Source organism: Arthrobacter sp. UNC362MFTsu5.1, assembly GCF_000685965.1.
Taxonomy (GTDB): domain Bacteria; phylum Actinomycetota; class Actinomycetes; order Actinomycetales; family Micrococcaceae; genus Arthrobacter.
Genome location: NZ_JMLE01000006.1, coordinates 109385 through 167055, shown reverse-complemented (window position 1 = coordinate 167055; position 57671 = coordinate 109385). Strand labels below are relative to the sequence as shown.

At 67.3% G+C, this 57671-nt stretch carries 52 protein-coding genes (2 of these 52 running past the window's edge); 21 read left to right on the top strand and 31 right to left on the bottom strand.

The window, feature by feature from the left end; translation table 11 throughout:
• The 3 genes from pstA to pstS all read right to left on the bottom strand — a co-directional run.
• Positions 1-1099 carry the 5' portion of a phosphate ABC transporter permease PstA gene (gene pstA, locus BS38_RS0108265; RefSeq protein WP_028270369.1) on the bottom strand. It extends 11 nt beyond the left edge of the window, so the window shows 1099 of its 1110 coding nt (coding positions 1-1099); the start codon lies at positions 1097-1099; its stop codon lies beyond the left edge, outside the window.
• A complete protein-coding gene (gene pstC, locus BS38_RS0108260; RefSeq protein WP_028270368.1) occupies positions 1100-2032 on the bottom strand; it encodes a phosphate ABC transporter permease subunit PstC in 933 nt (310 codons plus the stop codon).
• A gap of 193 nt (positions 2033-2225) precedes the next feature.
• Complete coding sequence (gene pstS, locus BS38_RS0108255; protein WP_028270367.1) at positions 2226-3347, bottom strand: phosphate ABC transporter substrate-binding protein PstS; 1122 nt, start codon at positions 3345-3347, stop codon at positions 2226-2228.
• A 236-nt stretch (positions 3348-3583) separates the two neighbouring features.
• Here pstS and BS38_RS0108250 point away from each other — a divergent pair, with 236 nt between their 5' ends.
• The 6 genes from BS38_RS0108250 to BS38_RS0108225 all read left to right on the top strand — a co-directional run bounded on the left by BS38_RS0108250 (position 3584) and on the right by BS38_RS0108225 (position 11237).
• On the top strand, positions 3584-4711 hold the full coding sequence (locus BS38_RS0108250; protein ID WP_028270366.1) for an FUSC family protein: 1128 nt from the start codon (positions 3584-3586) through the stop codon (positions 4709-4711).
• 74 nt (positions 4712-4785) lie between these two features.
• Positions 4786-6159, top strand: coding sequence for a DNA repair protein RadA (radA, locus tag BS38_RS0108245; RefSeq protein ID WP_028270365.1), 1374 nt, complete (start codon positions 4786-4788; stop codon positions 6157-6159).
• 151 nt (positions 6160-6310) lie between these two features.
• Complete coding sequence (locus BS38_RS27065; protein ID WP_028270364.1) at positions 6311-6640, top strand: SHOCT domain-containing protein; 330 nt, start codon at positions 6311-6313, stop codon at positions 6638-6640.
• A 110-nt stretch (positions 6641-6750) separates the two neighbouring features.
• Positions 6751-8295: a multicopper oxidase family protein gene (locus tag BS38_RS0108235; RefSeq protein WP_231511134.1), complete on the top strand. Its 1545-nt coding sequence runs from the start codon at positions 6751-6753 to the stop codon at positions 8293-8295.
• Between the two features lie 86 nt (positions 8296-8381).
• A complete protein-coding gene (locus BS38_RS0108230) occupies positions 8382-10580 on the top strand; it encodes a heavy metal translocating P-type ATPase (RefSeq protein WP_028270362.1) in 2199 nt (732 codons plus the stop codon).
• Positions 10581-10595: 15 nt separating this feature from the next.
• Positions 10596-11237 carry a class I SAM-dependent methyltransferase gene (locus BS38_RS0108225; protein ID WP_028270361.1) on the top strand — a complete coding sequence of 214 codons (642 nt, stop codon included), beginning with the start codon at positions 10596-10598 and terminating at the stop codon, positions 11235-11237.
• A 100-nt stretch (positions 11238-11337) separates the two neighbouring features.
• Here BS38_RS0108225 and BS38_RS0108220 read toward each other — a convergent pair whose 3' ends face one another.
• Together BS38_RS0108220 and BS38_RS0108215 are read right to left on the bottom strand one after the other, a co-directional pair.
• Positions 11338-12582: a fatty acid desaturase family protein gene (locus BS38_RS0108220; protein ID WP_231511132.1), complete on the bottom strand. Its 1245-nt coding sequence runs from the start codon at positions 12580-12582 to the stop codon at positions 11338-11340.
• A gap of 13 nt (positions 12583-12595) precedes the next feature.
• Complete coding sequence (locus BS38_RS0108215) at positions 12596-13726, bottom strand: ferredoxin reductase (RefSeq protein ID WP_028270359.1); 1131 nt, start codon at positions 13724-13726, stop codon at positions 12596-12598.
• 99 nt (positions 13727-13825) lie between these two features.
• Between BS38_RS0108215 and BS38_RS0108210 the strand changes: the two genes are divergently transcribed.
• Positions 13826-15028, top strand: a complete 1203-nt coding sequence (locus tag BS38_RS0108210) for a PucR family transcriptional regulator (protein WP_028270358.1) — start codon at positions 13826-13828, stop codon at positions 15026-15028.
• An 8-nt stretch (positions 15029-15036) separates the two neighbouring features.
• On the opposite strand, the gene BS38_RS24725 is transcribed toward BS38_RS0108210, so the two are convergent.
• Positions 15037-16473, bottom strand: coding sequence for a GAF domain-containing serine/threonine-protein kinase (locus BS38_RS24725; RefSeq protein ID WP_231511130.1), 1437 nt, complete (start codon positions 16471-16473; stop codon positions 15037-15039).
• An 89-nt stretch (positions 16474-16562) separates the two neighbouring features.
• Positions 16563-18176 carry a peptide chain release factor 3 gene (locus tag BS38_RS0108200; RefSeq protein ID WP_028270357.1) on the bottom strand — a complete coding sequence of 538 codons (1614 nt, stop codon included), beginning with the start codon at positions 18174-18176 and terminating at the stop codon, positions 16563-16565.
• A gap of 360 nt (positions 18177-18536) precedes the next feature.
• Here BS38_RS0108200 and disA point away from each other — a divergent pair, with 360 nt between their 5' ends.
• A complete protein-coding gene (gene disA / locus BS38_RS0108195) occupies positions 18537-19613 on the top strand; it encodes a DNA integrity scanning diadenylate cyclase DisA (protein ID WP_028270356.1) in 1077 nt (358 codons plus the stop codon).
• Here disA and BS38_RS0108190 read toward each other — a convergent pair.
• Positions 19610-21289: a sialidase family protein gene (locus BS38_RS0108190; RefSeq protein WP_028270355.1), complete on the bottom strand. Its 1680-nt coding sequence runs from the start codon at positions 21287-21289 to the stop codon at positions 19610-19612. The two genes, disA and BS38_RS0108190, sit on opposite strands and share 4 nt — an antisense overlap.
• A 140-nt stretch (positions 21290-21429) precedes the next feature.
• On the opposite strand from BS38_RS0108190, the gene BS38_RS0108185 reads away from it, so the two are divergent.
• The 8 genes from BS38_RS0108185 to nagA all read left to right on the top strand — a co-directional run bounded on the left by BS38_RS0108185 (position 21430) and on the right by nagA (position 31024).
• A complete protein-coding gene (locus BS38_RS0108185; protein ID WP_028270354.1) occupies positions 21430-23052 on the top strand; it encodes an ABC transporter substrate-binding protein in 1623 nt (540 codons plus the stop codon).
• Positions 23053-23162: 110 nt separating this feature from the next.
• Positions 23163-24119, top strand: a complete 957-nt coding sequence (locus BS38_RS0108180) for an ABC transporter permease (RefSeq protein ID WP_043438059.1) — start codon at positions 23163-23165, stop codon at positions 24117-24119.
• Between the two features lie 3 nt (positions 24120-24122).
• Positions 24123-26267, top strand: coding sequence for a dipeptide/oligopeptide/nickel ABC transporter permease/ATP-binding protein (locus BS38_RS0108175; protein ID WP_028270352.1), 2145 nt, complete (start codon positions 24123-24125; stop codon positions 26265-26267).
• A complete protein-coding gene (locus tag BS38_RS0108170) occupies positions 26264-27079 on the top strand; it encodes an ATP-binding cassette domain-containing protein (protein WP_028270351.1) in 816 nt (271 codons plus the stop codon). The genes BS38_RS0108175 and BS38_RS0108170 overlap by 4 nt, the downstream gene beginning before the upstream one ends.
• Before the next feature lie 45 nt (positions 27080-27124).
• A complete protein-coding gene (locus BS38_RS0108165; protein ID WP_028270350.1) occupies positions 27125-28054 on the top strand; it encodes a dihydrodipicolinate synthase family protein in 930 nt (309 codons plus the stop codon).
• A 48-nt stretch (positions 28055-28102) separates the two neighbouring features.
• Positions 28103-29065 carry an ROK family protein gene (locus tag BS38_RS0108160; protein ID WP_028270349.1) on the top strand — a complete coding sequence of 321 codons (963 nt, stop codon included), beginning with the start codon at positions 28103-28105 and terminating at the stop codon, positions 29063-29065.
• 10 nt (positions 29066-29075) lie between these two features.
• Positions 29076-29759 carry an N-acetylmannosamine-6-phosphate 2-epimerase gene (locus BS38_RS0108155; protein ID WP_028270348.1) on the top strand — a complete coding sequence of 228 codons (684 nt, stop codon included), beginning with the start codon at positions 29076-29078 and terminating at the stop codon, positions 29757-29759.
• On the top strand, positions 29756-31024 hold the full coding sequence (gene nagA, locus BS38_RS24720) for an N-acetylglucosamine-6-phosphate deacetylase (RefSeq protein ID WP_442853338.1): 1269 nt from the start codon (positions 29756-29758) through the stop codon (positions 31022-31024). The genes BS38_RS0108155 and nagA overlap by 4 nt, the downstream gene beginning before the upstream one ends.
• 59 nt (positions 31025-31083) lie before the next feature.
• On the opposite strand, the gene BS38_RS0108145 is transcribed toward nagA, so the two are convergent.
• From BS38_RS0108145 to BS38_RS0108135, 3 genes are all read right to left on the bottom strand, one after another.
• Positions 31084-31833 carry a glucosamine-6-phosphate deaminase gene (locus tag BS38_RS0108145; RefSeq protein WP_028270347.1) on the bottom strand — a complete coding sequence of 250 codons (750 nt, stop codon included), beginning with the start codon at positions 31831-31833 and terminating at the stop codon, positions 31084-31086.
• Positions 31834-31942: 109 nt separating this feature from the next.
• A complete protein-coding gene (locus BS38_RS0108140) occupies positions 31943-32668 on the bottom strand; it encodes a FadR/GntR family transcriptional regulator (protein ID WP_043438106.1) in 726 nt (241 codons plus the stop codon).
• 151 nt (positions 32669-32819) lie between these two features.
• Entirely contained in the window at positions 32820-33509 is a 690-nt protein-coding gene (locus BS38_RS0108135; RefSeq protein ID WP_028270345.1) for a membrane protein, read from the bottom strand.
• Between the two features lie 254 nt (positions 33510-33763).
• On the opposite strand from BS38_RS0108135, the gene BS38_RS0108130 reads away from it, so the two are divergent.
• Both BS38_RS0108130 and BS38_RS0108125 read left to right on the top strand, forming a co-directional pair.
• Entirely contained in the window at positions 33764-34582 is an 819-nt protein-coding gene (locus BS38_RS0108130; protein ID WP_231511129.1) for an A/G-specific adenine glycosylase, read from the top strand.
• A gap of 77 nt (positions 34583-34659) precedes the next feature.
• Positions 34660-35157, top strand: a complete 498-nt coding sequence (locus BS38_RS0108125) for a hypothetical protein (protein ID WP_028270343.1) — start codon at positions 34660-34662, stop codon at positions 35155-35157.
• A 14-nt stretch (positions 35158-35171) separates the two neighbouring features.
• Here the strand turns inward: BS38_RS0108125 and dhaM are convergent, their stop codons facing one another.
• The 9 genes from dhaM to lysS form a co-directional block, all read right to left on the bottom strand.
• Positions 35172-35846 carry a dihydroxyacetone kinase phosphoryl donor subunit DhaM gene (gene dhaM, locus BS38_RS24715; RefSeq protein WP_043438055.1) on the bottom strand — a complete coding sequence of 225 codons (675 nt, stop codon included), beginning with the start codon at positions 35844-35846 and terminating at the stop codon, positions 35172-35174.
• Positions 35843-36475: a dihydroxyacetone kinase subunit DhaL gene (dhaL, locus tag BS38_RS0108110; RefSeq protein WP_028270342.1), complete on the bottom strand. Its 633-nt coding sequence runs from the start codon at positions 36473-36475 to the stop codon at positions 35843-35845. The genes dhaM and dhaL overlap by 4 nt, the downstream gene beginning before the upstream one ends.
• Positions 36476-36477: 2 nt before the next feature.
• Entirely contained in the window at positions 36478-37479 is a 1002-nt protein-coding gene (gene dhaK, locus BS38_RS0108105) for a dihydroxyacetone kinase subunit DhaK (RefSeq protein WP_028270341.1), read from the bottom strand.
• Positions 37480-37969: 490 nt separating this feature from the next.
• On the bottom strand, positions 37970-38488 hold the full coding sequence (locus tag BS38_RS0108095) for an amino-acid N-acetyltransferase (protein WP_043438053.1): 519 nt from the start codon (positions 38486-38488) through the stop codon (positions 37970-37972).
• A 22-nt stretch (positions 38489-38510) separates the two neighbouring features.
• The gene (locus BS38_RS0108090; protein ID WP_028270339.1) at positions 38511-40631 is read right to left on the bottom strand and encodes a S9 family peptidase; all 2121 of its coding nucleotides are present in this window, start codon (positions 40629-40631) and stop codon (positions 38511-38513) included.
• Between the two features lie 207 nt (positions 40632-40838).
• Entirely contained in the window at positions 40839-43331 is a 2493-nt protein-coding gene (locus tag BS38_RS0108080) for an ATP-dependent Clp protease ATP-binding subunit (protein WP_028270337.1), read from the bottom strand.
• A gap of 393 nt (positions 43332-43724) precedes the next feature.
• Complete coding sequence (locus tag BS38_RS0108075) at positions 43725-44051, bottom strand: histone-like nucleoid-structuring protein Lsr2 (protein ID WP_028270336.1); 327 nt, start codon at positions 44049-44051, stop codon at positions 43725-43727.
• A 136-nt stretch (positions 44052-44187) separates the two neighbouring features.
• Entirely contained in the window at positions 44188-44400 is a 213-nt protein-coding gene (locus BS38_RS0108070) for a hypothetical protein (protein WP_028270335.1), read from the bottom strand.
• Positions 44401-44402: 2 nt separating this feature from the next.
• The gene (lysS, locus tag BS38_RS0108065; RefSeq protein ID WP_028270334.1) at positions 44403-45935 is read right to left on the bottom strand and encodes a lysine--tRNA ligase; all 1533 of its coding nucleotides are present in this window, start codon (positions 45933-45935) and stop codon (positions 44403-44405) included.
• Between the two features lie 102 nt (positions 45936-46037).
• On the opposite strand from lysS, the gene BS38_RS0108060 reads away from it, so the two are divergent.
• From BS38_RS0108060 to BS38_RS0108050, 3 genes are all read left to right on the top strand, one after another.
• Positions 46038-46985, top strand: a complete 948-nt coding sequence (locus BS38_RS0108060; RefSeq protein WP_028270333.1) for an alpha/beta fold hydrolase — start codon at positions 46038-46040, stop codon at positions 46983-46985.
• Complete coding sequence (locus tag BS38_RS0108055; RefSeq protein WP_043438048.1) at positions 46982-47866, top strand: alpha/beta fold hydrolase; 885 nt, start codon at positions 46982-46984, stop codon at positions 47864-47866. Before BS38_RS0108060 ends, BS38_RS0108055 begins: the two co-directional genes overlap by 4 nt.
• 61 nt (positions 47867-47927) lie before the next feature.
• Positions 47928-48764, top strand: a complete 837-nt coding sequence (locus BS38_RS0108050) for an alpha/beta fold hydrolase (RefSeq protein ID WP_028270331.1) — start codon at positions 47928-47930, stop codon at positions 48762-48764.
• Positions 48765-48848: 84 nt separating this feature from the next.
• Here BS38_RS0108050 and BS38_RS0108045 read toward each other — a convergent pair whose 3' ends face one another.
• From BS38_RS0108045 to ftsH, 11 genes are all read right to left on the bottom strand, one after another.
• Positions 48849-50342, bottom strand: a complete 1494-nt coding sequence (locus tag BS38_RS0108045; RefSeq protein ID WP_028270330.1) for a DHA2 family efflux MFS transporter permease subunit — start codon at positions 50340-50342, stop codon at positions 48849-48851.
• Between the two features lie 102 nt (positions 50343-50444).
• Complete coding sequence (locus tag BS38_RS0108040) at positions 50445-51374, bottom strand: 4-phosphopantoate--beta-alanine ligase (protein ID WP_028270329.1); 930 nt, start codon at positions 51372-51374, stop codon at positions 50445-50447.
• A 1-nt stretch (position 51375) separates the two neighbouring features.
• Positions 51376-52335: a Rossmann-like and DUF2520 domain-containing protein gene (locus tag BS38_RS0108035; protein WP_028270328.1), complete on the bottom strand. Its 960-nt coding sequence runs from the start codon at positions 52333-52335 to the stop codon at positions 51376-51378.
• Complete coding sequence (locus tag BS38_RS24710) at positions 52328-53896, bottom strand: PH domain-containing protein (protein ID WP_051628788.1); 1569 nt, start codon at positions 53894-53896, stop codon at positions 52328-52330. The genes BS38_RS0108035 and BS38_RS24710 overlap by 8 nt, the downstream gene beginning before the upstream one ends.
• Before the next feature lie 32 nt (positions 53897-53928).
• A complete protein-coding gene (locus BS38_RS0108025; RefSeq protein WP_028270327.1) occupies positions 53929-54441 on the bottom strand; it encodes a PH domain-containing protein in 513 nt (170 codons plus the stop codon).
• Positions 54422-54949 (bottom strand): DUF3180 domain-containing protein, encoded by a 528-nt coding sequence (locus BS38_RS0108020; RefSeq protein WP_028270326.1) that lies wholly within the window; start codon positions 54947-54949, stop codon positions 54422-54424. The genes BS38_RS0108025 and BS38_RS0108020 overlap by 20 nt, the downstream gene beginning before the upstream one ends.
• Positions 54950-54952: 3 nt before the next feature.
• Positions 54953-55507, bottom strand: coding sequence for a 2-amino-4-hydroxy-6-hydroxymethyldihydropteridine diphosphokinase (folK, locus tag BS38_RS0108015; protein WP_028270325.1), 555 nt, complete (start codon positions 55505-55507; stop codon positions 54953-54955).
• Positions 55504-55863: a dihydroneopterin aldolase gene (folB, locus tag BS38_RS0108010; RefSeq protein WP_028270324.1), complete on the bottom strand. Its 360-nt coding sequence runs from the start codon at positions 55861-55863 to the stop codon at positions 55504-55506. Before folB ends, folK begins: the two co-directional genes overlap by 4 nt.
• A gap of 9 nt (positions 55864-55872) precedes the next feature.
• Positions 55873-56808: a dihydropteroate synthase gene (folP, locus tag BS38_RS0108005; RefSeq protein WP_028270323.1), complete on the bottom strand. Its 936-nt coding sequence runs from the start codon at positions 56806-56808 to the stop codon at positions 55873-55875.
• Between the two features lie 11 nt (positions 56809-56819).
• Positions 56820-57464 carry a GTP cyclohydrolase I FolE gene (folE, locus tag BS38_RS0108000; RefSeq protein ID WP_028270322.1) on the bottom strand — a complete coding sequence of 215 codons (645 nt, stop codon included), beginning with the start codon at positions 57462-57464 and terminating at the stop codon, positions 56820-56822.
• Between the two features lie 9 nt (positions 57465-57473).
• A protein-coding gene (gene ftsH, locus BS38_RS0107995) for an ATP-dependent zinc metalloprotease FtsH (protein WP_028270321.1) crosses the window boundary here: on the bottom strand, positions 57474-57671 show its 3' end. The gene runs 1872 nt beyond the window's last position; 198 of the gene's 2070 nt are visible here — the last part of the coding sequence; the start codon falls outside the window, past its right edge; it ends in the stop codon at positions 57474-57476.

The following is a 57671-nucleotide window of genomic DNA, read 5'->3' as shown; positions in this document are numbered from 1 at the left end:
TCTTGGGTGCGAAGATCCTGGCGATGAGCCGTGCGCCGAGGTTCAGCAGCATGACCAGGATGATGAGCACCAGCGCGGCACCCCAGGCCCGCTGCGAGGACGGATCCGGATTGGACGGCGAGGTGGGGTTCAGGATCTGGGTGTAGATGAACGTGGGCAGCGAAGCCATCCAGCCGCTGAACACGTTGGTGTTGATGCTCGTGGCGAAGCCTGCGGTCACCAGGATCGGAGCCGTTTCGCCGATCACGCGGGCGATCGCCAGGGTGACGCCGGACGCGATGCCGGAGATCGCCGTCGGAATGACCACCTTGAGGATGGTCCGCCATTTGCGGACGCCCAGGGCGTACGCCGCCTCGCGGAGCTCGTTGGGCACGATCTTGAGCATTTCCTCGCTGGAACGCACCACCACCGGGATCATCAGGACGGAAAGCGCGACGGCGGCAACGGCCCCCGTTTTGGTGCCCGGCCCCACCACTGCAAAGAAGAACGCGGCGGCGAAGAGGCCGGCGACGATCGACGGGATGCCCGTCATGACATCCACGAAGAACGTGATGGCACGGGCCAGCGGGCGGTCCTCGCCGTACTCGACCAGGTAGACGGCGGTCAGCAGGCCCACGGGCACGGAGATGACGGTGGCCAGCAGGGTGATCTGGATGGTGCCGATCAGGGCGTGGTAGATGCCGCCCATGACGGGTGCGCCCTGCTCCACGCTCTTGTTGTCGAAGGCGCCGGTGACGCCGTTCATGGACGTGTTGAGGAAGCCCGGGTCCAGGAGCCCGGGGAGCCCGTTGATCAGGACGGTCAGGATCACGGAGATCAGCGGCAGCAGGGCCACCAGGAAGGAACCGACCACCAGGCAGGTGGCCAGTTTGTCCTTGGCCTTGCGGCCCCCTTCGACGGCGGCGCTCCAGCCCACCAGGCCGGCGGTGAACAGGATGGCGGCGACAATTCCCCAGCCGAAGGCGTTGAAGCCGATGACGGCCATGATGGCGGCGCCGACCACCAGGGCGAGGGCCAGGACGACGTAGGGCGCGAACTTGGGCAGCTGTCCCTTGGTGAGGGCGGAACGCTTGCGGACCGGAGTAAGGGTGGAGGTCATTTAGTTGGCTCCCGAGAATTCTTTGTGCCGGCTGATGATCCAGCGGGCAATCATGTTGACGCCCAGCGTGATGACGAACAGGACCAGGCCCGCCGCGATCAGCGTGCTCACCTTCAGGCCGCTGGCCTCCGGGAAGTTCAGGGCGATTTCAGCGGCGATGGTCTGGTTGCCGGACTGGATCAGGCTGGCAGTGAGGGCGCCGGAGGAGAGCACCAGCGCTACGGCCATGGTCTCGCCGAGGGCGCGGCCCAGGCCAAGCATCACGGCGCTCACGATGCCCGGGCGGCCGAACGGAAGAACGGCCATCTTGATCATTTCCCAGCGGGTGGCACCCAATGCCAGTGCGGCTTCCTCGTGCAGCTTGGGGGTCTGCAGGAAAATTTCGCGGCTCAGGGACGTGATGATGGGCAGGACCATCACGGCCAGCACGATGCCGGCGGTGAGGATGGTCTTGCCGGTGGCGGACGCTGGGCCCTGGAAGATGGGCAGCCAGCCCATGTTGTTGGCCAGCCAGTCGTAGGCCGGGGAGATTTCCTTGGCCAGGAACGCGGCACCCCAGGCGCCGTAGACCACCGACGGGATGGCGGCCAGGAGGTCGATCACGTAGCCCAGGCCGGAGGCGAGTCCGCGCGGTGCGAAGTGCGAGATGAACAGCGCAACTCCGATGGCCACGGGCGTGGCGATGACCAGCGCGATGATTGCTGCGATCACGGTGCCGATGACGATCGGCCAGATGTAGGCGAAGAAGCCTTCGCCGCCTTGGATCTTGTCCGGCGAGGCCACGAGGGCCGGGATGGCCTGGACTACCAGGAACAGGGCAACGCCGAAGAGCACGGCAAGGATCAGGCATCCTGCGGCCAGGGCGGCTCCGGAAAAGACCTTGTCTCCGGCGCGCCCTGCGCCCCGGGACTTTGTCAGGGAGGTGGTGGTCACAAACGATCCTCTGGGTTCGAATAGAACCGACTGCCTCGTCCGGATAATCCGGCAAGCAGCGGTGAAACTGGCTTTACTTCGGACAAACACCTAGGTTCCCCGCCCCGGACCGGCGGTCTGTGACCGCCCCTCCGGGACAGGGAACCTGGTTCAGGCTCGTGTTTCCACTATGCCTCGCTGTGCAGCGAATTCCCTAGGACTTGACCTTGATGGATTCGATGGCAGCAACGGCCTTGTCCTGCAGGGTCTTGGACAGCGGCGCGGACTTCGCGGCGTCGGCGGCGGCCTTCTGGCCGGCGTCGGACACTACGTAGCTTTCGAAGGCCTTGACCAGGTCAACGGTTTCCTTCTTGTCGTACGTGGTGCAGACAACGTGGTAGGAAACCAGGACAACCGGGTAGGCGCCGGCGGCGGTGGTCTTGCGGTCCAGCTTGATGGCAACATCGGTGGCGGCGCGGCCGTCAACCGGCTTGCCGGCTTCTACAGCCTTGGCAGCGGCGTCGGGGGAGATCTTGACGAACTCCTCGCCCACCTTGATGGCGGCGGTGCCCAGCTTGCCGCCCACGGCGGAGTCATCAGCGTAGGTCACGGCGCCCGGGGTGTCGGTGACGGTCTTGACGACGCCGGAGGTGCCCTTGGCGTTCTCGCCCTTCAGGGAAGCGGGCCAGATGCCTGCAGCCTTGTCGGTCCAGACCTCGGGTGCGGCGGCAGCCAGGTAGTCGGTGAAGTTGGTGGTGGTGCCGGAGTCATCGGAGCGGTTGACCGGCGTGACCTTCAGGTCCGGCAGCTTGGCGTCCGGGTTGAGGGCGGCGATCGCGGGGTCGTTCCAGTTGGCGATTTCGCCGCGGAAGATCTTGGCAGCCGTGGTGGCGTCGAGGTTCAGTTCCTTGACATCCGGGATGTTGAACGCGATGGCGATCGGGGAAATGTAGACCGGGATGTTGATGGCGCCTTCGGGGCCGCACTTTTCCTTGGAGCTGGCGAGCTCCTCATCCTTGAGGTAGGCGTCGGAACCGGCGAACTGTGCCGAACCGTCGATGATGGCCTTGCGTCCCGCGCCGGAACCGTCCGGGGAGTACTGCACGGAGGCGGACTGGTTGGCGGAAGCGAAGCCGGCCTTCCAGGCATCCATTGCTGCGCCGGTGGAGGAAGCGCCGATGCCGGTCAGGGTGCCGGTGACGTTGGCGCCCGAGGCAGACGGAGTACCGGACTGTGCCGTGTTCGTCGCGTTGTCGGAACCACAGGCGGTGAGCGCGAGTGCGCCGGCTGCGATGACAGCGATAGCCGCGTGGCGGCCGAAGCGGAGTGCCTTCACTAGATGTACCCCTTCCAGGGATTTTCTGATGCGTGCCGGACCGGAGACGTCCGAACAGAAGAAGTTGCGTACTTTTTGTACCTTTATTGAAGTTATGGGCCTTAGGTAACGGGATGTGGGGACCAAGGTGAACGGAGGGTTAACGACGGCGGGACATCGGCTTACATGTGCAGCGTCACCATTGCGCACATCACATCTCCGGCCGTAGTGCAACGCCAGTGAATAGACTGGAACGCATGGCCCCACCGACTGGAATTTCCGCAAGCAGAAAATTCCTCCGAACCAGGATCCGCACCGGGATGGTCCGTAGCCGGAATTCCCTGGTGCCGGCCATCCAGATGACAGTCTGCGCCGTGGGCGCGTATGCGTTCGCCGAATACGTCCTTGGCCATTCAGGCCCGCTGTTCGCGGCGACGTCATCGCTGATTGCGCTGGGATTCTCCCGCGAGCCACGGCTGCGCAGGGTGATGGAGGTGGGGCTGGGCTGCACCATCGGCATCGCGGTGGGTGACCTGCTCCGCCACTGGCTGGGCGGCGATATCTGGGTTGCCGCCGTCGTACTTCTTATCTCCATCCTGCTGGCACGTTTCCTGGACAGCGGCAACATTTTCACCACGCAGTTGGGGCTGCAGTCGCTGTTGGTGGTGCTGCTCCCGGCCCCGGCCGGGGGGCCGTTCACCCGGAGTATCGACGCCATCGTGGGCGGCCTGTTCGCGCTGCTCTTCACCGTCCTGGTGCCGAAGGATCCCCGGCGGGAACCCCGGAAGGATGTGCAGAAGCTACTGCACGAACTTGCGGAAGTGCTGCGTGATTGTGCGTCCGCGCTGACGAACAGCGACTCCACCGAGGCGTGGCACGCCCTGGTCCGCGGCCGGAACTGCCAGCCGCTGGTGGACGCGATGCGCCAGTCGCTGCGCGCCTCCGGTGAGGTGGCCACGCTGGCCCCGGCATACCGGCGGCATCGCGACGAGCTCGGCAGGCTGGAGCAATCGCTGGATTACATCGACCTGGCGCTCCGTAACAGCCGGGTTTTCGCGCGCCGGCTGACCAGCGCCATCAACCACGCCGCCCTCTCGGACGAGGCCACGGAGAACATCGCGGAGGTCCTGCAGGAAACCGCGGCCGCCATCGACGAACTGTCCCTGGGCCTCGCTGAAATGCACGAAGGAGTCCGGCGCGCCCACCTCCGGACGTCCCGGCTGGAGCTGACCGAAATCGCCGGACGGCTGCACCCGCGGATGCTGGACGTGCAGCGGCTCGAGGGCGAAACGGTGGTCATGCTGTTCCGCCCGCTGATGGTGGACCTGCTCGAAGCCACCGGAATGGACTCCAAGGAAGCCCGGGACATCCTGCCGCCGCTGTAGCGCGGCCAGTGGTCGCGCCCGTCAAGACCGGCTCGATCACCAGGAGTGTCACTGCCCCCGGATAGGGTGGAGCAATGGCAACCAAGACTTCCCGGGCGTCCAAAGCCCCGGCCTACAAATGCGCCGAATGCGGCTGGACCACCGTCAAATGGGTGGGGCGCTGCGGCGAGTGCCAGGCCTGGGGCACCGTGGAGGAAACCGGTGCCGCCGTTGCACGCACGACGGCGGCCACCACCGTCCTGGAGCCTGCCCGCCGGATCGCCGACGTCGATGCCACCACCGCGGCGTTCCTTCCAACCGGTGTGGACGAGTTGGACCGTGTGCTGGGCGGCGGCCTTGTTCCGGGCGCGGTCATCCTGCTGGCCGGCGAACCCGGCGTGGGCAAGTCCACGCTGCTGCTGGATGTTGCGGCCAAGTTCGCCCGCACCGCGCAGGACGTCCTCTACATCACGGGCGAGGAATCCGCTGCACAGGTCAAGCTGCGGGCGGACCGGATCGATGCTGTTGCGGAGTCCCTCTATCTTTCGGCCGAAACGGACCTGGGCCAGGCGCTCGGGCAGGTGGAGAAGCTGGAGCCGCGGCTGCTGGTGGTGGACTCTGTCCAGACGCTCAGCAGCGCCGATGTCGACGGCAGCGCCGGCGGCGTCTCGCAGGTGCGGGAAGTGGCGGCCTCCCTCATCGCCGCGGCCAAGCGCCGCAACATGACCACCCTGCTGGTGGGGCACGTAACCAAGGACGGCTCCATCGCCGGCCCCCGCCTGCTGGAGCACCTGGTGGACGTGGTCTGCCAGTTCGAAGGCGAGCGCCACTCACGGCTCCGGCTGCTGCGGGCGGTAAAAAACCGCTACGGGCCCACGGACGACGTCGGCTGCTTCGACCTCAACGAGGACGGCATCGTGGGCCTTGCCGATCCCAGCGGGCTGTTTGTTTCCCGGACCAAGGAGCCCGTGTCCGGCACCTGCATCACGGTGACCCTGGAAGGCCGCCGGCCGTTGCTGGCCGAGGTGCAGTCGCTGCTGGCCGAGAGCGCCAGTTCACAGCCGCGCCGCGCCACCAGCGGCCTGGACAGTTCCCGGGTGGCCATGCTCCTGGCAGTGCTCCAGCAGCGCGCCGGCTGCCTGCTGCACAAGGATGATTCCTACGTGGCAACAGTGGGCGGCGTGAAGCTCAGCGAACCGGCAACCGACCTGGCCGTGGCTCTGGCCGTGGCCTCGGCCAAGGCGAAAAAGCCCCTGCCCACCCGGCTGATCGCCTTCGGCGAGGTGGGCCTGGCCGGTGAAGTCCGCCCTGTTCCGGGCATCAACCAGCGCATCCAGGAGGCCCACCGGCTGGGCTTCACGCATGCCGTGGTTCCATCCAGCCCCAACGGCCCGGGACCGGTTCCGGCCGGCTTCTCCGTCCGGGAAGTGGGCCACCTGGCCGAGGCCCTGGGCCTGCTCATCAGCTGAAGCAGGTGGTGGACGGGCCGGGGCGTGCATCAGCGACTTAGGACCCTAGCGGAGGCCGCGGAAGGGGCGCACCCTTGGGGTAGGACGTGGCGCACGAACAGCAGGCCACGGAACTGCTGGCACGAAACTGCAGGCCACGGAGGGAGCAGCCATGATGTGGGGTTACGGTCCGGACATGGGCTGGATGTGGCTGTGGGGCGTGCTGATGCTGGTGGGCATAGCCCTGCTGGTCCTGGTTGCAGTGCGCTTGTTCGGCGGCGGCCGCGGCGGGTTCCAAAGCGGCGGATTCAACCACCCTGGTCAGCCGGGTCCCGGCGGTCCTTGGCCGGGCCCCGGCGGTCCCGGATTTGGCGGGCCAGGATTTGGCGGAGCCGGGGGACGCAGCCGGGCCCGGCAGATCCTCGACGAACGTTTTGCCAAAGGGGAGCTGACCGCTGACCAGTACCGCGAGCAGGTCAGGGTACTCGGCGAGGAACCGTAGTGCCTCCTGCCAGCGTGCCGCCCGCGGACCCGCAACCGGACCTGCCACCGGGCCCGCAACAACCCGCCAGTACGCCACCGGACCTGCCACCCGTCAGGCCGCAACCCCTAGTGCACCGTCCTGTCCTCCGGCCCCTGAGCCGGCGCAGCGCCCTGCTTCTGGGCGGTCTCGGGGCGGCCGCCACGGCGGCGGGTGGAGCAGGGCTGTGGTGGTCGCTGGCCACCCGGTCATCGTCCAGGACGGCCCCCGTAACCGGAGCCGAGCTGTCCCAGCCATCCGAGCTGCGCAGCTCCGGAGGCAGGCTGGAAGTCCGGCTCGAGGCGGGCCCCGGCCAGTTCCAGCTCGCCGGGCAGCAGGTCCGGACCCTTGGCTATAACGGGGGGATTCCGGGTCCCACCCTTCGCCTGCGGCCGGGCGACCTGCTGAACGTCCGGCTGGCCAACAACCTGGACCAGGCAACAAACCTGCATGTCCACGGACTGCACGTGTCCCCCGAGGGCTCCGGGGACAACGTGTTCGTTATGGTAAATCCGGGCGCGGTCCATGAGTACGAGTACCGGCTGCCCGCGGACCACCCTCCGGGAGTGTACTGGTACCACCCGCACCATCACGGCACGGTTGCCGACCAGATTTTCGCCGGACTCTTTGGCGCGATCATCGTGGAGGATCCGGAACCCATCGCAGTCAGCGCCGAGCGCGTCCTGGTCGTTTCGGACACCACACTCGACGGCGCAGGGAACGTTGCCCGCGTTTCGCAGATGGAGCGGATGCTGGGCAGGGAAGGCGAAATCGTCCTGGTCAACGGACAAAGCAATCCGGGCTTCACCGCAGTGGCGGGTACGCGCGAGCGGTGGCGCATCATCAACGCCTGCGTGGCCCGCTATCTGTCGCTGCGGCTGGACGGCCAGCAACTGCAACTGCTGGGAATGGACTCGGGCCGGTACCGTACGCCGTCGGACGTGGAGGAACTGTTCCTGGCACCCGGCAACCGGGCCGATCTGCTGGTGACCACAGCCGCCGGAAGCGCAGTGCTGCGGGCCGCGTATTACGACCGGGGCACCATGGCCGGCATGATGGGGCAGGGCCCCGGGCCCCGGCAGACAAGCCAGCCGGGTGCGGCAGCCGCGGCACTCGCAACCTTGCGAGTGGCGGGAAGCGCCGCACCCTCAACATCGTCGTCGCCGTCGCCGCTGGTGCCGTCCCCCTCGCCCCAGGCGCCGTTGCCTGCTGTGCCGGAACCGGACGACCTTAGGACGGCCGCCGTGGCGGCGCACCGGCAGCTCACCCTCTCCTCCGGCGCAGGCATGGGAATGGGCATGGGCGGGGGCATGATGGGCTTCACCATCAACGGCCGCGAGTTCAGCCCGGCCAGGACGGACACCACGGTGGCGGCGGGGAGCGTGGAGGAATGGACGCTGACGAACCCCAGCCCCATGGACCATCCGTTCCACCTGCACGTCTGGCGGATGCAGGTCGTTGAGGAGGGTGGCCGGGCGCCGGACCGTCCGGAGTGGCGGGACGTGGTCAATGTCCCGGCGCAGGGTCGGGTGAAGGTCAGGGTGGCCTTCAAGGACTTCGCCGGCCGTTCCGTCTACCACTGCCACATCCTGGATCATGAGGACCTCGGAATGATGGGCGTGATCGAAGTCCGTTAGCAGGAAGCTGTTGCCAAACATACCCCCAGGGGGTATGTTTGCGATAAATCAAGGCCATCAAGGGTGACGTCCCAAAGGAGCGCATTATGGACCCCCGCCACGGTGCAGGCCCATTGAAAACAGGATTGAACGCAGCGCTGAATGACGGCCCGCCGCACGCTGGCCACACCGGCCATCCCAGCAGTCCCGGCCATCCCAGCGATCCCGGCCAGCACGCACCGGATCACGCCATGCACCAGGGCCGTCATCCCGACGGCAAGGGGCCTGTTGACGACGAGCACATGGTCCACAGCCACGGCCAGCACGCCGGGCACAGCGTGGCGATGTTCAAGAACAGGTTCTGGCTGACCCTTGCCCTGGCCGTGCCCGTGGTCTTCTTCAGCCCGATGTTCGGTGACCTCCTGGGTTACAGGCCGCCGGCCTTCCCGGGTTCCAGCTGGATTCCGCCGGTCCTGGGCACGGTGATCTTCGTGTACGGCGGCCAGCCGTTCCTCCGCGGCGGGTTCAACGAACTCAAAGCCCGGAAGCCCGGCATGATGCTGCTCATCGGCATGGCCATCACGGTGGCCTTCGGCGCGTCCTGGGCCACCAGCCTGGGGATCGGCGGCTTCGACCTGGACTTCTGGTGGGAACTCGCGCTCCTTGTTGCCATCATGCTGCTGGGTCACTGGATCGAGATGCGGGCGCTCGGCTCGGCGCAGGGGGCACTGGATGCCCTGGCCGCCCTGCTTCCCGACGAGGCCGAACGCATCACGGATACGGGCACCGAAACTGTGGGGGTCTCCGAGCTCCGGTCCGGTGATCTCATCCTGGTCCGCTCGGGCGGGCGGATGCCGGCGGACGGCACCGTGAGCGAGGGTCAGGCTGAGTTCGACGAATCCATGATCACGGGTGAATCCAAGACCGTGCTGCGTTCGCCGGGCGACCCTGTGGTGGCCGGCACGATCGCTACGGACAATGCCGTCAGGGTGCAGGTGACCGCCATCGGCGAGGATACGGCCCTGGCCGGGATCCAGCGGCTTGTTGCCGAAGCGCAGGCGTCCTCCTCCCGGGCACAGGCCCTCGCTGACAGGGCGGCGGCGTTTCTTTTCTACTTCGCGGCCGGTGCCGGCGCCATCACTTTCGTCGTGTGGACGCTACTGGGCAGCCTTCCCGACGCCGTCACTCGCACCGTGACGGTGCTGGTCATTGCCTGCCCGCACGCACTGGGACTCGCAATCCCCCTGGTGATCGCCATCTCCACGGAACGGGCGGCCCGGGCAGGCGTGCTGATCAAGAGCCGGATGGCGCTGGAGCGCATGCGGACCGTCGACGTCGTACTTTTCGACAAAACCGGGACCCTGACCAAGGGTGAGCCTGAAGTCATGGACCTCGCCGCAGCTGATGGCACGGACCGGGACGGGCTCCTGGCCCTGGCCGCCGCCGTGGAATCGGACAGCGAGCACCCGGTGGCCCGGGCCATCGTCGCCGCCGCCCGCAGCCGGGGCCTGACTATCCCGGCAGCCAGCGACTTCAGCTCCATGACCGGCCGCGGCGTCCGTGCCAGCGTTGACGGGAGAACCGTGTACGTGGGCGGTCCGGCCCTCCTCCGTGAACTGGGAGCCGCCGAACCGCCCGCCCTCACCGCCGTCACGGGAGCCTGGATGGACCGCGGGGCCGCGGTCCTCCACGTCGTGGACGACGGCGGGCGGGTACTGGGCGCCGTCAGCCTCGAAGACGCCGTGCGACCGGAGTCCCGGCAGGCCGTCGCGGCCCTGCAGAACCGCGGCATCAAGGTGGCCATGATCACCGGGGATGCACGGCAGGTGGCCCGGGCCGTCGCGGCGGACCTCAGGATCGATGAGGTGTTCGCGGAAGTGCTTCCTGCGGACAAGGACAAGAAGGTCGCCGAACTCCAGGGGCGCGGGCTCCGGGTGGCCATGGTGGGCGACGGCGTCAACGACTCCCCCGCACTGGCCAGGGCGGAGGTGGGGATCGCGATCGGAGGAGGGACCGACGTGGCGGTGGAATCCGCCGGCGTGGTCCTGGCCGGCAACGATCCGCGGGCGGTGCTGTCCATGGTGGACCTATCCCGGGCAAGCTACCGCAAAATGTGGCAGAACCTCGTCTGGGCCACCGGCTACAACATCCTGGCGGTGCCGCTGGCTGCCGGGGTGCTCGCCTTCGCCGGGGTGGTCCTCTCCCCCGCGGCCGGCGCCGTGCTGATGTCCGCCTCGACAATTGTGGTGGCCCTCAACGCCCAGCTGCTGCGCCGGCTGAAGCTCAATCCCGCCCAGGTGCGCTGAGCAAGGGAGGAACCGATGCCGGAAACCAGCGCCGGAAATTCCTCCTCCGGGCAAAATTTTGCCCGCGTGGGTCCGCGCATGGACGCCCGCGGAGCGGCAGCCCACCGCCGGCGCCTCGTGGAGGCGGCCTACGGCGCCGTCGTCGAAATCGGGGCCGGCTACGGCGCCACTTTCCCCTTCTACCCCTCGGCCGTGACCGGGGTGCTGGCGCTCGAACCGGACGCAACGCTGCGGGCGCTGGCGGTGGCCGAGGCCGTCAAAGCCCCGGTTCCCGTCACGGTTAACGACGGCGTGGCGGAGGCCCTCCCTGCGGGCGACGAATCCGTGGACGTGGTGGTCTCGAGCCTGGTCCTGTGCAGCGTGGCGGACCAGGCAGCAGCGCTGGCCGAGGTACTGCGGGTTCTCCGGCCCGGCGGCCTCCTGCTGTTCTATGAACACGTCCGCTCGGCACACCGGGTGCTCGCAGCTGTCGAGGACCTGCTCACACCGCTGTGGAGCCGGCTCGGAGGAGGATGCCACCTGAACCGAGACACCGCCGCGGGAATCGCGGCAGCGGGGCTCACGCTGCAGGACGTGGAGCGCTTCGGCTTCTCTGCCCTCCCGGGGAATCCGCGGGTCGCCCACATTCTTGGCACGGCGGCCAAGCCCCGGGAATAGGCCCCCGGCTCAGGGATCGCCGGCAGGATGCTCCCGGGAAAGACAAAGAAGGGCGCCTGCCGCAATGGCAGGCGCCCTTCCGGGAAGCAACGGTCGGCCGTTAGGCCTTGCCGCCGCCCGGCAGTGCCAGCTTGAAGACCTTGGCCCAGGTGGAGCCGACCTGCTTCCACATCGGCCCGGTGGTGTACGGCAGGCCGTAGCGCTTGCAGATCTCCTGCACCTTCGGCGCCACCTCGGCATACCGGTTGGACGGAATGTCCGGGAAGAGGTGGTGCTCGATCTGGTGCGACAGGTTGCCGGTCATCAGGTGCATGAGCTTGGAACCGGAGATGTTGGCCGAGCCGATCATCTGCCGGACGTACCAGTCGCCGCGGGTCTCACCTTCCACCATTTCCTCGGTGAAGGTGTCCGTCCCCTCGGGGAAGTGGCCGCAGAAGATCACTGCGTGGGCCCAGACGTTGCGTACCGCGTTGGCCGTCAGCGTGCCGTAGAGGGCCTGCTTGCCGGAACCGGTCAGCATGGCAACCGCGGGGGTGGCGGCGTAATCCTTGGTGAACTGCTTGAGCGCCTTGACGCCGAGTGCCTTGAGGTCCTTGACCAGGGCTTCCTTGGACTTGTTGCCGTCCTTGAAGTCCTGCAGCTCGAGGTCGTAGATCGCGATGCCCCACTCGAAGACCGGCGCCAGGATCGCGTTGTACAGCGGGTTGCCGAGGTTGAACGGCTTCCACTCCTGCTGGGGGTCCATGCGCAGGAGGTTGTATCCGACGTCATTGTCCTTGCCCACCACGTTGGTCCAGCGGTGGTGCAGGTCATTGTGCGTGTGCTGCCAGGCGCGGGCCGGGGTGACGAAGTCCCATTCCCAGGTGGTGGAGTGGATGTCCGGGTCCCGCATCCAGTCCCACTGGCCGTGCAGCACGTTGTGCCCGATCTCCATGTTTTCGAGGATCTTGGCAAGGCTCAGCAGGGTGGTGCCGGCAAACCAGGCACCCTTGTTCCGGCTGACCAGGAGCGTGGCGCGGCCGGAGATCTCCAGGGCGCGCTGGATCTTGATCATGCGGCGGATGTACGCCGCGTCGGAGGCTCCGCGCTTGGCCAGGATGTCGTCCTTGATGGCGTCGAGTTCGCGCCCCAGTTCGGCCACCTGCTCGTCGGAGAGGTGCGCCGCGGCCGGCGGTCGGACCAGCGGGCTGCCGGAGGTGGCCAGCGCCCCCCGACGGGTCTTGGCAGCCTGGGCGCCGGCGGCAGCCGCAGCTGCGCCGTCCGCCTTCAGGGCAGCATCGTCGCGCGAGGACGGCACAACGGCGTCTTCCGTGGTCTCGGCTTCGTGGTTAGTAACTATTGCCATGCGGTGGTGCTCCTCAAATGTCGAGGTTAACGGGTCCGGCGGCTGCCGATACACACGTCTGGATTAGTTGGCCCGGCTCGCCGTGGACTTCGCCGGTGCGGAGGTCGCGGACATGCCCTGCCCGCAGGGGGATGAGGCAGCTGTGGCAGATGCCCATCCGGCAGCCGCTGGGCATCAGCACGCCGGCGTCTTCGCCGACGTCGAGGAGCGGCGTGCCGCCGTCTGCCTCCACCTCGCGGTCGGAGGCTTCAAAGGTGACCAGTCCGCCGTCGTGCCCTGCACCGGCCGCCAGGCTGGTGGTGAAGCGTTCGATGATGAGGTTGATCGGGTCGGCCGCAAACGGCCCTTCCGGCTGGTGGGACCCGCCGGCTTCGGAACCGGTGGAACCTTCGGCCGCCGCTGCGGCTGCTTCTGCGGACCACAGCGCCTCGGCGTCGTCCAGGAAACCCTCAGGCCCGCAGGCATAGGCTGCGCGGTGGCGCCAGTCCGGGCAGAGTTCGTCGAGGACGGCGGCGGAGGAAAAGTCCACCCGGCCGCGTTCGCCGGTGAACCAGTGCGTGACCTTGAAGTTGGGGAACTGGTCGGCAAGCTCGGACAGCTCTTCCCGGAAAATGCTGTCTTCCGGGGTCCGGGCTGAATGGATCAGGACGACGTCGGCATCCGGACGGTGCGGCACCAGCGTGCGCACCATGGACATGACGGGGGTGATGCCGCTGCCGGCGGTAAGCATCAGCAGCGGGCGGGGGTGCTCGGGGAGGACGAAGTCGCCCTGCGGCGGCGCCAGGAACAGGACATCACCGGGGCGGGTGTCGCGGACCAGGACGCCGGAAACGGCGCCCACGTCGGTCACCGTGATGGCAGGGTCCTGGCCGGCGGGGGCGCTCAGCGAATAGGAACGCCAGTGCCGCACGCCGTCGAGTTCGACGCCGATGCGCGCCCATTGGCCGGCCTGGTGGGCTTTCCAGCCGCGGCCGGGACGGAAGAAGATGGTGGCGGAATCGGCCGTCTCGGCGACCACCCTGGTAACCACGCCGCGCAACTGGCGGGCGGAAAACACAGGATTGAACAGCGACAGAATATCTTCTGGAGCTAGCGGGGTGGTCAGTACAGATGCGGCGCGCGCCAGCTTACGGAGCCGGATCATGTTATTAACCTTATGTTGGATCGAGGCATATTTCTTCTCCCAAGGCATACGATCGAACGTTCTAAACTGTTCCCCCGAAACAACTTATGGAAGTCTCTCATGAACCCTCCGGCCTCGAAGAGTCCTGCAGCCCCCGCGTACGATCCGCCGTGGCTGGCCCTGCCCCGGGAGGTCAGCGACCTGCTGCGACCCAGGATGCCGGGCATTGTGGAGGCCATCATCGACGCGGTTCCGCAGCTGGTTCCGGCCTACGCCAGGCCCATCGAGGGCCGCTTCGGACGCGGCCTGCGGCGCGGGGTGGCCGCGGCGCTGGAGCGCTTCCTGCAGCTGCCCGGCACCCGGCTGCCCGCCCTGTCCGAGGAGAGCCGGGAGCTCGTGGCAGGCCTTGGCAGCGGCGAATTCCGCCAGGGGCGCAGCATGGATGCGCTGCTGAGCGCCTACCGCATGGGTGCCCGCGTAACGTTCCGGGAAATGTCGAAGATCTCGATGGAAAAGGACCTGGGCCTGAGCGTTGTGGTGGACCTGGGCGAATCGATCCTGGCCTACATCGACGAGCTGTCCGCCGTGAGCGCCGAGGCGTACGCCTTTGAACAGTCCGAGCGCGCGGGAGCGGTGGACCGGCGCAGGACCGAGCTGCTGGAGCTGCTGCTGATGGGCCAGGCGGACGAAGCCGCCCTGCGGCAGGCGGCATCCATCGCCGACTGGTCCCTGCCGGCGAGGCTGGTGGTGGTCACGCTCCCGCTGGACCGGTCGGCAGGGCTCCGGCTGCAGCTGGGCCCGGGAACACTGGTGGTTGAACGCGAAACGGACGCCGTGGCGCTTGTCCCGGCCAGGAAATCCGATGCCGCCCGGGCTGCGCTGGAGAAGGCGCTGAAAGGCAGGTCCGCTGCCGTGGGTCCGGCGGGCGGCTGGGAAAAGGTGCCGGATTCCCTGCGGCTGGCCGTGCTCGCAGCCTCCGTGCTGCCGCCGCGCGAAGGCCCCGAGGATCCGCCGATCTGGGCGGACGACCACCTGGCGCAGATCGTCCTCGGCTCCGAGCCCTCGGCCATTGCCGAGCTGGCGGAGCGCAGGCTGGCGCCACTGGAAGGCCTGCGTCCGGCACAGCGCGAAAGGCTGGCGGAGACCCTGCTCTCCTGGCTGCGCCACTGGGGCCAGCGCGCTCCGGTGGCGGCCGAGCTGGGCATCCATCCGCAGACCGTGGGCTACCGGGCGGCGCAGCTGCGCGAACTCTTCGGGGAGGCGCTGGAAGACCCGCGGGCCCGTTTCGAGCTGGAACTGGCCCTGCATGCGGGGCGGCGCTAGGAGCCCGGTCATCTGCCGGCTGCCAGCGCGCTCCGGCTTTGCAGCCGCAGCTCAAGGTCGTTCATCACGATCGCGGCCAGGTCCTCCAGCGTGCGGATGTCCTCCGCCGTGAACTCCCGCGGCTCCCGGTCCAGGATGCAGAACGTGCCGAGGTTGTAGCCGTCGGGAGTGCGCAGCGGAACACCGGCGTAAAACTGCAGGCCGAATTCGCCTGCAACCAGCGGATTCGCCAGCGTGCGCGGGTCGGTGAGGGCATCCGGGACCACCCAGGCCTCGTCCTGGAGGATGGCGGACGCGCACAGCCCCGGGTCCCGCCCGATCTCGCCAACGTCGGTGCCGTGGTGGGCTTTGAACCAGATCCGGTCGCGGTCCACGACGCTGACGATCGCCACGGGCACGGAGAACATCCGGGCGGCCAGGCCCACGATCCGGTCGAACGTTCCGTCCGGGGGTGTGTCCAGGATCCGGTAACGCTCGACGGCGAGCATCCGCGCCTCTTCGTTCGCGCGCCCGTCCGACGCGGAAACGTCCGACGCGGAAACGTCCGACGCAGAAACGCCCGACGGCGGCGCGTCGGCGGCGGCCGGTGTCCGCCTGCTCCGGCGGCGGCCGGCAGCGCTGATGACCTCCTGCCGGAGGGCGAGGGAAACTTCCCGGGCAGCGGGCCTGGCGGACGGCTCCCGGGACAACATGGAGGTGAGCAGTGCTGCCCATTTGGGTGCGACGCCCTCGGGAATGTGGGGATCCCGCAGCAGCCGCGCCATGGCCGAGGCGATCGGCGCCCCGGGGTAGGCGGGTTTGCCGGTCAGCCCTTCGAGCAGGACCAGCCCCAGGGAATACACGTCACTCGCCGGACCCACCGGCTCGCTGGCGGCCTGTTCCGGGCTGAGGTACTGCGGGGTTCCGGAGCTTTCCGCGGGGCCGCTCTGCCGGCCCTCGCCGAGGATCATGGCCACGCCGAAGTCGCTCAGCTTGGCCCGTGGCCGGCGGTCATCGATGTTGTAGTCCACCAGGAGGATGTTGGCGGGCTTGACGTCGCGGTGCACGATGCCGTGGTGGTGGATGTAGGCGAGCCCGTCCGCAAGGTCGTGGCCGATCAGCGCCAGGTGTGCCGCGGAAATGGGGCCCTGGGCCGTGCGTTGGCGCAGGTCCGGGCCGCGGACCAGTTCCATGACCAGGTACGTGCGGCGGTGCCGCGGATCGCTGAGGTCCGCACCGGCGTCCAGCAGGGTCACCAGCGCGTGGTGGCTCATTCCGGCCAGGATGCGCACTTCCTCGCCCTGGCGGCGGGTGTGGTCTACGTTCCCTGGATCGTCCCGGAAGAGCTTCACCGCAACGTCACGCTGCAGGAGTTCATCGAAGGCCCGGTAGACGCCCGATTGGCTCCCCCTGCCGATGAGGACGTCAATCCGGTACCGGCCGCTGAGGAGGTAACCGGGTTCCATGCTCGCAGCCATGATGGCCTCTCAGCTATTAATTTAATAAGTATGCTTATGATATCCCGGCGGCGGCCGCCCGCGTGACGCCGGGCCCGCTATTTGGCGGGGTTGTGCGTGCCGATGGGCACGAGGGTCAGGTCGGGGTGGTTCTTCTCAATCCGGCGCAGCGCCCAGACGTCATTGAACAAGGCGAGGTATTCGCCGTCGGACCTCAACAGCACCTCCGCGCCGGGGACGTTGGCCAGCGTGGGCATGGCATCCGCCGTCGAAATCCTGGCCATCGAGTACGGGAGCCGCTCCAGGCGCATGGGGGCGCTGAAGTCGTGCGCCATCCGGTCCTCCACCACTTCGAACTGCATGGGGCCGACGGCGGCGAGGACGGGCGCCTGGTCACCGCGGATGTCTGAGCGGAGCACCTGGATGACGCCCTCGTGCTCAAGCTGCTCAATGCCGCGGCGGAACTGCTTGAACCGGCTGGGGTCCTTGGAGCGTGCCACCTGGAAGTGTTCCGGCGCGAACAGCGGGATCGCAGGGAACTCCACGGGCTCTTCCAGGAACAGGCTGTCGCCCACCCGGAGCGAGGAGGCGTTCACGAGTCCGACGACGTCGCCGGGGAAGGCTTCGTCGATGACCTCGCGCTCACGGCCGAACACCTGCTGGGCGTACTTGGTGGCGAACGATTTGCCGGTGCGCGTCTGCGTGACCACCATGCCGCGTTCGAAGACACCGGAGCAGACCCGGATGAAGGCGACGTGGTCGCGGTGGGCCTTGTTCATGCCGGCCTGGACCTTGAAGACGAAGCCCGCGAAGGGGGCATCGACGGGCCGGGGGTCGCCGTCGACGTCGGGCCGCGGCGCCGCGGGCGGGGCGAAGTCCACCAGCGCGTCCAGGATCTCCTTGACGCCGAAATTGAGGGCGGCGGAGCTGAAGAGGATGGGCGTTGCCTTGCCCGCGTAGAAGGCGTCGGTGTTGAACTCAAGGTTGGATTCGATGACCAGCCCGGCTTCGTCCACGGCGTTGGACCAGTCGTCCCCCTGGCTGGCGGCGGCTTCTTCCGGGGTGAAGTACTCGGTCAGCGCGATGTTGGCGCCGGCGTTGTTGCGCTGGAACCTGGCGAAGCGGTCGTTCCGGAGGTCCCACACGCCGCGGAAGTCACCGGAGATGCCCACCGCCCAGGTCAGCGGCATGGGCTGGAGGCCGGTGCGCTCGGTGATTTCGTCCATCAGCGCCAGTGCATCCAGGCCGGGGCGGTCCCACTTGTTGATCACCGTAATGATGGGCAGGTTGCGCTGCTTGCAGACCTCGAAGAGCTTCATGGTCTGTGTTTCCAGGCCCTTGGCGGCGTCAACCAGCATCACGGCGCAGTCGACGGCGGCCAGGACGCGGTAGGTGTCCTCCGAGAAGTCGGCGTGGCCGGGGGTGTCCAGGAGGTTGATCACGGTGTCCCGGTAGGCGAACTGCAGGGCGGCCGAGCTGATGGAGATGCCGCGGTCCTTTTCCATCTGCATCCAGTCCGAGACTGTTTCCTTGCGGTTGGCCTTGCCGCTGGACGCGCCGGCCGTGCCGATCACCTTCGCGTGCAGGGCCAGGGCTTCGGTGAGCGTGGACTTGCCGGCGTCAGGGTGGGAAATGACCGCGAAAGTCCGACGCCGGGCCGCCTGCTTGTGAATCTCCTGGACTCGGGCGGGGCTAAGGACTTCTTGAGACACGGTGCTACTTTCGCTGCGACAGGGGGGGTGGGCTGGGCTTTATGCGTGACGTGGACGTGCGTTGTGAACGTGGGGCCGGCAGGCGTGAACTGTGCAGCCAAGGTTCCCAGTTTATCGCAGGGCGGCAGGAGCCGCCGGTGGACGCCCAACTGCCGCCTCCCGCCGTCGCCGTCCGGTGCCTTCGGGGCCGTTCCCGGCGGCAGGTCAAACGGGCCACTTTGAGGCTTGTCCGTGCGGTTAATGCACTCCTTTGCCTCTAGGATGGAGCCAGTGGGAAATTGAGTACTTTTGATCCTGTCGGCGGAATCGTAAAACCGGCATACTTGCAGGCAACGGCTTGCACCTTTGAAGGGACAACCTATGGCTCGGAGCCCTGAGGATTCGCTGAAGGCGACTCTGGGCAGGGTGGCTCCAGGCACCGCTCTGCGTGACGGTCTGGAACGCATCCTCCGCGGAAGGACCGGCGCGCTGATCGTTCTGGGCTCGGACCGCACCATTGAGTCCATCTGCTCCGGCGGATTCGACATCGGGATCGACTTCTCGCCGACGCGGCTCCGTGAACTCGCCAAGATGGACGGCGCCATCATCTGCGACAAGGACGCCGGCAACATCCTCCGGGCGGCCGTCCAGCTGGTTCCGGATTCGAGCATCGAGACCCAGGAATCCGGCACGAGGCACCGCACGGCCGAGCGCGTCGCCATCCAGACCGGGGTTCCCGTGATTTCGGTGAGCCAGTCCATGCAGATCATCGCCCTGTACGTGAACGGGCTGCGGCACGTCCTCGAAGGTTCCGAGAAGGTCCTGGCCCGTGCCAACCAGGCGCTGGCCACGCTGGAACGCTACCGGTCCCGCCTGGACCAGGTCACCAGTTCGCTCTCCGCCCTGGAAATCGAAGCCATGGTCACCGTCCGCGACGTCGCGGTGACACTGCAGCGCCAGGAAATGGTGCGCCGGATCTCCGAGGAAATCTCGCAGTACGTTCTGGAACTCGGCGAAGACGGGCGCCTGCTGTCGCTGCAGCTGGACGAACTCACCGTGGGCCGCGGGCCCGGCAGCGATGTGATCATCCGTGATTACGCCGGCCCGAACGCGTCCCCCGAGGACATCGACGGCGCTGTCAGTGCCCTGCTCAGCCTGGGACCCACCGAACTGATCGATCTCAGCCGGATTGCCGGCATCATCGGCTTCGCCGGAGGCGTGGACACGCTCGACGCCGTGGTGCAGCCGCGCGGGTACCGCCTCCTGTCCGGCCTGAAGGCAGTGCCCAAGGCTGTGGCGGACAGGCTCGTGGACCACTTCGGCGGCCTCCAGTACCTGATGGCGGCCACCATCGATGACCTCATGACCGTGGACGGCATCGGCGACCAGCGCGCCCGCACCGTCCGGGAGGGACTGAGCCGGATGGCCGAAGCGAGCCTGCTGGACCGCTTCCTCTAGGTCCGGGCCTCCACGGTCCCGTCCGAAGTGTTGACGGTGAGACGGCGTTCCAGCCGCCGGCCCCGGCCCCGGGCCGCCCATTCCACGGCGTACCTGATGTCGAGGAAGCCGCGCTCGATGTCCTCCGCCGTCACCGTGCAGACCGGGGTGAAGTACAGCGCCTCCTCGCCGGGCTGCAGGTCTGCGGCATCGAAACCCGCAGCGCCCGGTCCGGTCAGCCGCACGCCGGCCGCCAACGCACTGCCGTGGTTGCGGGCACGTCCGGTGAAGGCGAGGATGTCCCCCTCCTTGTAGCCGGGGATGACGGGCCCGTAGTTCAGGTCCTGCGCCTCCCGGGTTCCGATCACCTGGGCTGCCTCCGGCGAGTAGCCCTGTCCGATCTCCTTCCAGGTGTGGACGTCCCAGTCGCCGGCCGCGGCAGGTGCCATCACATGGAATTCACCGGCGTTCCGCCAGACGGCGGGGCGGCCGGGCGTAATGGAGCGCAGCTCCATGTCGAAAACCACGCCGTCGTCGCCCGGCCCGTCCTTCGGCGGTGCGCCGGCCTCCGTGACCTGCGCTGCCGGAATCGAGCAGAACACAATTTGCCGGTAGCCCTGCCGCTCATAGAGGACGCCGATATTGCCGTCCGGAAGGCGTGCCACTGTTGAATATGCCGAACTGCCCGGGCAAATGACGAGCTTCGCCGGCCAGGTTGCTCCGTTGTCACGCGAGAGGCTGAGGACGGTGTTACGGCGGAGCGCGGGGTCGTGGTTGTTGCTTGCCAGCAGCCAGGTGTCCGTTTCCGCCATGGCGTGCCCCGCCGGCAGGGGAAGTCCGTCAAACCGGGCGAGGGAGCCGTTGTCCCCCGGGTCCGGGAGGCCCTCGACGGCGGCCAGCGCACTCCAGGTGTGCCCGCCGTCGCCGGAAATCGCGGAAAGGCGGCGCGGCGTTGCCCGGCTGTGCAGCAGCAGCCGGCCGTCGCTAAGGCAGACAACCTTGTTTTCATTGGGTGCCGCGGCGCCGGCCTCGGCGCCAATGAGTTGACCCAGTGTCCAGGTCTCCCCGTGGTCGTCACTGTAGGCGGAGGCCGCCAGGATGTTCCCCGCAACGAGGACCACGAACTGCTGGACCAGCCTGCCCGTAAACGGGCCGGCATGGATTTGGATGCCCTGTCCTGCGGCGGCAAAGATTCCGGTGATTCCGCGCTCCGGGCCGCCACCGAGCTTAAGCTGGGCAGTGAGGCGACGGTGACGCCAGGTCTGTCCGTCGTCGTCGGAAAAGCTGAGGTCGCAGTGCTGGACGTCATCGCCCGTGCCCAACCCTGCGGCGGCTTCGAAGAAGCCGGCGCGGGTGCCCGCTGCATGGAACAGGAAGATCCTGCCGGTCACCGCGTCCACCAGCAGGCTGGGGTCCCCGTAGCCTTCAAGCCCGACGCCGGTCCGCACCACCTGTTGATCCCGCCAGGTCCGCCCGTTGTCCACACTGCGCCGCAGCAACAGGTCGATGGGGCTGGGAAGATCATCGAGATTGGGCCGTCCGTCGTAGGCGGCAAGGAGGGTTCCGCGGGTTGTCACGGCCAGCGCCGGAATCCTGTACTGCCGGTAACCGCCCCGCCCCCTTTCCGCCAGCACGTGCTCTACGTCGGGCCGGGCCAACGGGATGCCTTCCGGGCAATTTATAAGGTGGGATGTCATATCTTCAGCCTAGAAGCCCGGAACGGCGGGGCCAAGCGAGCCGGGTCACACTTGACGGAACCTTGTGACCGCCCTTACAGTTTTCCTACGAGCATCGGACGTCCTACATCCGATAACTATCTGAACGGTGAGGCAACTCTATGGATAAGACGATCAAGAACCTTCCGCTGGTCAGTTCCGCCAGCCGCCGGAGCTTCCTGAAATTGAGCGGGGCCGCGGGCGTCGCAGCTGCTTTCGCCACCACCCTGGCAGCCTGCGGCGGGCCTGCGGCCACCACCACCGGCACCGCCGCCGGTGGCGGAGCCATCAACAAGGACCTCATCATCGAAGCGGGCATCTCCTACGCCCTCTCCACCGGTTTCGACCCGCTGAGCTCCTCCGGCGCCACCCCGATGGCCGCCAACCTGCACATCTTCGAGGGCCTCATCGAGCTCCACCCGGCCACCCGCGAACCGTACAACGCACTGGCCGCAGCCGACCCCAAGAAGGTCAACGACACCACCTACCAGGTGACCATCCGCGACGGCGCCAAGTTCCACAACGGCGCCCCGGTCACCACCGAAGACGTCGCGTTCTCCTTCACCCGCGTTATGGACCCCGCGAACAAATCCCTGTTCTCGCAGTTCATCCCGTTCATCCAGGACGTTAAGCCCGTAGACGCCAAGACGGTCGAGTTCACGCTCAAGTACCCGTTCCCGGGCTTCGCATCCCGCATCTCCGTAGTCAAGGTTGTGCCCAAGGCACTGGCCACCGACCTGAAGGCCTTCGACGCCGCGCCCGTCGGCTCCGGCCCCTACAAGCTTGTTTCCGCCGTGAAGGACGACAAGATCGTTTTCGAAGCCTTCGCCGACTACAACGGCCCCAAGCCGGCACTGGCCAAGGGGATGAACTGGCTGCTGCTCTCCGATGCCGCGGCCCGCGTCACCGCCGTCCAGTCCGGCCGCGTCCAGGCCATCGAGGATGTCCCCTACCTCGATATTGAAGGCCTGAAGTCGAAGGTCACCGTCGAATCAGTTCAGTCCTTCGGGATGTTGTTCCTTATGTTCAACTGCAAGAAGGCTCCTTTCAACAACAAGCTGGTGCGCCAGGCCCTGCACTACGGCCTGGACAAGGAGGCCATCATCAAGAAGGCGCTGTTCGGCAACGCCAAGCCCGCCAGCTCCTACTTCCAGGAAGGCCACCCGGACTACGTCAAGGCCAAGAACGTTTACGGCTACGACGCCGGCAAGGCCGCAGACCTGCTCAAGCAGGCCGGGGTCACCAACCTCGAATTCGAGCTGCTGACCACAGACACCGCCTGGGTCAAGGACGTTGCCCCGCTGATCCTCGAATCCTGGAACAAGATCCCGGGCGTCAAGGTGACCGTGAAGAGCATCCAGTCAGGCGCCTTGTACACCGACCGCGTGGGCACCGGCGATTACTCGGTGGTCGCAGCTCCCGGCGACCCGTCCGTCTTCGGCAACGACGCGGACCTGCTCCTGAGCTGGTTCTACTCCGGTGCCACCTGGATGGAAAAGCGCGCCTACTGGACCGCCCCTGAACGGGCCCAGCTGCAGGAGCTGATGAACAAGGGATCACAGGCCGCTGCGGCAGATGCCAAGAAGATTACCGGCGAAATCGTGGACCTCATCTCCGACGAGGTGCCGCTCTACCCGGTCTTCCACCGCCAGCTGCCCAGTGCCTGGGACGGCAAGAAGCTCAACGGATTCAAGCCCCTGCCCACCACCGGCATGTCCTTCATCGACGTCGGACGCACTGCCTAAGCTGCGCTGAGAAGCACCGGCCCGTCGCAGCCGAGACGCTGCGACGGGCCGGCAAAGCACCACCCTGTGACGCGGCCCCCGCGGCACAACCAAACAAACCGGAGAACAAATTGGTCACGATATTGCGTCTGCTCGGCCGCAGACTCGCAGCACTGCCATTGATGATCCTGGGCATCACCCTGCTCGTCTTCCTTGTCCTGCAGGCCGCTCCCGGCGACCAGGCCAGCTCGGCCCTGGGCGACGGCGCCAGCGAGGAAGCCAAACAGCAGTACCGCCAGGAAAACGGCCTGAACGATCCGCTGGTCCTCCAGTACCTCCGCTTCCTTGGCAAGCTGCTGCAGTTCGATCTTGGTGTCACCACCCCGCCCGCAAAATCGGTGGCCTCCATGATCGGCTCGGCGTTCCCCCTGACGCTGCAGCTGACCTTCCTGGGCGTCCTCATCGCGATCGTCCTCTCCCTCGCATTCGGCATCCTCGGCGCCCTCTACCGCGACAAGTGGCAGGACCAGCTGGTCCGCGTTTTCTCCATCGCCGCGATCGCCACGCCGTCGTTCTGGCTGGGCATCCTGCTGATCCAGTGGTTCGCCCTCGGCTCCAGCCCCCTGTTCCCCTCCGGGGGCATCGCGACGCCGGAATCCGGCTTTGGCGGCTGGCTCAACTCGATGGCCCTTCCGGCCCTCGCGCTCGGCATCCCGGTCTCCGCGTCACTGATCCGGGTGGTCCGCACATCGATGGTGGAAGAACTCGACCGCGATTACGTCCGCACCGCGATCGGCAACGGCGTCCCCTACGGCGAGGTGGTCTCCAAAAACGTCCTGCGCAACGCCCTGGTCACTCCGGTGACCGTGCTGGGACTGCGCGTGGGCTACCTGCTGGGCGGCGCCGTCGTGATTGAAATGATCTTTGCCCTGCCCGGCATGGGCCAGCTGATCCTGAACGGCATTACCAACCTGGACGTCAACCTCGTCCAGGGCGTGGTGCTCACCATCTCGGTCACCTTCGTTCTGGTGAACATCGTGGTGGACCTCCTGTACCTGCTCATCAACCCCCGAATCAGGACGGTATAGCTCATGCGTAGCAAACTCGCTGAACGGCTGAGTGCCCCGGGCCTCCGCTTCAAGGCCCTGCCCTGGGGTTCCCGCATTGCCCTCCTTTTCCTGGTCCTGATCGTCCTCGCGGCCGTGTTCGCCCCGGTCATCGCCCCGCATGATCCGCTGGAAACCTTCATCCCGGCCACCCCGCCCGGCGCCGAGCACTTCTTCGGAACGGACCGGCTGGGCCGCGACATCTTCTCCCGGCTGCTCTTCGGTGCACAATCCTCGCTCATGATCGGCCTCGGCGCGGTGGCCCTGGCCATCCTGGCCGGTGCCCTGCTGGGCTCGTTCGCGGCGACCTCCAGCAAGGCTGTCAACGAGATCATCATGCGGCTGATGGACATCCTCATGGCGTTCCCGGGTATTGCCCTGGCGGCGGTGCTCCTGGCGGCCTTCGGCAATTCGGTTCCCACCATCATCATTGCGATCGCCATCATCTACACGCCGCAGCTGGCCCGCGTGGTCCGCGCCAACGTGCTCTCGCAGTACAGCGAAGACTACGTCCGCGCCGAGCGCGTGATCGGTGCGGGCCGCTTCTACATCCTGCTCAAGCACATCGTCCGAAACACCGCAGCCCCCGTCCTGGTGTTCGCCACGGTCATGGTGGCGGACGCGATCATCCTTGAGGCCTCGCTGTCCTTCCTCGGCGCCGGCGTGCAGGATCCCGCACCGTCCTGGGGCAACGTGATCTCCTACGGCCGCAACCTGGTCCTGTCCGGCGGCTGGTGGGCCACCACCTTCGCCGGTGTGACCATCCTGCTCACCGTGCTGTCGCTGAACATCCTGGCCGAAGGCCTCACCGACGCCATGGTCAACCCGAAGCTGCGCAAGGCGCCGGTTGTGAAAGACGACGACGGCTCTGCGGCTGCTGTGTCCGGCGCTGCGGCGGGTGCCGCCGTCGAGCCTGTGGATACACGGGTAGCGATGTCCGTTGCCCAGCCGTCAGTGCTGGAAGAGCACGAGCTCGACGGCGTCCGTGCCGCCTATGGTGACGTCCTCACCGACGAGCGCTACAGCGAGTCCGCCGTCCTGTCCGATCCGAAACTGGCTGCGGTGAACCCGCACCTCCTCCTCGACAGGGAACTGGAACTGCTCACAGCGATCGAGGCCAGCCGGACCGACCGGCTCCCGCAGGTCCCGGCCGGCGCACGCAGCATCCTGGAGGTGAAGAACCTGTCCATCAGTTTCCCGGGCCGTTACGGGAACACTGCGATCGTGGACAATGTCTCGTTCACCGTCCGGGAAGGCGAAACCATGGGCCTCGTGGGCGAATCCGGCTGCGGCAAGTCCATCACCTCCCTCGCGATCATGGGCCTGCTGCCCAAAACCGCGCAGGTGACGGGATCCATCAAGTTCGATGGCAAGGAACTGCTGGATCCGGCCACCAGGCACAGCAGCACCAAGGCCTACGAGGGCCTGCGCGGCCAGCAGATCGCCATGGTCTACCAGGACGCCCTGAGCTCCCTGAACCCGTCCATGAAGATCAAGGACCAGATGGAGCAGCTGACCCGGCGCGGCGGCCGCAAGACCCCGGCCGAGCTGCTGGAACTCGTCAAGCTTGATCCCGTCCGCACGCTCGCCAGCTACCCGCATGAGCTCTCCGGCGGCCAGCGCCAGCGCGTCCTGATCGCCATGGCCCTGTCCCGTTCACCGAAGATCGTAGTGGCCGACGAGCCCACCACCGCCCTGGACGTCACCGTCCAGAAACAAGTGGTTGACCTCCTGAATGAACTGCGCGAACAGCTCGGATTCGCCATGGTTTTCGTCAGCCACGACCTCGCCCTGGTGGCCTCACTGGCGCACCGCATCACGGTCATGTACGCCGGCCAGGTGGTGGAATCGGCGCAGGCCTCGGAGCTCCTGCAGAACCCGAGGCACGAATACACCCGCGGCCTGCTCGGCGCGGTGCTCTCCATCGAAGCCGACGCCGTCCGCCTGCACCAGATCCCCGGGACCGTCCCGTCACCACAGGACTTCGCGTCCGGCGACCGCTTCGCCGCACGCTCGCTGCGGCCCGACGCCGATCCCAACCAGCAGCTGGTCCTGACCTCGGTTTCATCCGCCGGAGGGCGAAACACGGACCACTACTGGGCGAGCCACCTGAAGGAGGACGCGAAGTGACTGATTCAACGCAGAACGGCTCCCAGCCGGTCATTGAGCTCAAGGACGTCAAAGTCCACCACCATGCCCGTGGCGGCAAGCTGTTCCGCCCGAACATCGTCAAGGCAGTGGACGGCGTCGACTTCACCATCAGCCGCGGCGAAACCGTGGGAATCGTGGGTGAGTCCGGCTGCGGCAAGTCCACGCTGGCCTCGGTCCTCGTGGGGCTGCAGGCACCAACCTCGGGTGACGTCCTGTTCCACGGCAAGCCCGCCATCAAAAGGAACGCCGCCCTGCGCAAGGAGTTCGGCCGGTCCGTGTCCGTGGTCTTCCAGGATCCGTCCACGGCACTGAACCCGCGCATGACCATCCAGGACATCCTGACCGACCCGCTGCAGATCCACGGCATCGGCACGGCGGCCACCCGCGCTGCCAAGGTGGGTGAACTGCTGGCCCTGGTGGGCCTGCCGCAATCGGCTGCCGAAGTCACACCGTCGCAGGTTTCCGGCGGCCAGCGCCAGCGGGTGGCCATCGCCCGCGCCCTGGCCCTGGACCCGGACATCATCGTGGCGGACGAGCCGACGTCTGCCCTAGACGTTTCCGTCCGGGCGCAGGTGCTGAACCTTCTCTCGGACCTGAAGACCCAGCTGAACCTTGGAATGGTGTTCATCTCACACGACATCCAGACGGTCCGCTACGTCTCGGACCGCATCTGCGTCATGTATTTCGGCAGGATCGTCGAACAAGGCACCGCCTCGCAGGTCTTTGACACCCCCTCCAACGACTACACCAAGAAGTTGCTGGGCGCCGCGCCGAGCCTGCTGCACATCTAGCTTTTCCACTCACCAGTTTTCAACCACCCATCATTGGAGTTTTCCGTGTCTTCCCAGTTCCAGGGCGTTATCCCGCCGGTTGTCACCCCCCGCCACGCTGACGGCAGCATCGACACTGAGTCGCTGAAGAACGTCACCAAGCACCTGCTCGACGGCGGCGTGTCCGGACTTTTCGTCCTGGGCTCCTCCGCTGAGGTCCCCTACATGACCAACGCCGAGCGTGAACTCGTAGTCAGCACCATCGCCGAAGCCAACTCGGCGGCCGGCGCAGGCCGCGTCCCGCTGATCGTGGGCGCCAACGAGCAGACCACCAACCGCGTCATCGAGGAAGCCAGGAAAGTCATCGACCTCGGCGCCGACGCCATCGTGGTCACCTCCATGTACTACGCCATCGGGAACGCCGACGAGACCGAGACACACTTCCGCGCCATCCACGCCGCGGTCAACAAGCCGATCTTCGCCTACGACGTTCCCGTGCGCACGCACTTCAAGCTCCCCACCGACCTGCTGGTCCGCCTGGGCCGCGACGGCGTCATTGCCGGCGTCAAGGACTCCTCCGGCGATGACGTCTCGTTCCGACAGTTGCTCCTCGCAGCCCGCGATATCGACAACTTCGACATCTTCACCGGCCACGAAGTAGTAGTTGACGGCGCCCTCCTCGGCGGCGCCCAGGGCGTAGTCCCGGGCCTCGGCAACGTGGACCCGGCCGGCTACCGTCGTCTGTTCGATGCCGCACAGTCCGGCGACTGGGCCGGGGCCGCCCGCGAGCAGGACCGCCTGGCCGACCTCTTCGAGATCGTCTACACCCCCAACGGCCGCGTCTCCGGCGGGGCGGCGGGCCTCGGCGCTTTCAAGACCGCGCTCCAGGTCATGGGCATCATCGAATCCAACACCATGAGCGTGCCGATGCTCTCCCTCAATGACGACGAGACCAAGGCAATCCGCGCCATCCTGGAACGCAACGGGCTCGTCTAATCAGGCGCGTTGGGGCCTACCCAGCAACGATCCCCTGTTAGGAAGAAAATGACGTACGCGATCGGTGTCGACCTTGGCGGCACTAAGACTGCTGCCGGGGTTGTTTCGGCGGCTGGCGAGGTGCTGTATTCGGAGACCATTCCGACACTCAACCGGGATGGTGGCGAGGCGATTCTTGATGCTACGGCGGCGCTGGTTTCCTCTCTCCTTTCGAAGGCTCAAGCAGAGGGCCTGGACGTGGCGGGGGTTGGCGTTGGTTCTGCCGGTGTGATCGATACCGCCCGCGGAGTGGTGGTGTCCGCTACCGACGCGATCCTCGGGTGGGCAGGGACGGAACTGACGGCCGGTCTTGCTGTTCGGCTCGGCCTGGATCCGGCTGCGGTGCAGGCCGTGAACGATGTCCATGCGCATGCTCTGGGCGAGGCGTGGGCGGGCGCCGCAGCCGGGACGGAGAGTTCGCTGCTGGTGGCCTTCGGCACCGGCGTCGGCGGCAGTTTTGTCCTAAACGGCCGTCCGGTCCTGGGCAACAGGTATGCGGGCGGGCATGTGGGCCATTTTGCCTCGCCCTACGCGTACCACCGTGGCAAACCCCTTCCTTGCGTCTGCGGCGGAGCCGGACATGTTGAGGCCGTCGCCTCCGGACCGGCCGTCCTGCAGTCCTTCCTCCGTCTTGGCGGCAAGGAAACGGCAGTCGATGCCCGCGGTGTTTTTGCCCTGGCCGGCGCGGGCAACGCCGTCGCCGCCGGGGCAGTGGATTGGGGCGCCTCCGCGGCGGGCCAGGCAGTGGGCGGCCTCGCCAACATCCTGGACCCCGAGGTAATTGTGGTATCCGGCGGACTGTCCGACGCCGGCGCCCCCTGGTGGCACCCCATGGAGCGCGCACTCCGGGCCGAGCTCCTGCCCGCCCTATCCGGGCTCCCCGTCCTCCCCGCCAAGCTCGGCAACGCGGCAGCCATCGTGGGCGCCGCACGCCTGGTCCTGTCCGCTCCATCCACACCACCACTTTCCTGAGGAACTGACCGTGATCCTGAGTCCCCGAGCCCTCGAAGCCCTGCGCGGGCAACTGATCGTGTCCTGCCAGGCGTACCCCGGCGAGCCCATGCGGGACCCGCGCACCATGGCGCAGGTTGCCGCCTCTGCCGTGATCGGCGGCGCCGCCGCCATCCGTGTCCAGGGGGTGGCGGATGTGCAGCAGACGCGGGCCGCGGTGGAGGTTCCGGTGATCGGGCTCTGGAAGGACGGACACGACGGCGTCTTCATCACCCCCACGCTCCGGCACGCCCTGGCGGTGGCCAATGCGGGCGCCCACGTGGTGGCGATCGACGGCACGCGCCGGGAACGCCCGGACGGGCTTTCCCTCGCACAAACCGTGGCAGGCATCCACAACGACTCCCACGCCCTGGTGATGGCAGACTGCGGTTCCTTCGACGATGCCGCGGCCGCTGTCGCAGCCGGCGCGGACCTGATCGGCACCACACTTTCCGGATACACCGGCGAGCGCCCCAAAACGCAGGGCCCGGACCTGGAACTGCTGGAGCAGATCGCCGCCGCCGGTTTCGGCCGGCCGCTCATCGCCGAAGGCCGCCTCCACACCCCCGCCCAGGCCAGGCAGGCCCTCGACGCCGGCGCGTTCGCCGTCGTCGTCGGCACCGCAATCACGCACCCGGCGAGCATCACCGGCTGGTTCGCCGAGGCCCTGAAGTGACTCCGCAGCCGGAACAAATACAGCCGGAACGAAAACAGCCGGAAGCCGCCGGGTCCGGCAGCTATCTGCTGGCTGGCGCCGTCCTTACCGGCGGGCTGGCGCTGGACGACGCCGTCGTGGCCGTCGCGGACGGCCACATCGCGTATGTGGGTCAACGCGAAGGGCTGGACGAGGCGGCGCTCTCCGGCCTTGAGGAACTCGAACTCCCGCCAGGCAGCATGATTCTCCCGGGCCTTGTTGATCTGCACTGCCACGGTGCAGCCGGGGGTGATTTCCCCACGGGCAATGCCGGCCCGGCCCGCACAGCCGTCGACTTCCTGCACGGCTCCGGCACCACCACCCTGCTGGCCAGCCTGGTGACGGCGTCCCGCGAGGATCTGCTGCGTGGGCTGGCCAACCTCAGGCCGCTGGCGGACGAAGGCCTGATTGCGGGCATCCACGCAGAGGGCCCGTTCCTTTCCCGTTCACGGTGCGGCGCGCAGGATCCCCGGTTTCTGCGTGACCCGGACCCCGGCCTGCTGGAGGAAATACTGGAAGCTGCCGGCGGGCACCTGCGCACCATGACTTACGCGCCGGAACTGCCCGGCGCCGTCGACCTGGTCCGGACGCTCGTGCAGCACGGCGTAACGCCTTCGCTGGGCCACACTGACGCGGACTCCGGGATCTCCGCGGCGTCCCTCACCGAGGCGGCGGAGCTGATGGCGGCGGGAGTCCGCGGGTCACGCCCCACCGTCACGCACCTGTTCAACGGAATGCCGCCCCTGCATCACCGCAACCCCGGACCGGTCGCCGCCTGCCTCCGGCTGGCAGCGGCAGGCACTGTAGCTGTCGAACTGATCGCGGACGGCGCACACCTGGATCCGGACACGGTCAGGATGGTCTTCGAGCTGGTGGGCGCCGGGAACGTGGTCCTGGTGACCGATTCCATGGCAGCCACCGGCCTGCCCGACGGCGACTATGAACTGGGTCCCGCCGCCGTCGCAGTCAGGGGCGCCGAAGCGCGGCTGGCGAGCAACGGTTCCCTGGCCGGAGGCACCGCCACGCTGCTGGACGTTGTCCGTCGGACGATCGCTGCAGGCGTTGCACCCGCCGCGGCTGTTCAGGCAGCCAGCGCGGTACCGGCGGCGATCATCGGCCGGCAGCACGAAATCGGAAGCCTCCGCGCCGGCTTGCGGGCCGACGTCGTGGCGGTGGACCGGGACTTCCGCCCAGTGCTGGTCCTGCGGGAGGGCCGGAAGCTGGCCCGCCCCGCCGTCGGGCCCTAGCCTTCTGCCCGTCTGCAGGCTCCTGCCCTCAACCCCGCAAGGCCCTAAACCTTCCGGGCCTAAACGCTCGCGGCGGCCACACGCGTGGCCGTGCACGGCATCAGGGCGGCCGCACCCTCGTCCGCGATCACGGTTACGTGCGGATGGCGCTGCAGGACGGAAGCGGGGCAATCCGGCGTCACCGGTCCGGTGAGCGCACGGTGCAGGATTTCCGCCTTGTCCGCTCCACGGACCACCATCAGGAGCTGGCGCGCCTCGAGGATGGTGCCGAGGCCCTGTGTGATGCACCGCCCGGGCACGTCTGCAGGCGAGTCGAAATAGCGGCTGTTGGCCTGCCTCGTGCGTTCAGTGAGGTCCTCTACCCGGGTGCGGGACTCCAGCGACGACCCGGGCTCGTTGAAGGCCAGGTGGCCGTTATGGCCGATGCCCAGCAGCTGGATATCGATCCCGCCGTGGGCCGCAATGGCAGCTTCGTAGTCGTTGGCCGCGCGTTCGGGGTCCGCTGCGCTGCCGTCCGGGACAAACACGTTGGCAGGGTCCAGGCTGAGCCGCTCGGTGACTTCACGGCGGACAACTTCCGCGTAGCTTTCCGGATGGCCGGCGGGCAGGCCCACGTATTCATCAAGCGCGAAGCAGCGGACGCGTGACATCTCCAGCCCGTATCCTGCCAGCGCCCGGTAGACGGGCAAGGGCGAGCCGCCCGTTGCCACCCCCAGCACGGCATCCTGGTTGCTGCGGATCACGGCCGCCAGAAGCCCCGCGCCGACCGCGCCGGCTGCCTCTGCGTCCTGAACTACGAAAAACTCCATGCCGAACGGGCTCTCTTCTGTGTTGACGGGGGTGCTGTGTCTGGATGGACGGGGGACTGACGGGCGTGCTCAAGGAGGAGCACCCGCGGGGATGTTGCAGAAGGCGGTTCTAGCGGGCCGCGACGGCGCGGAGCTTTCCCCGGATTCCGTCGAAGTGGCGCTGCAGCCGCTCGGAGGCAAGTGGCTTGTTGCCCGCCGCCACCGCCTCGTAGATCTCGCGGTGGTCGCGCACCTGCTGAAGCAGGTCCACGGGCGCCGGCCCCAGTTCCAGGTGGATTTGGCGGTAAACCTTCCAGAAGACGTCCATCAGGTTCATGAGCAGGTCGTTGCGCAGCGGCGCGAACAACCGGCGGTGGAACTCGGCGTCGTGGGCAAACAGGGGTTCGCCCTTCCCGGCTGCCACCTCCATGGCTTCCAGCGCGTGCTGCAGGTCCTCCTGCTGCGCAGCCGTCATCCGGTCCATCGCCGAACCGATCAGCCCGGATTCGAGCGCCTGGCGCACATCCACCAGCTCCATGGCTTCCTCTCCCCGGTGCCGCAGGGAGAGCCGGCCCCGGAAGGCCAGTCCGTCGGCGAGGGCATGGAAGTTGTTGGGGGCCACGAAGGTCCCGAAGCCATGGCGGATCTCGATCACGCCGAGGGCCTGCAGGACTTTCAAGGACTCCCGGACCGTATTGCGCCCCACGCCCAGAGTTCCGGAGAGTTCGGCTTCAGTGGGGAGCGCATCGCCAACGTCCAGTCCCTGCTCCAGGATCAGTTCCATGATGCGCGTTTGCAGGGCATGGGAGCGCAGCTGCGCGCTGAAGCGGGCAGCTGACACTTCTTGCGGGGCCACGGTCACGGCTGTCTCCTAGGGATCGGACCTGCCTAGCAAGCAGGTCTGCTACTAATCCTACCGGAGATGGGACGTCCCTTGTCCTATTTGGTAACAATGAATTTGCCCTGAACGCGCCGCCAGAGCGGGCGTACATGGAATGGGAGGGTTGTTAGAGGAGTTGGAAAACGGCCTTGGTACTTGACTTGGTCCCGAGCCTGGCGACGAACATGTAATACGCCCCGCCGGCGCCGGGCTTCGCGGACACCGGGCCGCACCCGGGGACGCTGCGGTTGCGCTCCCACGGGAAGTTGGCGGTCTCGCTCTGGCCCGGAGCGATGGTCTTGACCAGGTCCCCGCTCTCCACTTGGCAGTCAACCGAAGAGAAGATCCGGTCGGAGCCGCTGGTGACCGTGTACTCCATCTGGGACGTACCCAGGTTCACCTCGCATGCCACTTTTCCGCCGTTGGTGACTTTCAGGCTAAGGAGCGGGTTCTCCCCCGCCGCGTAAGCAGCCTTGTCCGTGGACGCCGAAACGGTGACAAGGCCCTGGTCGCATGTCGGCGTGGCCTGGGCGCTGGGAGTCGCGGACGCGGAGGGCGTGGCCTCAGGATTCGCCGCCGCCCCGTCAGAACCGTCGCGGCCCGCGGGGTCGGTGGAGGAGGCCTGCTCGGATGAGCGCATGGCAGCGGACACGGCGGCGAAGCCTCCCAAAGCCACCGAGGCCACGAGAAGCAGCACCACGGCAACGAACAGCCTGCGACGGCGGTAGACGGCCTTCAGCGGAGGCCGCCCCGCCTGACGGCCGGGGGTGCCCTTCGGTTTCGAACTGTTCTTTCCTGAAGTGCCTTGCCTGACCATCCTTCTAGGCTAAAGAACGCCGGGCACATTGACGCACCACCACGCCGCGAACACGGACGTCGGCCAGTATCCACTACAGTATTTGCATCGAAGCCTTAGCCTTACCCACTGCCCTTTCCCCGGCGAGTCGCCCTGCGCCGGCGCCGCTGGCAGTCCTCCACGAAACCCTTGACGCCTGGTTCGCAGACACCGCCAGGGAACTGCCGTGGCGCGAACCCGACTGTTCCGCCTGGGGCGTCCTGGTCAGTGAAATCATGCTGCAGCAGACTCCGGTGGTCCGGGTTCTGCCCGTGTGGGAAGAGTGGCTTCGCCGCTGGCCGGCACCGGCAGACCTCGCCGTGGAACCGTCCGGCGAAGCTGTCCGGCACTGGGGCCGGCTGGGCTACCCGCGGCGGGCACTGCGCCTGCACGCTGCCGCCGTCGCCATCGTGGAGAAGCACGACGGCGGGGTGCCGGGAACGTACGCGGAACTGCTGGAACTTCCGGGCGTGGGCAGCTACACGGCCGCCGCCGTGGCCGCATTCGCTTTCGGCCGCCGCGAGACGGTGGTGGACACCAACATCCGCCGCGTGCATGCACGGCTTTTTTCGGGCACGGCGCTGCCGTCACAGTCGCTGACGGCCGCCGAGATGCGGCTCGCCGCCGAGCTGCTGCCGGCCGACGTCGGACTCTCTGTCCGCTGGAACGCGGCGGTTATGGAGCTGGGAGCCTTGGTCTGCACGGCGAGGGCGCCGAAATGCGGCGACTGCCCGGTGCGTGGCGCGTGTCAGTGGCTGGCGGCCGGCGAGCCGCCGCCGTCGTACACCCCCAAAGGGCAGTCCTGGCACGGCACCGACCGGCAGGTGCGGGGTGCCGTGATGGCTGTGCTCCGGCTGGCGGACTCACCGGTGGCACCGGAAATGTTCCATCAGCCCGCCGCGGATCTTGGCTTCGAAGCGGACGGCATCGGCGTCCCGCTTGCGGCGCTGCATCGGCTGAATTCCGCGCCGGAACAGCTGGAACGCGCACTGGCGGGCCTGGTCAGCGACGGCCTGGCCGAGCTGCACCTCGGCGGCCTGCGGCTTCCTGCCTGACGCCCGTTATGCATTCGTTCCGGAACTGGAACCACCCTGTGCTGGTGCGGCCCGAGCCTGCGGACCTACCCTGAAGCATGCGCAGCGTTGGGGTACTTCTGGCAGCGGTCACGACGTCGCTGATCCCGTCCGCGTGCATGCCCGAGGCAGTGCCGTGCCCGGCAATCGCGCAGGCGTCCGTGGTGGCGCTGACCGTGGCTGCCAGCTATGTGCCCGAGGTCGAGGCCATCCACCTCAAGGCCTGCCAGGACGGAACATGCCGGGAAGCCGACCTTGAGCTGATGCCGGGCAGCACCACGGTGGACCAGGGCTGCGAGCCCTCGGCCGGCCCGGACGGCACGTGCTCCGCAACGTCCTCCCCGGACGGCACGCTCACCGGCATGCTGATGATGGACGTCCTGACCGAATCGCGCATTGACGCCACTGCCACCGGCACGTCCACTGCGGGGACGCCGCTGCCCGAGCGCAGGCTCAGCTTTATGCCCAGGGCCGAGTATCCCTACGGCGAGCAGTGCGGAAAGTTCATCACGGCCGGCGTGGTGCTGGATGCCGACGGCCTCCGGCAGTCACCGTAACTACAGGCCGCAAGTCAGGGCTCGCCGAACCCTGCCTCCACCAGTCCGCCGACGTACTTCACAGCTTTGGCCGCGTCCGGCCCCCAGGCCTCGACGTGGAGGATCGATCCCCTGCCCGCGCCCAGGGTCATGAGGCCGGTCATGGACGCACCGTCCACGCCGTTGACGGTCACCTCGGCTTCCAGGCCCGAGATCCCCCCGGCGATCTTCGCTGCGGGCCGCGCATGCATGCCGGCCTGGTTGACCAGCTCAAAATCGCCCGTAGCGTCCGGCGGCCCCACTGTTTCCGCCTCCGACGGCGCCTCCGGGGCAGCTGCACGGCGCACCGCTTCCGCCGCCTGCTTCACTCCGGCGGCGTCCGCCCCGGCCTGCGCCGCAACGGCAGCCGCCACCAGCCCCTCCACCAGCGGCGCGTCGGCCAACAGGACCGTGTCCGGGTCCGGCAGGAACTCCACTGCTGATTCGGCCGTCATCACGGCGGAGCCGAGGTCCGTCAGCACCACGATTCCGTCATCGCCGGCGGCCTGTTCGAGGGCGGCCATCACCTTCTCCAGGCTGGTGCCGATCCGGCCGTCGTCGGTACCGCCCGCGGGGAGGATCACGACGTCGGGTGCCATTTGGGCCGCCAGCTCCACCGCGCCGTCGGCGATCTTTTCGCTATGGGAGACCACCACCAGGCGGACCGTCACTCGGCTGCCCCGGCCGCAGCGCGCAGGATGAGGGCGGTGGACACGGCGCCGGGATCGCGGTGGCCCGCGCTCCGCTCCCCCAGGTAGCTGGCCCGGCCCTTGCGGGCGATCAGCGGATCGGTGGCCACGGCACCCGCCTCGGCGGCTTCCGCCGCCGCCAGGAGGACCTTGAGGACGTCCCCGTCCCCTGCAGCGGCCTGCGCTGCCGCAGCATCGACGGCGGGGGTCCACGCGTCCACCATGGTCTTGTCGCCGGATTCGGCCTTGCCACGGGCCACAATGCCGTCGCGGGCGGCCTGAATGGCAACAGCCAAGGCCCCGGGGTCGATGTCCGTGGTGTCGCCCAGCGAGGTGGAGGCGCGCAGGAAGGCAGTCCCGTAGAGGGGTCCTGCCGCGCCGCCCACCTTGGACATCAGGGCCATGGCCGTGAGCTTCAGCGCCGCTCCCGGCGTGGCGGGCGGCGCCTCTGCGAGCCTCTCCATCACGGCCTTGAAGCCGCGGTCCATGTTTTCACCGTGATCGGAATCCCCGATGGCCCGGTCCAGTTCGATCAGTTCCACGCGGTGGTCCGCCATGGCCTGCGCGGAAAGGGTGAGCCATCGTACCGCCCAGTCAACGTCCAGTCCCACTGTCAGATGCCCCATCGCAGCGCAGCGGTGTGGACCGGCGCATCCCAGAGCGTGGTGAGTTCATCGTCGAGCCGCAGCACCGTGATGGAGCAGCCCTGCATCTCGAGGGAGGTGATGTAGTTGCCCACCAGGGACCGTTCCACCGTGACGCCCTTCTCCGCGAGCACCTGCGCCGCGCGGCGGTAGACGATGTACAGCTCGCTCTGCGGGGTGCCGCCCATGCCGTTCACGAACAGGAGGACCTTGTCGCCGGAGGCGATGCCGAGGTCGGACAGGATGGGCTCCAGGAGTCGGTCGGTGATGCCGTCGGCATTTTCCATGGGGATCCGGTGCCGCCCGGGCTCACCGTGGATGCCGATGCCGATTTCGATTTCGTTCTCTTCCAAATCAAAGCTGGGCGTACCGGCGTGGGGGACCGTGCAGGCGGTCAGTGCCACGCCCATGCTGCGCACGTTCTGGTTGACGCGGTCTCCGATGGCGGCGACGCCGTCCAGGTCATCGCCGCGTTCCGCGGCCGCACCGGCGATCTTCTCGACCAGGACGGTGCCGCCCACGCCGCGCCGGCCGGCCGTGTACAGCGAGTCTTCAACCGCGACGTCGTCATTGACCAGGACAGTCCGCACCTGCACGCCTTCGGCCTCCGCCATTTCGGCGGCCGTTTCGAAATTCAGGACGTCGCCGGTGTAGTTCTTGACGATGTGCACCACACCGGCGCCGGAATTCACGGCCAGGGTGGCCGGAATGATCTGGTCGGGCGTGGGCGAGGTGAAGACGGCACCCGGCACAGCGGCGTCGAGCATTCCCAGCCCCACGAAGCCGCCGTGAAGCGGCTCGTGGCCGCTGCCGCCGCCGCTGACAAGGCCCACTTTCCCTGCCACCGGGGCGTCCTTGCGGGTAATGAATTTCGGCTCGGCACTGACGGTTACGAGGTCTGCGTGGGCCAGGCCGAAGCCTTCCACGGACTCGTCCACTACAGCGCGGGGATCGTTGATCAGCTTCTTCATTGGAGTGCTCCCTGGAGTGTCCTGGCGGCTTTGTCTTGACAGTACTACCGCGGCCCGGGCAACGGTAGCGCTCTGTCGAATCGGCTGGTTCAGCCGGCGCCGGAGGCCGGTTCAGCGAGGGCAAAAGAAAGGGACAGCCCCCAATAGACTGTCCCTTCCCCTTCCAGCTTGTGTCCCCCGGCCGGGTTCAGCGCTTCCCCCAGGATGCCGGGAGGAAATCCGGCCACGCCGCGGCGCCTATGTGGAATGCCGAGGACTCGCAGGGCTGACTCAGCGGATCCCTTCGAGTCAGTACTGTCGGCAGGTCCATTTGAAACGCCGAAAAATCCGGAAAAATGGCGTGCTCGCGCATTTCTGTCCTTTGAAGTGGTTTCGGGATTCTGGTGTTACTGGCAGGCTTGATTAATTTTATACATCGATTCGATATATGGGAAGAGTTTAGAAATACGACATTATGGATGGTACCGGGCACGCCTGCGACGTGACGGGGCTAGAGGGCCTTGATCATCCGGGTGTTGCCCAGCGTGTTCGGCTTCACCCGGGCGAGGTCCAGGAATTCCGCCACACCTTCGTCATGCGAGCGGAGCAGCTCGGAATAGACAACAGGGTCAACGGCCGTCTGGTCAGCCATGACATCGAAGCCGTGTTTCTTGAAGAAATCCACCTCGAACGTCAGGCAGAACACGCGCGAGACGCCCAGCGCCCTGGCCTCTTCCAGCAGGCTTTCCACCAGGACGTGGCCCACGCCCTTGCCCCGCCACGCGTCCGAGGCCGCGAGGGTGCGCACCTCGGCGAGGTCCTCCCACATGACGTGCAGGGCGCCGCAGCCGATCACCTCGCCGTCGGCCGACTCCGCGATCCTGAACTCCTGCAGGCTTTCGTAATAGGCCACCGTTTCCTTGGCCATCAGGATCCTCTTGTCCGCCAGCGGAGCCACCAGGCGCTTGATGGCAGCTACATCGCTGGTGCGGGCAGGGCGGATGCGGAAGGTCTCAGTCACAGCCCCCATCTTACGGCCGACCTCCGTCCGGCTAGAGCCCCAGATCCGGCGGCAACGGCAGGTCGCTGCCCAGCACGTTCTTCGCCAGGAAGTGCTCGACGACCCCGTACCAGACCTTGGCGTGCTGCGGCTGCAGGATCCAGTGGTTCTCGTCCGGGTAGTAGAGGAAACGGTGTGGCGTCCGGCCGTCGCTGTCCGCTGCCAGCTGCGATTTGGACAGCAGCTCGTACCAGAGCCTCAGGCCCTCGCCAATGGGCACGCGGTAGTCCTTGTCGCCGTGGATCACCAGCATGGGCGTGCTGATTTTCTCGACGTGCAGGTGCGGCGAGTTCGCCATCGCCATCTCGGCCGTCATTTCCTTCAGCCAGTACTGCGAGGCGTCGGTGGTGGGGCCGAACTGGTCCAGGGCCCACAGGCTTGCGTGGGTGACGATGGCGCCGAAGCGGTCCGTCTGGCCTGCCACCCAGTTCGCCATATAGCCGCCGAAGGAGCCGCCCATGGCAGCTGTACGCTCCGCGTCAATGTCGGGGCGCTCCACGACGGCGTCCGTAATTTCCATAAGGTCCGTGAAGGGCGCCTTCCCCCACTCTCCCCAGCCGCGCTGGATGAAGGACTGCCCGTAGCCGGTGGAAAGGGCCGGATCCGGCAGCAGGACGGCGTAGCCCTTGGCCACCAGCAGCCACGGGTTCCAGCGCCACGTCCATGCGTTCCACGAGCCCAGGGGTCCGCCGTGGATCCAGAGGAGCAGCGGCACCGGTTCCTGCGCGGAGGCGCCGTCCGGCAGGGCAAGGTAGGCGGGCACCCGCGTGCCGTCGGCGGCGGTCGTGTCAAGGCGCTCCAGGGAGCCCTGGATGTGCGGGCGTTCAGCCGGAGCCTGGAGGCGGGTGACGTCCCCGGTCTCCAGGTCGATCCGGACTGCCTCGGGCGGAAATTCGTACGAACTCCGCAGCGCGTAGGCGCTGCGCCCGTCCGGGGAAACCACGACGTCGGTGTAGGCGGCGGCGTCCCGGGTCACCCGGGTGACCCTCGCTTCGCCGGCAGACGCCGGAACTGTGATCCGGAAAACCGGCGACGCGCCGTCGTCGTCGGCCGTTACCAGGAGGGCGGAGCCGTCCGGCAGCCACGCCGCCTTGATGGCCCAGCGGTCCCAGTCGCGGGCCAGCGGCCGGAGGTTCGCTTCCGGATCCCCCGGCGCACTGACGTCCAGCAGGTGGAGCCTGACCTGCGGAGCCTCGAGGGGAGTGCTGTCCGATTCGCTCAGCACCACCAGTGTGCGGTTGTCAGGGCTCACCGGCCCGGCAAAGTAGCTCATGCCTTCGCGGTCCAGCAGGACCCTGTGCGTTGCTGTGGCCACGTCGACGGCCACCAGGACCGAGCGCGAGTCGGCCTTGGCGAGGGGTTTGTCGAAGCTGGTGTAGATCGTCCTGCCGTCCGGGCTGACCACCGAATCCGCGTTGCGCAACAGTCCTGCCGCGTCCGGCGTCAGGTTCCGGAGCTTCAGCGGCGCGGCGGCATCGACCGTTGCCGGCTTGCCCCGCTCCTTCCCCTCCCCTGGCTCGACAGCGAAAATCCGCGGCTGGTCCGGGCCCAGGTCGGCATCCCAGTAGCGCACAGGGTAGCCGCTGTGGAGGATGGCGGACACTTTGTTGTCCTTGCGGCTCTTCCGCCGCGCTTCGTCCGCCTCCTCATCGGGGGAACCTGCCAGGACGGAGGCCGTGACAAACGTGGCCCCGGTGTCCCGGGCTGACATCACGTGGCTGATTCCGCCCGCGCGCGAAAGGACCACCCGGGCCTCGCCGCCGTCGGCGGGCAGCTGCCAGAGTGCACTGACAGGTTCGTCGTCCGGGCTCTCGGGATCGGGGCGGGCGGACGTGAAGTAGAGATCGCCGGTGGAGGCAAAGGCAGCACCCGCCTCGCCCTTGGCGCTGCGGGTGATCCGCCGGGCATGCTTCTCACCCGCGGGGTCCAGTTCCCACAGGGCGGTGACGTACTCGGTGCCTTTGGAGTTGAGCGTGGCGACGGTGGTCACCAGGCGCTTTCCGTCCGGGCTCAGCGCCAGGCCGCTCACCCGGGGTATGGCGAGGTAGTGGTCAATATCGTGGAAAGGGGTCGCCGGTTGTTCGCTCAGGATCGCTGAGTCTTGGGAAGCCATGAAGAGATTCAACACCGACCGTGGGCCAGATCACAGCACGTTCACTATTAGTGAAACACTACTTTCACACCCCGCCCACGCAAAGGCTGAAGGCGACGGCGCCGAGCTGGAGGCGACGGTCAGCGCCCGGCCCGGCCACGGGAACCCGGCGGCAACGCGAAAGGCCCGCCGGCTCCTTTTGGAGCAGACGGGCCTTGGCGGTGATGCTTAGACGCTCGGAGCGATTTCCGGGATGCGCGGCTTGGCGTTTCCTTCGAAGGTGAACTTGGCGTCGTCGCCTTCGCCGTCCACATCCACCACTACGATGTCGCCCGCGTGGATCTCCCCGAAGAGGATCTTCTCGGACAGCTGGTCCTCGATCTCGCGCTGGATGGTGCGGCGCAGCGGCCGGGCACCCATGGCGGGATCGTAGCCGCGGGTTGCCAGGAGAACCTTGGCAGCCTTGGTGAGCTCGATGCCCATGTCCTTGTCCTTGAGGCGCTTCTCGAGGCGGCCAACGAACAGGTCGACGATCTCGATGATCTCGTCCTGGGTCAGCTGCGGGAAGACCACAACGTCGTCAACACGGTTCAGGAACTCGGGGCGGAAGTGCTGCTTGAGCTCTTCAGTGACCCGGGCGCGCATCCGGTTGTAGCCGGTCTGCGTGTCCGTGCCGGACTGGAAGCCGGTGGCGACACTCTTGGAGATGTCCCGGGTGCCGAGGTTGGTGGTCATGATGATCACCGTGTTCTTGAAGTCCACCACGCGGCCCTGGGAGTCGGTCAGGCGGCCGTCTTCCAGAATCTGCAGCAGTGAGTTGAAGAGGTCCGCGTGGGCCTTTTCCACTTCGTCGAACAGCACTACGGAGAACGGACGGCGGCGGACCTTTTCGGTCAGCTGCCCGCCTTCTTCGTAGCCGACGTAGCCCGGAGGGGCACCGAAGAGGCGCGACACCGTGTGCTTCTCGGAGTATTCGGACATGTCCAGCGTGATGAGGGCATCCTCTTCACCGAACAGGAACTCCGCGAGGGCCTTGGCGAGCTCGGTCTTGCCGACACCGGTGGGGCCGGCAAAGATGAACGAACCGCCCGGACGCTTGGGGTCCTTCAGGCCTGCACGGGTGCGGCGGATTGCCTGGGACAGGGCCTTGATGGCCTCGTCCTGGCCGACGACGCGCTTGTGCAGTTCGCTTTCCATCTTCAGCAGTCGCGAGGACTCTTCCTCGGTCAGCTTGAAGACGGGAATACCGGTGGAATTCGCCAGCACCTCGGCGATGAGATCCTCATCCACCTCGGAGATGTCGTCCATGCCGCCGGTCTTCCAGTGGCGTTCCTTCTCGGCACGCTCGGCAATGAGCTTCTGCTCCTTGTCGCGCAGCGAGGCGGCACCTTCGAAGTCCTGCGCGTCAATCGCGGACTCCTTCTCCATCTTGAGTTCGGCGATGCGCTCGTCCATGGCCTTCAGCTCCGGCGGAGCGGTCATGCGGCGGATGCGCAGGCGTGCACCGGCTTCATCGATGAGGTCGATGGCCTTGTCCGGCAGGAAGCGGTCCGAGATGTAGCGTTCGGACAGGTTGGCTGCCGAGGCAAGGGCGCCGTCGGTGATGGTCACGCGGTGGTGCGCTTCATAGCGGTCGCGCAGGCCCTTGAGGATCTCGATGGCGTGCGCCACCGAAGGCTCCTTGACCTGGATCGGCTGGAAGCGGCGCTCAAGCGCTGCATCTTTCTCGATGTGCTTGCGGTATTCATCCAGCGTGGTGGCGCCGATGGTCTGGAGCTCGCCTCGCGCCAGCATGGGCTTGAGGATGGACGCGGCATCGATGGCGCCTTCGGCGGCACCCGCACCCACCAGGGTGTGGATCTCGTCGATGAACAGGATGATGTCGCCGCGGGTCCGGATCTCCTTGAGCACCTTCTTCAGGCGCTCTTCGAAGTCACCGCGGTACCGGGAGCCTGCCACCAGGGATCCAAGGTCCAGCGTGTAGAGCTGCTTGTCCTTGATGGTCTCCGGGACGTCCCCGCGGACGATCGCCTGGGCGAGTCCTTCGACGACGGCGGTCTTGCCGACGCCGGGTTCGCCGATGAGCACGGGGTTGTTCTTGGTGCGCCGGGAAAGGACCTGCATGACGCGTTCCATTTCCTGTTCGCGCCCGATGACCGGGTCCAGCTTGTTCTCGCGCGCAGCCTGGGTCAGGTTGCGGCCGAACTGGTCCAGGACCACGGAACCTGCAGGAGTTCCTTCCGGCTGGCCGGCCCCGACGCCTGCGCCGGTGGTCTCCTTGCCCTGGTAGCCCGAGAGCAGCTGAATCACCTGCTGGCGGACGCGGTTGAGGTCCGCTCCGAGCTTCACCAGCACCTGGGCAGCCACACCTTCACCCTCGCGGATGAGCCCCAGCAGGATGTGCTCCGTGCCGATGTAGTTATGGCCCAGCTGCAGTGCCTCGCGGAGCGAGAGCTCCAGCACCTTCTTGGCGCGCGGGGTGAAGGGGATGTGGCCGGACGGGGCCTGCTGGCCCTGGCCGATAATCTCCTGCACCTGCTCGCGTACGCCGTCGAGCGAAATGCTCAAGGACTCCAGAGCTTTGGCGGCAACGCCCTCACCCTCGTGGATCAGACCCAAGAGGATGTGTTCGGTACCGATGTAATTGTGGTTCAGCATGCGTGCCTCTTCTTGGGCAAGCACAACTACGCGACGGGCACGGTCCGTAAATCGCTCAAACATTTCGCCACACTCCTAGCTACGACGTACTTTGATGCTACGTGGCAGACCCGGACTTGTGGAGCGTGTTCGCCACAGGGGAAACCCGGGGCAGTCCTTCCGGGTTGACTTCCCTGGTCATCAGGGCCGCGGCAGTGCCGGAACTCCGCGCCTAATGGCTTTGTTATCGGTCCGGAATCCCGCGACTTGAGCGACTTCTAATGCGGCTCGGCCGCTCCGAACTTGAACACGGAACTCGTCCCCGCCTAGTAACTGCCTTGTTCCCCGCCGCAATATCCGCGCAATAGCAGGCACCGCTTTACCCGGGCGGCTTCACCGGCAGGCACTGGTATTCAAAAGGCAATGCCCCCGCCGATTGGCAGGGGCATTGATTTTCCACGCAAAACTGCGGCAGTGCTAGGAATTTGCCTTCTGGTAGGCTTCCTGAATTTCAGCCTGGATGCGGCCGCGGCTGTTAACCGCGTAACCGTTCTCCCTGGCCCACTGGCGAATCTGTGCAGAGTCCTGGTTCCTGCCGCCTGAGACCTTGGTACGGGTGGCGCGGCCGGTGGACGTCTTGCGGGCGCTGGAAACAAACCGCTCCAAGGAGGAGCGGAGTTCTGCAGCATTGGCACCCGACAGGTCAATTTCGTAACTGACGCCGTCAAGGCCAAATCGGACAGTTTCGTCCGCGGTTCCCCCATCCAGATCATCGACAAGGATGATTTTTACTTTCTGTGCCATATAAATTCTCTCTTTTGGAAAGGACGGGTATGCAGAAAAGCAGGATGTATCTGTGAAAAGTATCCCCCGGTTTATGGCAACGCGTCAAAGCGCCAAAAGGTTCCTGTGAATGGTGGGCAGGAATATACCGGGAGTATTAGTTTGTGCCGTTCCCGTTGCCGGCATTCGTCCCGGTATTCGGCGCGCCATTGGGGCCTTGATTGGTTTCAGCCGAGCGGGCGTCCGCTTCGGCCTGGGCGCGCGCTTCCGCCTGGCGCTCCGACTTATCGGCATTGAAGATCGACTTCATGGCAAACCAGAAAAGCAACCCGACTACAAGGGACGGCAGGAGGACTGCAACGTACTCCACGGTCAGTGCCCTTCGGGCTTCAGCAGCGGGAAGAGGATTGTTTCGCGGATGCCTGCGCCGGTGAACAGCATCACCAGGCGGTCGATGCCCAGCCCGATGCCGCCCATGGGCGGAGCGCCGTACTCGAGCGCGCGGAGGAAGTCTTCATCCAGCTGCATGGCCTCGACATCACCGGCGGCTGCGTGCATGGACTGTTCGGTGAGGCGCTCCCGCTGGATGACGGGGTCGATGAGCTCGGAGAAGGCCGTGCCGCGCTCCATGCCGCCGATGATCAGGTCCCAGGCCTCGATCAGGCGATCGTCGTCACGGTGCTGGCGTGCGAGCGGCTGCGCGGAGGGCGGGTAGTCATACACGAAGGTGGGGTTCAGCAGCGTGGGTTCCACGATTTCGCCGAACAGTTCAACGGCCAGCTTTTCGGCGTCCCACTTGGGATCCACCTTGACGTCGTGCTTGGCCGCCACGGCCCGCAGTTCCTCCACGGTGGTGTCCGGCGTGATTTCCTGGCCCACGGCCTCGGAAAGCCCCGGGTAGACAGCCAGCCACTTCCATTCGCCGTCGAGGTTGATCTCCCCGGCTTCGGTCTGGAGGGTGCGGCCCACGCCGGCGGCGTCGGCGGCGTCGAGGATGATCTCCTTGATGCGGTCCGCCATGACGAACTGGTCGGCCCAGGCTTCGTAGCATTCCAGCGTGGTGAATTCCGGGCTGTGTGTGGAGTCCACGCCTTCGTTGCGGAACACCCGGCCCATGTCGTAGACGCGGTCGATGCCGCCCACCACGGCGCGCTTGAGGTACAGCTCGGTGGCGATGCGGAGGGTCATCTTCTGGTCGAAGGCGTTCATGTGGGTCTCGAACGGCCGGGCCAGGGCGCCGCCGTGGACCAGCTGCAGCATCGGGGTTTCCACCTCGACGTAGTTGCGGCGGTGCAGGCTCTCGCGGATGGAGCGGGTGATCGCGGCGCGGGTGTACACCATTTCGCGGGCCTCGTCGCGGACCATCAGGTCAACGTAACGCTGGCGGACGCGGGTTTCCTCGTTCAGGCCGGCGTGCAGCACGGGCAGCGGGCGCAGCGCTTTGGACGCCATGGACCACGAGTCCGCCATTACGGACAGCTCGCCGCGGCGGGAGGAAATGACCTCGCCCTTGATGAAGACGTGGTCGCCCAGGTCAACCAGGGCCTTCCACTCGGCCAGGGCTTCCTCGCCCACGTTGGCCAGGCTCAGCATGGCCTGCAGGCGGGTGCCCTTGCCGTCCGTGCCGCCCTCCTGGAGCGTGGCGAAGCACAGCTTGCCGGTGTTGCGGATGAAGACGATGCGGCCGGTGACGCCCACGGTGTCCCCGGTGGTCTCGTCGGCCTGCAGGTGTGCGTACTTCTCCCGGACTTCGCTCAGGGAATGCGTGCGTTCAACACCCACCGGGTAGGCCTCAACGCCGCGTTCAATCAGCTTGGCGCGCTTCTCCATGCGGATGCGCATCTGTTCGCTGGCGTCCGCCGGTTCGGCAGCATTGGTCGGGGTGGGGGTGTTTTGGGAAGTCACAATCCCTAAGTTTACCGGGAGTTCCCCGGCATGTTTTCCGGCCGCCCGGGATCCCCTCCCCCGGGCGTTTTCGCTTCGAGGGGTGGGCATAGACTCGGGGCTGTGGAAACTCGGACGATCAGGACGGACGACGGCGAGGGTCACCTTCAGGTGCACTCCTTCAGTCCTGCTCCCGCCACCGCAATTCCCGCAGCGGCACTTCCCGCAGCGGACGGCGCGGCGCAACCCGGCGTCGTCGTAATCCACGGCACCCTGGTGACCGACGCGCTGTACCGGCCGTTCGCGCTCAAGCTCGCCCGCCTGCTGGGGCGGCCGGTGCACACCTACAACCGCCGCGGCCGGGGAGGTTCCTCCGAGCAGCGCGAAGACTATTCGGCGGCGACGGAGGTCAGCGACCTCCGGGCCGTCATGCGGACAACCGGCTCCGCCGACGTCGTGGCCCACAGTTACGGCGGGTTCGTGGCGCTGCAGGCGGCCCGGACCGGGTCCATCCGGCGGCTCGTGACGTACGACGCCGCGGTTTCCCTCTCCGGCAGCCTCAGCCGCCGGTGGCGGCCGGAACTCGAACACTCCATGGCGGCCGGGCAGCTCGACCAGGCGTGGGCCCATCTTGTCCAGGGGCTGGAGACCGCCGGGCCGGTGTCGAAACTGCCCCTCGGCGCACTGCGCATGCTGAGCATCCTGTCCGCCCGGACCCGCCTCGGCGCCGAAATGCGGCAGCTGCTGCCCACCGCCGTCGTCGAAATGCGGGCCGTGCTCCAGGCCGACGCCGAGCTGGAGGATTTCGCCGGCATCACCACCCCCACCCTGATGCTGAGCGGCGGCTGGAGCCCGGCGTACTTCGCCGAAACCGGCCGCCAGCTCGCGGCGTCAGTCCAGGCGATCGACTTCGCCCTCGTTCCCGGGCAGCTGCACGAAGGCCCGCTCCGTCCGGGGGCCCGGCTTGCCCTCACCGCCGCGCGGTTCCTGGCCGACGACGCCGGGTTGCGGCTTCAGCGCCTCCGCGCCGCCGGGATTCCGCCGGGCAACCGTTTTAGGATGGGCCGGTGAAGGAAACCCGCGCCCGTGAGGGCACAGTCAAGCAGCAGGTCATCCCCGCACATGACGGCGGACGGCTGGCTTTGTACAGTTACGGGACCGTCGATGCCCCCGGCGAGCGCCGTGTGGTGGTGATCGGCGGAGCCTTCCTCACGGCTTCGATCTACCGGCCGTTTTCCGAGGCGCTGTCCAAGGGCCTCGGGGACGGCTGGGCGGTGGACGTCTACGACCGGCGCGGCCGCGGTGATTCCACGCCGCAGCCCGCGGACTACTCCATGGCCACCGAGATTGCCGACGTCCGGACCATCATGGACGCCACCGGTGCGCGCAACCTCTTCGGCCACAGCCTGGGCGGCTCCGTGGCGCTCAACGCCGTGCAGGAGTTCATCGGCACCGCCCACCAGCCCGACAAGCTTGCGGTCTATGACGCCGCCGTGAACATCGACGGCAGCGTGGATACGTCCTGGCTGGAGGGTTTCGAACGCTCAGTCAATGAGGGAAACGTCCCGCACGCCCTGGCCAAGCTCAAGAAGGGCATGCAGCCAAGCTCGGCGCTGGCCAGGATTCCGGAGCCGGTCCTTGCCGGGCTGATGGCGCTGGTGTCGCGGACCAAGGTGAACCGGCTCTTCAAGGAGCTCATGCCCAGCGGGGTGGGCGAGCTGAAGGCGGTGTTCGACGAGGCCGACCACGTCCGCGACTTCTCCGTCCTGCCGCCGAACACCCGGTTCATGGTGGGAGCCAGGAGCCCCCGGTACTACAAGGTGACGGCGGAACTGCTGCACCGTGCGGTGCCCGGCAGCGCCCTCCAGGTTTCACCCAAGTGCGTCCATGCCTCCATTCCCGCGGCCGTCAAGGAACTGGTCGAGGACATCTCCGCGTATTACAAGGGCTGACGCACTGCGTGCCGGGCCGAAGCTGCTGCGCGGTTCCTGCCGCCCCGGGTAGGCTCGGAACATGACGCGCGAGAACATCAAAACACCCGACGGCGGAACGCTGGAGCTTTACACCACGGGGGCCGAGCTGGCTTCGGCGGGCTCGGGCGTCGTCGTCGTTCAGGCTTCCATGGTCACCGCCGCGGACTACACGCGCTTTGCCCAGAAACTCAGTGCTTCGCTGGGCCGGCCCGTGCACACGTTCAACCGGCGCGGCCGCGGCGAATCGTCACCGCAGCCCGAGGACTACACCCTGGACGTGGACATCCGCGACCTGGACACCGTAATGAGGCACACGGCGAGCACCGACGTTTTCGGCCACAGCTTCGGCGGCGCCGTGGCTCTGCACGCGGCCCGCACGCTGCCGGTGGAACGGCTCGCCGTCTACGATCCCGCCGTCTCCGTGAACCACAGCGTGAAAGCTGACTGGATCGCCGAATACGAACGCGCCACCGCTGCCGGCGACGACGACCGCGCCCTCGCCGTGCTGGTCCGGGGACTCGAAACGGGAGGGGCTTTGTCCTCCCGGATGCCGCTCTCAATGCTCACGCTGGCCAACAAGCTCACCGCCGGAACGCCCATCGGCAAGCAGCAGCGCGAGCTGATGAAGACCGGGGTGCGCGAGATCAAGGCCATCATCGCCGCCGACATGCCGGCCGAGCCGTTCCTGGCCCTACCGCTTGAGACCCTGATCATCGTGGGCGAAAAGAGCCCCGCCTACTTCGGCATCGCCTGCGGCCAGATCCACGACGTCCTGTCCGGGTCGAGCTACACCATCCTGCCCGGCGCGGGCCACGACGGCGTCAACCGGGCCCCCGACAAGCTGATCAGCGAACTCAGCGAGTTCTTCGCCGGCTGACGCCGGTTTACCGCACACAGCGCGAACGGACAGTTGGGGCCCGCTCTGTGGGGCCCCAACTGTCCGTTCGCGCTTAATGGGACGTTAGTGCGCCGCCGGCACCGGGTGCTCCGCACCGGCGGTCTTGCGCATCATGGCGGAAAGCACGACGGCGGCGACGGCGATGATTGCCGCCGTCAGGAACGCTGCGTGCATGCCTGCGACGATGCCCGATCCTGCCGACACGACGGCGTAGATCGAGACCAGGAGCGCGGTTCCGGCCGCACCGGCAACCTGCTGCAGGGTGCTCATGATGGCCGAGCCGTGCGAGTAGAGGTGCGGCGGCAGCGGGTTGAGTCCGGTGGTGAACGCCGGGGTGAACAGCAGCGCCAGGCCCAGGCTGAGGACCACGTGCAGCATCACAATCCACCAGACGGCTGTTTCCGCGTTCAGCATGGAGAACTGCCACAGGGACAGCACCATCATGACGGAGCCGGTGACGGTCAGGGGAAGGGGTCCGACCTTGTCGAAAAGCCGGCCGATGAACGGGCCCAGAAGGCCCATGGCCAGGCCGCCGGGCAGCAGGGCCAGGCCGGTCTCCAGGGACTTCAGCCCGCGGATTTCCTGAAGGTACAGCGGCAGCAGGATGACGGCGCCGAACAGTGCGATCATGGCCACTACCAGGAGCAGCACGGACACCGTGAACATGCGGAAGTTGAATGCGCGCAGGTCCAGCAGCGGGCCCTCCGACTTCTGCAGCTTCAGCTGGCGGAAGACGAACGCCGTCATGGCCACCAGGCCAATTGCCAGCGCGGCCAGGGCTGGCGTTCCGGGGCCGCTTTGCCCGCCGTGGCCTCCGCCGACCTGGCTAAGCCCGTACACCAGGCCGCCGAAGGCAGGCACGGTCAGCAGGACGGAAAGGATGTCCAGCCGGGTCTTCTCGGATTCGCCGATGTTGGTGAGGTAGCGGGCTCCGATGGCGAAGGCGGCCAGGGCGATGGGGAGGACGAACACGAACATAAAGCGCCACGTGAAGTGCTCGAGGATCAGCCCGGACACGGTGGGGCCCATGGCCGGGGCCACCGAAATGGCGATGCTGACGTTGCCCATCACGGCGCCGCGCCGTTCGATGGGGACCAGCGTCAGGATGGTGGTCATCAGGAGCGGAAGCATGATGGCGGTGCCGCCGGCCTGCACGATGCGTGCCAGCAGGAGGACTTCGAATCCCGGAGCAAGCGCCGCCAGTAGCGTGCCGCCCGAAAACAGCCCCATGGCCAGCATGAAGACCGCCCTGGTGGACAGCCGCTGCAGGATGAATCCGGTGGTGGGAATGACCACGGCCATGGTGAGCATAAAGCCCGTGGACAGCCACTGCACCGTAGGCGCATCGACACCAAGGTCCACCATGAGCCGCTGGAGGGCGACGTTCATGATGGTCTCGTTGAGGATGACCACGAAGGTGGCAACGAGCAGTGTGACGATGATGGTGACCGACTCGCGGGACATCTTCGCCGGGCCGGTCGCCGTTACCGTCTCAGACGCTGGCGCGGCGGGGGCCACGGGGTCGCCGTGGGCGTTGGAAGAGACGTCTGTAGACATGGGGATTCCCTCAGGGAGATGTGAAGTGGTTTCCGGCGAGCTTCGTCGCTGCAGATTCCAACAGTGTATCCCTCGGGGTAATTCCCGTCATTGGAAAAAAGTTCAGGAGCTGAGGGGCACGTTGTCAATCAGCCGGACCGGGCCCACCTTCGCCGCGATGATGGCCAGGCCCTCGCCGCGGAACGGTGTCTCCTTGCAGTTCTCCGCCAGGGGTTCGAGGGTGTCCGGGTCCACCACGTCGAAGTAGTCCAGTCCCACGAGGGGCTGTGATTCCACCAGGGCCTGGGCGGATTCCAGGTCGAGCGGTTCGTGGGCGTTGGCCCGCTCTTCGAGGAGCCGCAGCGCACGGGAGAGGACCAGGGCGGCTTCGCGTTCCTCCGCGGACAGGAACCTGTTCCGGCTGCTCAGGGCCAGGCCGTCGGCGGAACGGACAGTCGGCACGGCCACGATCTCCACCGGGAAGTTCAGGTCCGCCACCATGCGACGCACCAGCGCCAGCTGCTGGGCGTCCTTCTGGCCGAAGTAGGCGCGGTACGCGGGCAGTCCCGCGCCGGCGCCGGTCACGAACGCGCCTCCGCCGGGCAGTCCGGTCCCCGGGATCCCGTAGTGCAGCAGCTTGGCCACCACTGTGAGTGCGCCGTCGAAGTGGCCCGGCCGGGACGCACCCTCCCATTTCCCGGCAAGGCGTCCTGCCGTCACGCGGACGAGGGGTTCGCCGCCGGGGTAGACCTCCTCCACGGACGGCGCGAACACCAGGTCCACGCCCTCGGCGTCCAGGAGCTCCATGTCCGCCTCCAGGGTCCGGGGGTAGCGGTCCAGGTCCACGGCCTCGCCGAACTGCAGCGGGTTGACGAAGATGCTGGCCACCACCACGTCGTTTTGTTCGACGGCGGTGCGCGCCAGCTTCGCGTGGCCTTCGTGCAGGGCGCCCATCGTGGGAACGAGGCCCTGCGACGAACCCTGTTTCTCCGTCAGCAGCCGGGCGCTTTCGGCGCGCAGCTGCGCCGCCGTGGTCACGAGTTTGATCGCCAAGTCAGTTACCTCCAGTGGCCTGCGGCCCGTCGTTGTCCGGCCCGTCGTTGTCCGGCCCGTTGTCATCCAGACCGTCTTCCCCGGCCAGTGCTTTCCGGATCGCGTCCAGCTGGTCGGGCTTCAGCAGCCCCCGGCTCCCGGCGCGGTGGGCGGTGGCCCGCGCCATGGCCAGGTATGCCTCGAGAATATCGCCGCCTGCACCGGCGTCGTGTTCGCGCAGGGCCTCCGCGTGCGCGGCAACCGTGCCCACGTCGCCCCGGGCCACCGGCCCGGTGAGGGCTGCCTCGCCGGAGGCAAGTGCATTCTCCAGCGTTGCCCGCAGCAGCGGGCCCAGCATGCGTTCTGGGGATTCGACGCCCACTTCGCGCAGCAGCTGGGAGGCCTGGGCAACCAGGGTGACCATGTGGTTGGAGCCGTGCGCCAGGGCCGCGTGGTACTGGGTACGGTCGCCCTCGGCAATGGCCACCGGTTCGGCACCCATCTCCACCACCAGGGCCTGCGCGATGGGCAGCATCGCGGCGTCCGCCGTGACTCCGAAGGTGCAGTCCAGGAGCCGGGTGAGGTCCAGGCTCATGCCGGTGAAGGTCATGGCGGGGTGCAGCGCGAGCGGGATGGCACCGGCTGCCCGCACCGGATGCAGGATGCCAACGCCGAAGCGGCCCGAGGTGTGGGCCACGAGTTGTCCGGGCTGCCAGGCACCCAGCTTCGCGAGTCCCTGCACGAGGTCGCCGAGGGCATCGTCCGGAACGGCGAGCAGCACCAGTTCGGACCGTTCCACGATGTCCTGCACGTCGAGTACCGGCACGCCGGGCAGCAGGGTTTCGGCGCGTTCGCGGCTTGCGTCGGAGACGGCGGAAACCCCGACGACGGCGTGCTCGGCCGCGCGGAGTGCTGCACCGAGCACGGCTCCGACTTTGCCTGCACCGATGATTCCGATGCCGAGGCGTCCTGGCTTAGCCATGTTGCGGGCCTTCCTCGTGGTTCTGGGGGTGGTCGGGAGTGTGCCGGTCCGCCGTCGCCTCCGGCGCGACCTGCGCGAGCCACTGCTCGCTGGTCTGGCGTTTGCGGGCTTCCCGTGCGCGGGCTGCCTGGGCATCGAACAGGGCCCGGGCTTCGTCCAGTCCGGCCTGGATGACCCGGGGCGATACCGGACCGGCCGTGGTGTGCAGGACCAGGTCCGCCACCCGGAATCGCCGCGCCAGCGGCCCCTGGTGCAGGGCCATCGACTGTGTGCGCTGGTGCGGAACCACCACGAGCTCGCGCCACAGCCGGCCGGAACGGATAAGCAGCGCCGTATCCGTGGCGGCGAAGCCGTTGCGGCGCCAGCCCAGGGGAGCCAGCAGCCGCACGCGGCGCGGGCTGGTGACGAACCCGCCGTCGGGCGCCCCGCCGGAAGACACTCCCGCGGGAGTCTCCGCACCGGAGGCCGCTCCCGCGGGGGCAAGGCCGGTCAGGCCGGCGCCAAAGACGCGGGCAGGGTCCGCTGTTCCGGGATCGGGGAGCACCAGGGAGAGCATCCTCATGACGTCCGCCAGGACTCCCACCGGGAGGATCGTGGTGCGTGAGGCGGCCTCGCCGTTGCTGCCGGGGCCGCCGTAGCCGGCCACGTTCACCTGCATCCGGTACCAGCCGAAGATCCGCCACAGCGGCGGCTGCGTCACTTTCAGGGCCTGGATCCTGCCCGGCGGAAGGGTCTGCGCCTGCGTGTCCAGCAGCCCGTAGCGGAGCCGGATGCCGTCGGGCGAAATGGCGGCGGTGAAGTTATAGCCCTTGTTGAAGGACCCCCAGTAGGCGGCGGCCAGGCCAAGGACGGCAGGGATCAGGTAGAAGTAGAAGCTGCGGTTGTCGGTGATGGTTGAGAGCACCACGGACGCCACCGCGCCCAGCACCACGAAGAAGCTCTGCTCGCTCAGGAGCAGCGAACCGACAAGGCGCGACGGCGGGACGGCCAGGACCGGGAATTCCGGCGCCTCCGGCAGGGCTGCTTCCGGCCGCTCGGGGTCGGGTTCCAGCCCGGCCGCGCGGGCCAGGATGGTGGCCCGCAGCTGGCGGGCGTCGTCGATGCGGAGGTAGGCCAGGCGGACCGCCGATTCGCCGGCATCGGCCACCTCGAATTTGAGCTCGGCAAGGCCGAAGACCCGGGCCAGGAGGGGCTGCACGATGTCGATGGCCTGCACGCGGTCCAGCCTGGCCTGCCGCTGCTGCTTGAACAGGAAGCCGGTGTTCACCCGGACATAGCCTTCGGCCACCTGGTAGCGGGTGAAGTACCAGGTCATGATGAACCCGAGTACGGACAACAGCAGGACCAGCCCGCCGCCGGCGACCAGGAACGGCACGCGCCCGGCAAACATGTCATCCATCAGGGGCCGGCCCTGCAGGAGCCGCTCAAAAGTGTCGCGGCCGAAGAAGTAGCCGATGGCGGCAAGCGCTACCCAGCCCCGGATGAACGGCGACGCAGGGTGTACCCTCAGCCACTCGCCGTCGGGCTTCCCGGAAACCTGCCCGGGCCCCTCGGTGGCCACGGGACCCTCAGGGGTCGCGGCGTAGCCTGGGGTCACAGCCCGGCCAGCCGTGCAGCGCCCCGGGCGGAAAGCTGCTCGCGGAGCCGTGCCCCCTCGTCGGCAGGCAGGCCCGGGATTTCAGCGTTGGTGCCGGCGGACGCGGTGTGCAGCTTCAGCGTGCAGAGCCCGAGGGCGCGTTCCACGGGACCTACGCCGATGTCGACGTACTGCATCCGGCCGTAGGGAACCACCAGGGTGCGCTGGAAAAAGATGCCGCTGCGGATCAGCAGATCATCGTCGCGCTCGGCATACCCGATGGCGCGCACCTGGCGCGGTATCAGCAGCAGCCGCCAGACGGCCAGCAGCAGCATGACGGCCGGAACCGTGATGGCCAGCCAGAGCGGAAGCCACACCCACCAGCCCGCCAGGGTGAAGACGATCGGCAGTGAGAGCAATCCCACGGCGATGAGGTTGCCGACCGCCCATTCAACCAGGCGGACGGTGACGTATTTGGGTGAAACGCGGAGCCAGGAGATCCCCGGCGGATCAATCGCCTCGGTACGCATATTCGCCCTCCCCCTTGGGCTTGCGGGCGCCTCTTCCGGGCGATCCCGGCGCGCCGTCGGCGTCGCCGTCTTCGGGCGGGATCCGGCAGAAGCGTTCCACCACCAGCCCGACGATGATCATCGCAAGTCCGCCGCCGGCCATGGAAAGCGCCAGCCAGGTGATTCCCTGGTCGCTGCGCAGGTTCCAGAGCCTCAGCAGGTCCAGGAAGATTCCCGCGTGCCAGCCCAGGAGCACGGCCCCGGTGTACGCGCAGGCCTGGGCGAGGACCAGCGTCCAGGCGGCCAGGATGGGGTTGAGCATTTTCTTCTTGTTGCCGTTCCGCCAGCGCAGGACGCGGATTCCGAGCACCAGCGTGAGTGCCACGATCACGCCCATGGTCACCAGGCCGGTCTGGGGCAGCACCGGGGTGGCCAGGCCGTAGCGGGTGGTCATGACGGTCGCAAACCAGCCGGCGATGGCGAGGATCAGCCCGACGACGATCAGCAGGAAGGGGTTGACGGGTTTCACGGCCTATTCCACTGCTCCCGCGGTGGGAAGGCCGTCGAAGTCCCCGAAACCGTCGAAGGGGGCAAGATCGGGAAAGTCGGCGGCGCGGGCCGCCAACTCACCCACGCGGACACCGTTGAGCTCCGCCGACGGGTCGATCAGCGACCACGGATACAGCACAAACGCACGCTCGGCAGCCCGCGGATGGGGCAGGGTCAGGGCGGGATCCGCGCTCACCAGGTCCCCGTAGGTGATGATGTCCACGTCCAGGGTCCGCGGACCCCACCGGACTTCGCGCACCCTGTGGTGCTTGTTTTCCACGGCCTGGCAGTGGCGCAGCAGTTCCGACGGCGGCAGCGAGGTCTCTACCGTGATCACCATGTTCAGGAAGTCCGGCTGGCCTTCCGGCCCGCCGACGGCTTTGGTCTGCACCACCGGGGACACCGCGGTCAGCCGCACTTCGGGCCGGTCCACCAGGTCCGCGACCGCGCTGGAAAGGGTGTCGTTCCGCTCCCCCAGGTTGCTGCCCAGGGCCAGGACGGCCCGGACATAAGGGTTGTTCGAGTACGGCGGGTTCATGAGCGCCGCCGATGCACGCTGACGGAGACGTCGCCGAACTCAACTTCGATGGGCGCCTTGGGCTTGTGCACCGTGATGTCGACGGCGGCCAGCGGGAATTCCTGCAGCAGGTCTTCGGCGATGCGCACGGCCAGGGCCTCGATCAGGTTCAGCGGCTCGCCGGTGATCCAGTGCTTGATCCGCTCGGCCACCTCGCCGTAGTGGGCGGTGTCCAGGACGTCGTCCGAGGCGGCGGCCTTGCTGAAATCCAGGTGCAGCACCGCATCAACGATGAACGGCTGGCCGTCGCGGCGTTCGAAATCGAACACCCCGTGATGGCCGACGGCGGTAACACCGCTCAGCGTGATTGTGTCCATCGTGGCTGCCTAGTTGGTGGGTCTGGAGTCGCCGAGCGGTGCGGCGGACATCCGGGCGGCAACCTTGACGGCGTCAAGGCTGGGTTCGACGTCGTGCACGCGCACAGCCCATGCGCCGCGGGCGGCGCTGATCGCCGTGATGGCGGCGGTGGCGTGGTCCCGTTCCTGGGGAGCGGCGGCCTTGCCAGCCACGGTCAGCAGCGTGCCAAGGAAGCGCTTGCGCGAAGCTCCCACCAGGATCCTGTGGCCGAGGGCCTCCAGCGGTCCCATGTTCCGCAGGAGCTCCCAGTTCTGGACATCGTTCTTGGAGAAGCCCAGCCCCGGGTCCACGATGATCTGTTCCGGCGCCACCCCGGCCGCGTACAGCTTGTCCCGCACGCCCACCAGTTCAGCCGCGACTTCCTCTGCCACGTTGCCGTATTCCGCGAGGGAGGTCATGGTCTTGGCATCGCCGCGGCGGTGGGTCAGCACGTACGGGACGCCGGTCCGGGCAGCCAGTTCAGCCATCTCCGGCTCCATCGTCAGCCCGGAAACGTCGTTGATGATGGCGGCGCCGGCCTTGAGGGCAGCGGCTGCCGTTGACGCATGGGTGGTGTCGATGCTGACCAGGGCGCCGGCCTTGACCATGGCCTCGACCACCGGCAGGACGCGGCGCTGCTCCTCTTCCGGGCTGACTTCCTCAGCGCCGGGGCGGGTGGATTCGCCGCCGATGTCGATGATGTCGGCTCCGGCGTAGAACATCCGGAGGCCCGCAGCGATGGCCGTGTCCGGCGTCGGATGCGTACCGCCGTCGCTGAAGGAATCCGGGGTGACGTTCAGGATGCCCATCACCAGCGTGCGGTCCGTGGGGAGATCTTCAAACTTGGCTGCCGGCCGCGGTTTACGCAGGATGGGCAAGGGGTTTGTTGCGGGTCCGGTTCCAGGGGCAGCAGCGAGGGAGTCCATAGTCTGTTTTATTACCTTCCGAGTATGAGGCTCATGGCTTCGGCGCGGGTGGCCGGGTCATGCAGTTGACCGCGCACGGCACTGGTGACGGTCTTGGCACCGGGCTTGCGGATGCCGCGCATGGACATGCAGAGGTGTTCGCACTCAACGACCACGATCGCGCCCCGCGGCTTCAGGTGCGTCACCAGTGCTTCGACGATCTGGGTGGTCAGCCGTTCCTGCACCTGCGGGCGCTTGGCGAACATGTCCACCAGCCTGGCGAGCTTGCTCAGCCCGGTGACTTTGCCGTCGTGTGAGGGAATGTAGCCCACGTGCGCCACCCCGTGGAACGGCACCAGGTGGTGCTCGCAGGTGGAGTAGAACGGAATGTCCTTGACCAGGACCAGCTCCTCGTGGTCCAGGTCAAAGGTGGTGGCCAGGATTTCCGCGGGGTCGTGGTGCAGGCCGGCGAACATTTCCGCATAGGCCTTGGCCACCCTTTTGGGAGTGTCCAGCAGCCCGCCGCGGTCCGGGTCTTCCCCGATGGCCAGCAGGATTTCCCGGACCGCCGCCTCGATCCTGGGGCGGTCCACCTTGGTGCCTCCCCCATGCCGCGAATGGTCTGCAGTCGAGGGGTTGGCGGAGCCGGAAACGTCGTCGTCGTCGAAATGATTCACAGCAGAAGCTTAGCCGTGATGCGGTCCGTCGGCGCCGACGTCCGTAACACCGCCGCCGAAGGTCTCCTGGCTTGACACGCCCTGGGGGTGGGGCGGCTGGGCGTCCAGCGGCTCTTCCAGGCGTGCTTCCTTGGCTTCTTCCTGGGCTTCACGTTCGGCCTTTTCGAGGCGGGATTCCACGGGACCGGCGGTCTGCACCGGCCGGGA

Coding starts and splice junctions, on each gene's coding strand:
- BS38_RS0108250 (WP_028270366.1), top strand. CDS start 3,584: ATGGCCCCACCGACTGGAATTTCCGCAAGCAGAAAATTCCTCCGAACC.
- radA (WP_028270365.1), top strand. CDS start 4,786: ATGGCAACCAAGACTTCCCGGGCGTCCAAAGCCCCGGCCTACAAATGC.
- BS38_RS27065 (WP_028270364.1), top strand. CDS start 6,311: ATGATGTGGGGTTACGGTCCGGACATGGGCTGGATGTGGCTGTGGGGC.
- BS38_RS0108230 (WP_028270362.1), top strand. CDS start 8,382: ATGGACCCCCGCCACGGTGCAGGCCCATTGAAAACAGGATTGAACGCA.
- BS38_RS0108225 (WP_028270361.1), top strand. CDS start 10,596: ATGCCGGAAACCAGCGCCGGAAATTCCTCCTCCGGGCAAAATTTTGCC.
- BS38_RS0108220 (WP_231511132.1), bottom strand. CDS start 12,582: ATGGCAATAGTTACTAACCACGAAGCCGAGACCACGGAAGACGCCGTT.
- BS38_RS0108215 (WP_028270359.1), bottom strand. CDS start 13,726: ATGATCCGGCTCCGTAAGCTGGCGCGCGCCGCATCTGTACTGACCACC.
- BS38_RS0108210 (WP_028270358.1), top strand. CDS start 13,826: ATGAACCCTCCGGCCTCGAAGAGTCCTGCAGCCCCCGCGTACGATCCG.
- BS38_RS24725 (WP_231511130.1), bottom strand. CDS start 16,473: ATGGAACCCGGTTACCTCCTCAGCGGCCGGTACCGGATTGACGTCCTC.
- disA (WP_028270356.1), top strand. CDS start 18,537: ATGGCTCGGAGCCCTGAGGATTCGCTGAAGGCGACTCTGGGCAGGGTG.
- BS38_RS0108190 (WP_028270355.1), bottom strand. CDS start 21,289: ATGACATCCCACCTTATAAATTGCCCGGAAGGCATCCCGTTGGCCCGG.
- BS38_RS0108185 (WP_028270354.1), top strand. CDS start 21,430: ATGGATAAGACGATCAAGAACCTTCCGCTGGTCAGTTCCGCCAGCCGC.
- BS38_RS0108175 (WP_028270352.1), top strand. CDS start 24,123: ATGCGTAGCAAACTCGCTGAACGGCTGAGTGCCCCGGGCCTCCGCTTC.
- BS38_RS0108160 (WP_028270349.1), top strand. CDS start 28,103: ATGACGTACGCGATCGGTGTCGACCTTGGCGGCACTAAGACTGCTGCC.
- BS38_RS0108145 (WP_028270347.1), bottom strand. CDS start 31,833: ATGGAGTTTTTCGTAGTTCAGGACGCAGAGGCAGCCGGCGCGGTCGGC.
- BS38_RS0108135 (WP_028270345.1), bottom strand. CDS start 33,509: ATGGTCAGGCAAGGCACTTCAGGAAAGAACAGTTCGAAACCGAAGGGC.
- BS38_RS0108130 (WP_231511129.1), top strand. CDS start 33,764: ATGCTGCAGCAGACTCCGGTGGTCCGGGTTCTGCCCGTGTGGGAAGAG.
- BS38_RS0108125 (WP_028270343.1), top strand. CDS start 34,660: ATGCGCAGCGTTGGGGTACTTCTGGCAGCGGTCACGACGTCGCTGATC.
- dhaK (WP_028270341.1), bottom strand. CDS start 37,479: ATGAAGAAGCTGATCAACGATCCCCGCGCTGTAGTGGACGAGTCCGTG.
- BS38_RS0108095 (WP_043438053.1), bottom strand. CDS start 38,488: ATGGGGGCTGTGACTGAGACCTTCCGCATCCGCCCTGCCCGCACCAGC.
- BS38_RS0108090 (WP_028270339.1), bottom strand. CDS start 40,631: ATGGCTTCCCAAGACTCAGCGATCCTGAGCGAACAACCGGCGACCCCT.
- BS38_RS0108080 (WP_028270337.1), bottom strand. CDS start 43,331: ATGTTTGAGCGATTTACGGACCGTGCCCGTCGCGTAGTTGTGCTTGCC.
- BS38_RS0108075 (WP_028270336.1), bottom strand. CDS start 44,051: ATGGCACAGAAAGTAAAAATCATCCTTGTCGATGATCTGGATGGGGGA.
- BS38_RS0108050 (WP_028270331.1), top strand. CDS start 47,928: ATGACGCGCGAGAACATCAAAACACCCGACGGCGGAACGCTGGAGCTT.
- BS38_RS0108045 (WP_028270330.1), bottom strand. CDS start 50,342: ATGTCTACAGACGTCTCTTCCAACGCCCACGGCGACCCCGTGGCCCCC.
- BS38_RS0108035 (WP_028270328.1), bottom strand. CDS start 52,335: ATGGCTAAGCCAGGACGCCTCGGCATCGGAATCATCGGTGCAGGCAAA.
- BS38_RS0108025 (WP_028270327.1), bottom strand. CDS start 54,441: ATGCGTACCGAGGCGATTGATCCGCCGGGGATCTCCTGGCTCCGCGTT.
- folK (WP_028270325.1), bottom strand. CDS start 55,507: ATGAACCCGCCGTACTCGAACAACCCTTATGTCCGGGCCGTCCTGGCC.
- folB (WP_028270324.1), bottom strand. CDS start 55,863: ATGGACACAATCACGCTGAGCGGTGTTACCGCCGTCGGCCATCACGGG.
- folP (WP_028270323.1), bottom strand. CDS start 56,808: ATGGACTCCCTCGCTGCTGCCCCTGGAACCGGACCCGCAACAAACCCC.